The 55,241-nt window shown below is 49.2% G+C and carries 60 protein-coding genes and 2 riboswitches (2 of these 62 cut by a window edge); of the genes, 14 read left to right on the top strand and 46 right to left on the bottom strand.

Going from position 1 to position 55,241, the window contains the following annotated elements; genetic code table 11:
* On the bottom strand, positions 1–281 hold the 5' portion of the coding sequence (locus ACFSDB_RS07445) for a CPCC family cysteine-rich protein (RefSeq protein WP_204892183.1). It extends 4 nt beyond the left edge of the window; only the first 281 of its 285 coding nucleotides appear in the window; the start codon lies at positions 279–281; its stop codon lies off the left edge, out of view.
* Between the two features lie 300 nt (positions 282–581).
* Here ACFSDB_RS07445 and ACFSDB_RS07440 point away from each other — a divergent pair, with 300 nt between their 5' ends.
* Genes ACFSDB_RS07440 through ACFSDB_RS07430 form a run of 3 tightly spaced genes read left to right on the top strand, consistent with a single transcriptional unit; the run spans position 582 to position 2,217 of the window.
* Complete coding sequence (locus ACFSDB_RS07440; protein WP_204892184.1) at positions 582–1,034, top strand: MarR family winged helix-turn-helix transcriptional regulator; 453 nt, start codon at positions 582–584, stop codon at positions 1,032–1,034.
* A 24-nt stretch (positions 1,035–1,058) separates the two neighbouring features.
* Positions 1,059–1,580: a spermidine/spermine N(1)-acetyltransferase gene (gene paiA / locus ACFSDB_RS07435; RefSeq protein WP_204892185.1), complete on the top strand. Its 522-nt coding sequence runs from the start codon at positions 1,059–1,061 to the stop codon at positions 1,578–1,580.
* A 10-nt stretch (positions 1,581–1,590) separates the two neighbouring features.
* Positions 1,591–2,217, top strand: coding sequence for an FMN-binding negative transcriptional regulator (locus ACFSDB_RS07430; RefSeq protein ID WP_204892186.1), 627 nt, complete (start codon positions 1,591–1,593; stop codon positions 2,215–2,217).
* A gap of 104 nt (positions 2,218–2,321) precedes the next feature.
* Here ACFSDB_RS07430 and ACFSDB_RS07425 read toward each other — a convergent pair whose 3' ends face one another.
* From ACFSDB_RS07425 to ACFSDB_RS07365, 13 genes are all read right to left on the bottom strand, one after another.
* Complete coding sequence (locus ACFSDB_RS07425; RefSeq protein WP_204892187.1) at positions 2,322–3,494, bottom strand: ABC transporter permease; 1,173 nt, start codon at positions 3,492–3,494, stop codon at positions 2,322–2,324.
* The gene (locus ACFSDB_RS07420) at positions 3,488–4,177 is read right to left on the bottom strand and encodes an ABC transporter ATP-binding protein (protein WP_204892188.1); all 690 of its coding nucleotides are present in this window, start codon (positions 4,175–4,177) and stop codon (positions 3,488–3,490) included. The genes ACFSDB_RS07425 and ACFSDB_RS07420 overlap by 7 nt, the downstream gene beginning before the upstream one ends.
* A 7-nt stretch (positions 4,178–4,184) precedes the next feature.
* The gene (locus ACFSDB_RS07415; RefSeq protein ID WP_204892189.1) at positions 4,185–5,045 is read right to left on the bottom strand and encodes an efflux RND transporter periplasmic adaptor subunit; all 861 of its coding nucleotides are present in this window, start codon (positions 5,043–5,045) and stop codon (positions 4,185–4,187) included.
* Positions 5,046–5,392: 347 nt separating this feature from the next.
* Positions 5,393–5,680, bottom strand: coding sequence for a hypothetical protein (locus ACFSDB_RS07410; protein WP_204892190.1), 288 nt, complete (start codon positions 5,678–5,680; stop codon positions 5,393–5,395).
* Positions 5,681–5,719: 39 nt separating this feature from the next.
* Entirely contained in the window at positions 5,720–6,217 is a 498-nt protein-coding gene (locus ACFSDB_RS07405) for a DinB family protein (protein WP_204892191.1), read from the bottom strand.
* Between the two features lie 148 nt (positions 6,218–6,365).
* Positions 6,366–6,677 (bottom strand): hypothetical protein, encoded by a 312-nt coding sequence (locus ACFSDB_RS07400; RefSeq protein ID WP_204892192.1) that lies wholly within the window; start codon positions 6,675–6,677, stop codon positions 6,366–6,368.
* 162 nt (positions 6,678–6,839) lie between these two features.
* A complete protein-coding gene (locus tag ACFSDB_RS07395; protein WP_204892193.1) occupies positions 6,840–7,094 on the bottom strand; it encodes a hypothetical protein in 255 nt (84 codons plus the stop codon).
* A gap of 257 nt (positions 7,095–7,351) precedes the next feature.
* Positions 7,352–8,434, bottom strand: coding sequence for an iron-containing alcohol dehydrogenase family protein (locus tag ACFSDB_RS07390; protein WP_204892194.1), 1,083 nt, complete (start codon positions 8,432–8,434; stop codon positions 7,352–7,354).
* 15 nt (positions 8,435–8,449) lie between these two features.
* Complete coding sequence (locus ACFSDB_RS07385) at positions 8,450–9,268, bottom strand: MetQ/NlpA family ABC transporter substrate-binding protein (RefSeq protein WP_204892195.1); 819 nt, start codon at positions 9,266–9,268, stop codon at positions 8,450–8,452.
* A 19-nt stretch (positions 9,269–9,287) separates the two neighbouring features.
* Positions 9,288–9,959, bottom strand: a complete 672-nt coding sequence (locus ACFSDB_RS07380) for a methionine ABC transporter permease (RefSeq protein ID WP_204892196.1) — start codon at positions 9,957–9,959, stop codon at positions 9,288–9,290.
* Positions 9,949–10,962 (bottom strand): methionine ABC transporter ATP-binding protein, encoded by a 1,014-nt coding sequence (locus ACFSDB_RS07375; RefSeq protein ID WP_204892197.1) that lies wholly within the window; start codon positions 10,960–10,962, stop codon positions 9,949–9,951. The genes ACFSDB_RS07380 and ACFSDB_RS07375 overlap by 11 nt, the downstream gene beginning before the upstream one ends.
* Positions 10,963–11,034: 72 nt before the next feature.
* Positions 11,035–11,143: riboswitch (SAM riboswitch) on the bottom strand.
* 87 nt (positions 11,144–11,230) lie between these two features.
* A complete protein-coding gene (locus tag ACFSDB_RS07370) occupies positions 11,231–12,265 on the bottom strand; it encodes a tol-pal system YbgF family protein (RefSeq protein WP_204892198.1) in 1,035 nt (344 codons plus the stop codon).
* Between the two features lie 557 nt (positions 12,266–12,822).
* Positions 12,823–14,292, bottom strand: coding sequence for a glycoside hydrolase family 32 protein (locus ACFSDB_RS07365; RefSeq protein WP_204892199.1), 1,470 nt, complete (start codon positions 14,290–14,292; stop codon positions 12,823–12,825).
* A gap of 215 nt (positions 14,293–14,507) precedes the next feature.
* A riboswitch (TPP riboswitch) is annotated at positions 14,508–14,613 on the top strand.
* Positions 14,614–14,704: 91 nt separating this feature from the next.
* Here ACFSDB_RS07365 and ACFSDB_RS07360 point away from each other — a divergent pair.
* The 5 genes from ACFSDB_RS07360 (at position 14,705) to ACFSDB_RS07340 (ending at position 18,775) form a co-directional block, all read left to right on the top strand.
* Complete coding sequence (locus tag ACFSDB_RS07360) at positions 14,705–15,304, top strand: YkoF family thiamine/hydroxymethylpyrimidine-binding protein (RefSeq protein ID WP_204892200.1); 600 nt, start codon at positions 14,705–14,707, stop codon at positions 15,302–15,304.
* Positions 15,297–15,878 (top strand): ECF transporter S component, encoded by a 582-nt coding sequence (locus ACFSDB_RS07355; protein WP_204892201.1) that lies wholly within the window; start codon positions 15,297–15,299, stop codon positions 15,876–15,878. Before ACFSDB_RS07360 ends, ACFSDB_RS07355 begins: the two co-directional genes overlap by 8 nt.
* Positions 15,871–17,301: an ABC transporter ATP-binding protein gene (locus ACFSDB_RS07350; protein ID WP_204892202.1), complete on the top strand. Its 1,431-nt coding sequence runs from the start codon at positions 15,871–15,873 to the stop codon at positions 17,299–17,301. Before ACFSDB_RS07355 ends, ACFSDB_RS07350 begins: the two co-directional genes overlap by 8 nt.
* Positions 17,282–18,040 carry an energy-coupling factor transporter transmembrane component T family protein gene (locus tag ACFSDB_RS07345; RefSeq protein ID WP_204892203.1) on the top strand — a complete coding sequence of 253 codons (759 nt, stop codon included), beginning with the start codon at positions 17,282–17,284 and terminating at the stop codon, positions 18,038–18,040. The genes ACFSDB_RS07350 and ACFSDB_RS07345 overlap by 20 nt, the downstream gene beginning before the upstream one ends.
* Positions 18,041–18,307: 267 nt before the next feature.
* A complete protein-coding gene (locus ACFSDB_RS07340) occupies positions 18,308–18,775 on the top strand; it encodes a hypothetical protein (RefSeq protein WP_204892204.1) in 468 nt (155 codons plus the stop codon).
* 72 nt (positions 18,776–18,847) lie between these two features.
* Here ACFSDB_RS07340 and ACFSDB_RS07335 read toward each other — a convergent pair whose 3' ends face one another.
* From ACFSDB_RS07335 to ACFSDB_RS07325, 3 genes are all read right to left on the bottom strand, one after another.
* A complete protein-coding gene (locus ACFSDB_RS07335; protein WP_204892207.1) occupies positions 18,848–19,267 on the bottom strand; it encodes a sporulation protein in 420 nt (139 codons plus the stop codon).
* Positions 19,268–19,329: 62 nt separating this feature from the next.
* The gene (locus tag ACFSDB_RS07330; RefSeq protein ID WP_204892209.1) at positions 19,330–20,517 is read right to left on the bottom strand and encodes an AI-2E family transporter; all 1,188 of its coding nucleotides are present in this window, start codon (positions 20,515–20,517) and stop codon (positions 19,330–19,332) included.
* A gap of 61 nt (positions 20,518–20,578) precedes the next feature.
* Positions 20,579–21,526 carry an LCP family protein gene (locus tag ACFSDB_RS07325; RefSeq protein WP_204892211.1) on the bottom strand — a complete coding sequence of 316 codons (948 nt, stop codon included), beginning with the start codon at positions 21,524–21,526 and terminating at the stop codon, positions 20,579–20,581.
* A 151-nt stretch (positions 21,527–21,677) separates the two neighbouring features.
* Between ACFSDB_RS07325 and msrA (ACFSDB_RS07320) the strand changes: the two genes are divergently transcribed.
* A complete protein-coding gene (gene msrA / locus ACFSDB_RS07320) occupies positions 21,678–22,214 on the top strand; it encodes a peptide-methionine (S)-S-oxide reductase MsrA (protein ID WP_204892212.1) in 537 nt (178 codons plus the stop codon).
* Here msrA (ACFSDB_RS07320) and ACFSDB_RS07315 read toward each other — a convergent pair.
* The 5 genes from ACFSDB_RS07315 to ACFSDB_RS07295 are packed head-to-tail and all read right to left on the bottom strand — an operon-like array spanning position 22,211 to position 25,428.
* Entirely contained in the window at positions 22,211–22,387 is a 177-nt protein-coding gene (locus ACFSDB_RS07315) for a hypothetical protein (protein WP_204892214.1), read from the bottom strand. The genes msrA (ACFSDB_RS07320) and ACFSDB_RS07315 overlap by 4 nt on opposite strands.
* Before the next feature lie 3 nt (positions 22,388–22,390).
* Positions 22,391–22,588: a hypothetical protein gene (locus tag ACFSDB_RS07310; RefSeq protein WP_204892215.1), complete on the bottom strand. Its 198-nt coding sequence runs from the start codon at positions 22,586–22,588 to the stop codon at positions 22,391–22,393.
* A complete protein-coding gene (locus tag ACFSDB_RS07305; protein ID WP_204892220.1) occupies positions 22,575–23,270 on the bottom strand; it encodes a YjjG family noncanonical pyrimidine nucleotidase in 696 nt (231 codons plus the stop codon). The genes ACFSDB_RS07310 and ACFSDB_RS07305 overlap by 14 nt, the downstream gene beginning before the upstream one ends.
* A 26-nt stretch (positions 23,271–23,296) precedes the next feature.
* Positions 23,297–24,250 (bottom strand): magnesium/cobalt transporter CorA, encoded by a 954-nt coding sequence (corA, locus tag ACFSDB_RS07300; protein ID WP_204892230.1) that lies wholly within the window; start codon positions 24,248–24,250, stop codon positions 23,297–23,299.
* Positions 24,247–25,428 (bottom strand): MFS transporter, encoded by a 1,182-nt coding sequence (locus ACFSDB_RS07295; RefSeq protein ID WP_204892231.1) that lies wholly within the window; start codon positions 25,426–25,428, stop codon positions 24,247–24,249. Before ACFSDB_RS07295 ends, corA begins: the two co-directional genes overlap by 4 nt.
* An 87-nt stretch (positions 25,429–25,515) precedes the next feature.
* Between ACFSDB_RS07295 and ACFSDB_RS07290 the strand changes: the two genes are divergently transcribed.
* Complete coding sequence (locus tag ACFSDB_RS07290; RefSeq protein ID WP_204892233.1) at positions 25,516–25,767, top strand: hypothetical protein; 252 nt, start codon at positions 25,516–25,518, stop codon at positions 25,765–25,767.
* Between the two features lie 90 nt (positions 25,768–25,857).
* Positions 25,858–27,465, top strand: coding sequence for an ABC-F family ATP-binding cassette domain-containing protein (locus tag ACFSDB_RS07285; protein WP_204892239.1), 1,608 nt, complete (start codon positions 25,858–25,860; stop codon positions 27,463–27,465).
* Between the two features lie 115 nt (positions 27,466–27,580).
* Here ACFSDB_RS07285 and ACFSDB_RS07280 read toward each other — a convergent pair whose 3' ends face one another.
* From ACFSDB_RS07280 to ACFSDB_RS07265, 4 genes are all read right to left on the bottom strand, one after another.
* A complete protein-coding gene (locus tag ACFSDB_RS07280) occupies positions 27,581–28,063 on the bottom strand; it encodes a YkvA family protein (RefSeq protein WP_204892241.1) in 483 nt (160 codons plus the stop codon).
* A gap of 865 nt (positions 28,064–28,928) precedes the next feature.
* Positions 28,929–30,590 (bottom strand): M4 family metallopeptidase, encoded by a 1,662-nt coding sequence (locus tag ACFSDB_RS07275; protein ID WP_204892242.1) that lies wholly within the window; start codon positions 30,588–30,590, stop codon positions 28,929–28,931.
* A gap of 257 nt (positions 30,591–30,847) precedes the next feature.
* A complete protein-coding gene (locus tag ACFSDB_RS07270) occupies positions 30,848–31,045 on the bottom strand; it encodes a cold-shock protein (protein WP_135501373.1) in 198 nt (65 codons plus the stop codon).
* Between the two features lie 272 nt (positions 31,046–31,317).
* On the bottom strand, positions 31,318–31,608 hold the full coding sequence (locus ACFSDB_RS07265) for a DUF1033 family protein (RefSeq protein WP_204892243.1): 291 nt from the start codon (positions 31,606–31,608) through the stop codon (positions 31,318–31,320).
* A gap of 199 nt (positions 31,609–31,807) precedes the next feature.
* Between ACFSDB_RS07265 and ACFSDB_RS07260 the strand changes: the two genes are divergently transcribed.
* Positions 31,808–32,506 carry a 5-bromo-4-chloroindolyl phosphate hydrolysis family protein gene (locus ACFSDB_RS07260; protein WP_204892244.1) on the top strand — a complete coding sequence of 233 codons (699 nt, stop codon included), beginning with the start codon at positions 31,808–31,810 and terminating at the stop codon, positions 32,504–32,506.
* Positions 32,478–33,656, top strand: coding sequence for a toxic anion resistance protein (locus tag ACFSDB_RS07255; protein WP_204892245.1), 1,179 nt, complete (start codon positions 32,478–32,480; stop codon positions 33,654–33,656). Before ACFSDB_RS07260 ends, ACFSDB_RS07255 begins: the two co-directional genes overlap by 29 nt.
* A 244-nt stretch (positions 33,657–33,900) precedes the next feature.
* On the opposite strand, the gene ACFSDB_RS07250 is transcribed toward ACFSDB_RS07255, so the two are convergent.
* From ACFSDB_RS07250 to ACFSDB_RS07210, 9 genes are all read right to left on the bottom strand, one after another.
* The gene (locus ACFSDB_RS07250; RefSeq protein ID WP_204892246.1) at positions 33,901–35,754 is read right to left on the bottom strand and encodes a nitric oxide reductase activation protein NorD; all 1,854 of its coding nucleotides are present in this window, start codon (positions 35,752–35,754) and stop codon (positions 33,901–33,903) included.
* 9 nt (positions 35,755–35,763) lie between these two features.
* Positions 35,764–36,621, bottom strand: coding sequence for an AAA family ATPase (locus ACFSDB_RS07245; RefSeq protein WP_204892247.1), 858 nt, complete (start codon positions 36,619–36,621; stop codon positions 35,764–35,766).
* Positions 36,622–36,716: 95 nt separating this feature from the next.
* Positions 36,717–36,914, bottom strand: a complete 198-nt coding sequence (locus ACFSDB_RS07240; RefSeq protein ID WP_204892248.1) for a DUF6501 family protein — start codon at positions 36,912–36,914, stop codon at positions 36,717–36,719.
* A gap of 70 nt (positions 36,915–36,984) precedes the next feature.
* Positions 36,985–37,575 (bottom strand): DedA family protein, encoded by a 591-nt coding sequence (locus tag ACFSDB_RS07235; RefSeq protein ID WP_204892249.1) that lies wholly within the window; start codon positions 37,573–37,575, stop codon positions 36,985–36,987.
* A 545-nt stretch (positions 37,576–38,120) separates the two neighbouring features.
* Entirely contained in the window at positions 38,121–39,395 is a 1,275-nt protein-coding gene (odhB, locus tag ACFSDB_RS07230) for a 2-oxoglutarate dehydrogenase complex dihydrolipoyllysine-residue succinyltransferase (protein WP_204892250.1), read from the bottom strand.
* Between the two features lie 131 nt (positions 39,396–39,526).
* Complete coding sequence (locus ACFSDB_RS07225; RefSeq protein ID WP_204892251.1) at positions 39,527–42,352, bottom strand: 2-oxoglutarate dehydrogenase E1 component; 2,826 nt, start codon at positions 42,350–42,352, stop codon at positions 39,527–39,529.
* A 233-nt stretch (positions 42,353–42,585) separates the two neighbouring features.
* Complete coding sequence (locus tag ACFSDB_RS07220; protein WP_204892252.1) at positions 42,586–44,247, bottom strand: sensor domain-containing diguanylate cyclase; 1,662 nt, start codon at positions 44,245–44,247, stop codon at positions 42,586–42,588.
* A 19-nt stretch (positions 44,248–44,266) separates the two neighbouring features.
* Complete coding sequence (dapF, locus tag ACFSDB_RS07215; RefSeq protein ID WP_204892253.1) at positions 44,267–45,220, bottom strand: diaminopimelate epimerase; 954 nt, start codon at positions 45,218–45,220, stop codon at positions 44,267–44,269.
* A gap of 12 nt (positions 45,221–45,232) precedes the next feature.
* Positions 45,233–46,315, bottom strand: coding sequence for an undecaprenyldiphospho-muramoylpentapeptide beta-N-acetylglucosaminyltransferase (locus ACFSDB_RS07210; RefSeq protein WP_204892254.1), 1,083 nt, complete (start codon positions 46,313–46,315; stop codon positions 45,233–45,235).
* Between the two features lie 130 nt (positions 46,316–46,445).
* Between ACFSDB_RS07210 and ACFSDB_RS07205 the strand changes: the two genes are divergently transcribed.
* Positions 46,446–47,795 (top strand): MATE family efflux transporter, encoded by a 1,350-nt coding sequence (locus ACFSDB_RS07205; protein ID WP_204892255.1) that lies wholly within the window; start codon positions 46,446–46,448, stop codon positions 47,793–47,795.
* Positions 47,796–47,881: 86 nt separating this feature from the next.
* On the opposite strand, the gene ACFSDB_RS07200 is transcribed toward ACFSDB_RS07205, so the two are convergent.
* From ACFSDB_RS07200 to ACFSDB_RS07150, 11 genes are all read right to left on the bottom strand, one after another.
* Positions 47,882–48,121, bottom strand: coding sequence for a hypothetical protein (locus ACFSDB_RS07200; protein ID WP_204892256.1), 240 nt, complete (start codon positions 48,119–48,121; stop codon positions 47,882–47,884).
* Positions 48,118–48,999, bottom strand: a complete 882-nt coding sequence (locus ACFSDB_RS07195) for a CobW family GTP-binding protein (protein ID WP_204892257.1) — start codon at positions 48,997–48,999, stop codon at positions 48,118–48,120. Before ACFSDB_RS07195 ends, ACFSDB_RS07200 begins: the two co-directional genes overlap by 4 nt.
* 58 nt (positions 49,000–49,057) lie before the next feature.
* On the bottom strand, positions 49,058–50,584 hold the full coding sequence (locus ACFSDB_RS07190; RefSeq protein WP_204892258.1) for a lmo1851 family serine protease: 1,527 nt from the start codon (positions 50,582–50,584) through the stop codon (positions 49,058–49,060).
* 102 nt (positions 50,585–50,686) lie between these two features.
* Entirely contained in the window at positions 50,687–51,391 is a 705-nt protein-coding gene (gene deoD, locus ACFSDB_RS07185) for a purine-nucleoside phosphorylase (RefSeq protein ID WP_204892259.1), read from the bottom strand.
* Positions 51,392–51,460: 69 nt separating this feature from the next.
* Positions 51,461–51,676 (bottom strand): YozE family protein, encoded by a 216-nt coding sequence (locus ACFSDB_RS07180; protein ID WP_204892260.1) that lies wholly within the window; start codon positions 51,674–51,676, stop codon positions 51,461–51,463.
* A gap of 54 nt (positions 51,677–51,730) precedes the next feature.
* On the bottom strand, positions 51,731–52,156 hold the full coding sequence (msrB, locus tag ACFSDB_RS07175; RefSeq protein ID WP_204892261.1) for a peptide-methionine (R)-S-oxide reductase MsrB: 426 nt from the start codon (positions 52,154–52,156) through the stop codon (positions 51,731–51,733).
* A 2-nt stretch (positions 52,157–52,158) separates the two neighbouring features.
* Positions 52,159–52,683 (bottom strand): peptide-methionine (S)-S-oxide reductase MsrA, encoded by a 525-nt coding sequence (gene msrA, locus ACFSDB_RS07170; RefSeq protein WP_204892262.1) that lies wholly within the window; start codon positions 52,681–52,683, stop codon positions 52,159–52,161.
* Between the two features lie 14 nt (positions 52,684–52,697).
* Positions 52,698–53,279: a YpmS family protein gene (locus tag ACFSDB_RS07165; protein WP_204892263.1), complete on the bottom strand. Its 582-nt coding sequence runs from the start codon at positions 53,277–53,279 to the stop codon at positions 52,698–52,700.
* 14 nt (positions 53,280–53,293) lie between these two features.
* Positions 53,294–54,091: a GDSL-type esterase/lipase family protein gene (locus ACFSDB_RS07160; RefSeq protein WP_204892264.1), complete on the bottom strand. Its 798-nt coding sequence runs from the start codon at positions 54,089–54,091 to the stop codon at positions 53,294–53,296.
* Between the two features lie 36 nt (positions 54,092–54,127).
* Positions 54,128–54,967, bottom strand: a complete 840-nt coding sequence (locus ACFSDB_RS07155; protein WP_204892265.1) for a DegV family protein — start codon at positions 54,965–54,967, stop codon at positions 54,128–54,130.
* 89 nt (positions 54,968–55,056) lie between these two features.
* Positions 55,057–55,241: the 3' end of a lysophospholipid acyltransferase family protein gene (locus tag ACFSDB_RS07150; RefSeq protein WP_204892266.1), read on the bottom strand. Its footprint extends 541 nt past the window's final position; the window shows 185 of its 726 coding nt (coding positions 542–726); its start codon lies off the right edge, out of view; the stop codon is at positions 55,057–55,059.

The following is a 55,241-nucleotide window of genomic DNA, read 5'->3' as shown; positions in this document are numbered from 1 at the left end:
TTGTTTTTTTCTAATCTATCATATGCTAGTATTAATCTTTCTTTCGCTTCATTTGTAGCAATCGATGCATGTTTGCTTGTGCCATGATACATCTGTAAATTCTTTTTAAAATTGCTTCTTGCTTCTTGCAAAGAGTAATCCCCATTCGGTCCCCCTAAAATCTCCGTTGAAAAAGACTCATCCTGGTTACCGTCTTCCCAATCGCAAAGTCTGCAAATTTCATCCTGCCCTCTATTTTGCAAAGTTGGAATTCCACAACATGGGCATTTTTCTCTTTTCATACTATCCCTCCTTTAGAATTCATCTAATTTTAATCAACTTTATGGATGAAGCTTCTGATTTACTCATACTAAGGTGCCTTATCGGCAAGAAAAATATGGTGCATCTCTTTGTACATCTTATCCTTTATATTTACAGTTTAAAATGAACTTTTAAGAAAAATCATCTAAAATGAAATTCAATAAAATTTGATACAACTAAAATTGACTCATTGATTTTTTGTTGCAATTGCAACATAATTGTTTTATATTTATATTGAAGCTAAAAAAATGCTCATCAAGTAAATTACAAAGGAGCTCCTTATGACAGAGATTTTGCGCGAAATCGGGATGATTGCCCGGGCCCTGGATTCCATCAGCAATATCGAGTTCCAGGAAATCGACCTGACCCGGGGGCAGTATCTGTATTTGGTGCGGATCTGCGAAAATCCTGGCATTATCCAGGAACAATTGATCGACTTGATCAAAGTTGACCGTTCTACGGCCACCCGCTCCATCCAAAAACTCCAAAGCAATGGATTTGTTGAAAAAAAAGAAGATCCGCACAATAAAAAGATCAAACGGATCTTCCCGACAGCGAAAGGAAAAGCCGCCTACCCTTTTATCAAAAGGGAAAACGACCATTCCAACCTTGTGGCGCTCGAAGGATTCTCAGCTGCTGAAGCCGAACTGGCTTTCGACCTTTTGCAACGGATCCGGAAGAACGTGGAAAAGGATTGGGAATGGGTCAAGAAAGGCAACAAGCGAATTTATTAACCAAGAAAAGGAGCGGTTTTCCGAATGGCAATTACGGTAAAGAAATGTACAATAGAAGATCTTAGTGAACTGCAAAAAATCAGTAAGGTGACATTTACAGAGACTTTCGAGGAACATAATGCGCCCGAACACCTAAACGCCTATCTGGAGAAGGCATACAACTCCGGCCAATTGGCGAGTGAACTGGCAAACCCCTCCTCCGAGTTCTATTTTGTTTGCTATAACGAGGAAACCGCTGGCTACCTGAAGATCAATACCGGCGATGCCCAAACCGAACCGATGGGCAAAGAAGCGCTTGAAATCGAACGCATATATGTGAAGAATAAATACCATAAACACGGCTTAGGCAAACGGCTAATGGAAGAAGCATTCGACATCGCGGCACGCGGAATGAAAACAAAAATCTGGCTTGGCGTTTGGGAAAATAATGAGAACGCCATAGCGTTTTATGATAAAAAAGGCTTTGTCCAACAAGGATCACACTCCTTCTATATGGGCGACGACGAACAAGTTGATTTGATTATGGTCAAAACAATAACCCCCTAGGAGGCGCAGCATGTACATTCCAAAACACTTCAAGGTCAGCGACATCGAAGAAATCCGGGATTTCATCCAGCATAATTCATTTGGAACGCTCATCACGACTCGGAAAGGCAAACCGATCGCCACGCATCTGCCGTTGCAATTGGTGAAGAAAGAGGATGCCTATTATGTAACCGGGCACATGGCTTACGGCAATCCGCAATGGCGGACTTTCGAAGAAGCTGAAACTGTTTTGGCAACTTTCCAAGGCCCCCATGCCTACATTTCATCTTCGTGGTATGAGCAGGAAAATGTCCCGACATGGAATTACCAAGCCGTCCATCTTTATGGTCCAGCCCGCCTATTAAGCGGCGAAGAATTAAAGCAGGATTTGTCCATGCTGCTGGAAAAATACGAAAAGCATCGGGAAGAACCCGTGCTCTGGGATAAATTGTCTTCTTCCATGCTGGAAAAGGAACTCAAAGGGATTGTCGGATTTCAGATAGAGATCCAGGAAATCCAGGCTGCCTATAAACTAAGCCAGAATCGAAACGACAAAGATTATGTAAACATCATCGAGCAATTGCACAACGAAGAAAATCCGGATTCGGAAAGAATGGCTGATGTGATGGCATCAAAGGTACGCAGTGATACAGACTGAATGCGAAGAATGGCGGGATGCAGAAAAAAATTTTTCTGCATCCCTTTTTTATTCCCTTAGCAATTGTGTCCCGCTTCCATTGGAAACCCAATTTCCTGGAACTCTTAAATGCTTCTCAAAGCTTCGATCGGGCTAAGCCTCGAGGCTTTCCTTGCAGGGGCGTAACCAAAGACGATTCCGATTGTCATTGAGAATCCGAGTGCCAATAGAACAGTGGAAGGGGAAAGCAAGAAGCTGGTGCCCATAAATGCACAGATGGCAAATGCGGCAAGGACGCCGCATACAACACCGATAAATCCGCCGATCAGCGATAAAAAAGCCGCTTCAAGGAGGAATTGCTGCTGGATTCGCTTCGGCTGTGCTCCAAGCGCTTTACGGAGACCGATTTCTGCAGTCCGTTCTGTCACGGACACAAGCATCATATTCATAATGCCAATTCCGCCGACTACAAGTGAAATAGAAGCGATGCCCGCGATCAGCAAAGACAGCGTGGTGATCATCCCATTGATGGTCGACAGCATCTCTTGCGTATTCCTCAGTAAAAACCCTTCCTCCTGGTTCTTGAATGCTTCACGAAGCACTGTTTCGATGGCGAGTGTCGTTTTTTCCGATTGCGCAGAATCTACCATATAAACGTCGGCTGCCATTATATAATTGGTTCCGAGCAACTGCATGGATGTCGTATAAGGAATGATTACCGCCTCATTGATCGAACTGGACGAGAAAGCGTGCGATTGTTGAAGTGTGCCGATGACTATGAAATTCATGCCGCCGATTAACAGGTCTTTCCCAATCGGGTCTTGTCCATAGAACAATTCCCTGGCAATCGACGACCCGATCAAAGTGACTTTATTTTCACTTTGGATATCTAAAGGATTAATCCCTCTTCCCGTTTGGATCAGGTCTTGGTTTTTAGAAAAGTAGACATCATTTTTTCCGTTCACACCGACTTCTTTTTTGACGGTGCCATTGGCCGCTATCGAAGTGAAACCTGATACAGTCGGGGATACGCTGTCCACGTTCCTGATTTCTTCAATGCTTTCTATATCCTGATGCACCAGACCCATTTTGGAAGGCGTCCCGATGGCTGTCACGACAATCCGGTCCGCTTTAAAAGAGGCGAAATCGTTGGTCATGTCAACGGTAACCCCCTTGACTATTGTAATCAACGCAATGATGGAACCTACGCCGATAACAATGCCCAGGATTGTCAATGCCGAACGGATTTTGTTGTGGACGACATTCTTCCAGCTCATTCGCAGATTTTCAATCAGCATCTGGCCATCTCCTCCCGCAGCACGCCGTCGAGAAGGCGGAAGATCCGCTTAGCGCTTTTTGCTGTTTCAGGGTCATGCGTAATCATGATGATCGACTTTCCTTCTTCGTTTATCTGATGAAAAAGATCCATGATTTGCTGTCCCGTCTTTTGATCGAGCGCGCCAGTCGGTTCGTCTGCAAGCAGAATTGTCGGCTGGGTCACCATCGCACGTGCTATTGCCACACGCTGCTGTTGGCCGCCCGAAAGCTGATTCGGCCGGTGCTCCATTTTCCCTTCAAGGCCGACCCTAGCCAGGATGTCTTCTGCCAGTTGTTTCCGTTCTTTCCCATGGATGCCTGCATACACGAGCGGCAATTCCACATTGTCCTTTGCACTCAGCCGCGGCAGCAAATGAAATTGCTGGAACACAAAGCCGATTTCCGTATTCCGGATAGTGGCCAGCTCTTTTTCACCCAACTCCTTCACGTTTTGGCGGGATAAAATGTATTCGCCGCGGGTCGGCGTATCCAGGCAGCCGATCAAGTTCATCAAGGTGGATTTTCCGGAGCCCGATGGCCCAAGTATTGCTACAAAGTCCCCTTTGTATACCGTCAAATCAACCTCGCTCAAAATCGGTTGCTCTTCTCCACCAAGAAAGTAGGATTTGCAAATGCCGGTCATTTTTAAAATTTCCTCTTTCATGGTCTCCTCACCTCCAGAAAAGCTGTTCCAACAGCCCTTCCTCGTTCGGCTCATGCATGACGCTTTCTCCGGCTCTAACACCGCTTTTGACTTCCACCACCATCCCGTCATTAATGCCCGTCGAAATGCCTTTTTTCACCGGTTCCCCGTCCTTGGACGGCTGCAGCACATATGGCTTGTTGGCATTATCAAAGAAAATCACGTCCATCGGCAGCACAGTCGCGGCTTTGGCTTCTTCTTTGATGATTTTGACTTCTGTGCTCATGCCGATGCGCAAGTCTTCATCTTCCTCAAGATCAACCGCGACGGAAAAATAAGCAACGCCGTTTTCATTGACCGCTTCGTTGGAAATAGCAGCAATGGTTCCGCTTAGTTCTTTGGCGAATGCATTGATCGTCACTTTTATCTTCTGGCCGGTTTCCAGAAATTGAATGCTCATTTCATCGACTTTGACGTTGGTTTCAAGGTTTTCATAATCTACCAACTTTACCATTTCGGTGCCGGCTGCCATGGGCATATTTTCTTTGACCCCGAGTTGGGCAACTTCGCCGTTTATAGACGCTTTAATTTCTTCACCGAAAGCCGTGACCATTAGAACGTCGCCTTTTCGGACTTGGTCTCCAACGTTCACGTTTATGTCACAGATTTGCATGGGTTTATCGCTTAAGACCGTTTCCCTGTTTTTTGCGTCAATAATGCCTGGAAAGTTATGGAACGTCATAATATCTCTTGTTTCCGCAAGCTCTGATTGGAAAGCCACCGTCCCTTTCGGCATAAAAATAAACGCTCCCGCAACCGCTCCCGCCAGAATGACAGAGATTCCCCATATTAACCATTTCTTCTTTTTGCGCCTGTTCATAATTCCCATATCTTTCGCCCCCATTTTTTGGCGGTACAGCTTTTCCAAAATGCAGAAGCTTCATATCCGGATTTGCCCGGTTTAATATAGGTTATTCACTTTTATTTTAATTGATAAAAAAATGATCTTTTTAATAAATAATAGCCTTATGATATCACATAAAATCTAATTATTCAGTCTTTTTATGCAGGTTTTTTTAAACAGGAGATACGGATCGGTTTTGAAATCTTTTGGCCTATGCTTTGCTCTTTTAAGGTGGCCATAAGCTTTTATTAAGTAGAAATAAAAAAGCAGCCTGTTCGGCTGCTTTAGCGGTAAAGTGATAACGTTATGTGTTTTTCATGCATCGTCTTTAGTCACAAACAGCTTAAACGGACAGCCTCAGCCAAATCCTTTTTAGCCTGGTCGACAAGTTTTCCAATCATTAAATCTCCATGCAATTCAGGACGGCTATAATTAATGTTAAATTCAATGTCTTCTGTTCCATCAGTTTCAACCGTGGTCACACTAACCAATGAAGTTGCATCCAACAAGGTCTTGTTATCGTTCCATCCATGGATATCTTTTTTCCAGTAGCTCAGCCCGTCTGCTGTTTTACCGTGCTGTATTTCGTTATCCAGTTCAATCCATTGCCAAAATTTCATCCAATCTCTCGCTTTCTTTACTGTAAAGATATTTTTATGTCAAAAGATATAGCTATCCAGCTCGTTTTTTTGCCGCAAGTGATGGCGGAAATGCATTTCCACCAACTTCAGCCATTCCTCCGCATTCAGCCAGCCGAATCCGCCATGCCGTGCTTTGGTGTGCGGATCGATGGCATCGAGCTCCGTTTCCCAACGGGCCATCCGCCGAATCAATTCTTCCATCCGCTCGTTCAAGTCTGTCCTGCTGCCCGAATTGTCCGGAGGCGCATTCAGTTCATCCGGCAATCTGATTTTAACAGGCGGAAAACCACCGTTTTTGAATAATCTCTCGCCATATTCCGTTTTTCCGAGCGGCTGATCTTCAGCTGACCGGGAGCAAGTTTCCAGGTTATCCAGGTATTCGTGGGCGACAACAATCAGATGGTCATACATTTGCCCGACAGACCAGACCCCTGGTGAAGAAATGAATTTCAGCTGTTCATCTGAATAACGGCAAAGATCTTTCTGGAACTGCACAAGCAGTTTGGTTTCTGTCATATGGAAACTCCTTTGCTGCAGGCTTAAGAAACCTTTAGTGAAGTTTTGAATTGCCTCATTCAAAGATTAATAACAAGTGATTTTAAAAGTGGAAAAGACAATCAGCCGGATGGATTTTTCCACGAAGCTGCCGCCCGTTGAACGTTTGCTATTGCTCTTCTTCTCCGATATGCCTGTTGGCCCAATCCAAAATCCGCGGATAGGCGTCTGCCTTGAACCACGCTTCCGGAGCGAAAGTATCGGTTTCGCCTTGCGCTTTTTCTTCACGGGCGCGGGCCACTTTCAAGTGCACTCGGTCTTCGTCCCGCTTTTTGCCGCTTTTGTTTTCGTGCTCATAATGGCCGAACTCTTCTACAATCGCCCGGTATGCATGCAGGGCATCCTCTTTCTGATTGAACTTCCACGATTCCCGCTGGCCGGATGTGCTTAACTGCAAAAAATAATATGCCTCTTTTTCCATTGCCTCCACCTCCTATTACAAAATTTCGATAGGAAGCAGTAAATAACCTTTTATTGCAGCAATAATGATTTACCTTATGAAGCTAGCATTACCATCTCACATATTTCCGTTGAAAGCCAAATTTCCCTTCCGGTATTCCCGTTTGCCGTTTGAAAAAACTGCTTATAAACCGTGCAGGCCAAGCATAAAAATCCCCAGATATAGCAAATACGCCACCGGCAGCAGAATCAGGACAAGCGTTGACGCTTTTTTCCAAAACCCGCTGGAACTCATGAAAGAAACAATGGCGGCCGATAAATACCCGGCAACTATCAAGAAAATCCACCATTGCCCAATGTACTTTCCGACAAGCGACTGCAGGATCAGGAAAGTAACTAATAGGATCAAAATAGAAACGAACCCTAAATATTTTCGCAACGGTTACACCCTTTCCGGTTGAATCGATGCGGGTCAACCCGAATTCATAAATTCACCATACCACAGTCAATCAATGGACTTCCTAAAAAGAAATAAATCCACCTCCTTGGATCACAGCCTTATGTGCTAAAGCTGACGCCTGGTTCCTGAAATTGTTCCTTTATCATAGAAAGAACGCCCGCGAAAAGTGTCCGGCACTTTTGCGGGCGTTCTTTCTATGGCTCTATTCGTTGTCGAATGCAGCCTAATATCCCTTTTTATCGGGCGATCAAGCTATCTTCGATCCCCTGCATGACTGCGGCGACTTCAGCAGCTTCAATCGGTTCAGTGCGCAGCACATGGATTGTTTCTTCGTCACGCGTAGCATGATTCGCAATCTCCTCAATCCATTTTCCGGGAATCCCGAGTTCTTTTAATGAGGCCGGCAATCCGACTTTTTTATAAAACTCTTTCAGTTTTTCCGCTTCAGCCCCTTTGCCTTCAAGCAGCAATTGCACTAATGTGCCGTATGCCACTTTGTCGCCATGGAGCGCTGTATGGGATTCCGGCGCGATGGTCATGCCATTGTGGATGGAGTGCGCGCCAGCTGTACGGCCGAATTTGTCGCCAAAACCGCCGACCATGCCGCCGACCATTATGATGGTTTCCGCCACTCTGACGAATGCCTCTGACAGACGGCCCTTTTTTGCATCTCCAATGGCTGCTTCTGCATATTCGAACATTTCATCGGCGCAAAGCTTTGCGGTGTAATGGGCAATTTTCAAGGCAATTTGCGGATTCTTGAACCGGATGATTTGCACATCGGCTTCGTACCATTTTGCGATAGTGTCGCCGATGCCCGCAACCAGCAGCGGAACCGGTGCACCGAGCAATACCTTCGGTTCCACTAACAGCAGGTCGACGCTTTCCGGGAAGACCGTATAATGCGTCATCGTCCCTTCTTCCGTATAGATGACGCTGAGCGGCGTCCATGGAGCGCAGTTCGAAGCGAGTGTCGGAACGAGGACCAAAGCGGTTCCGGTTTCGTGAGCGACAGCTTTCGCAATATCGAGCACTTTTCCGCCACCTGCTCCGATAATGGCCTCCGCTCCTAAAGCTCTCACGATATCGCTGACCCGCGCAATTTCTGCCAGAGAGCATTCCCCCTGATACAGTTCAAAAGCGGTTTCGACTTTTTCCAGCGCTGGGAAAAACGGACGGAGCGCTTCCCATGATTTAGTCCCGGTCAAAATCAACGCCTTATTGATGTTTCTTGCGAGCAGTTTCTCTTCCAAGCTATCAAGGACGCGTGCTCGACAGACATATTCAGCCGGTGCGCCTTTTACAATGATGTCTTCCACAAAAGATCTCCTCCCTTAGCGCGTTGCCATCCATTCCGGTTTGCCGAAGCCTTTGAAATCCGAATCGATCAACGCTTCGAATTCCGATGATTCCACAATTTCCACTAAATCTTTGGCGAGCTCGGTGTCTTTGTTTTCGGTTTTCACTGCCACCAGGTTGCGGTAGCGGTCAGGCATATCTTCAAGCACAAGTGCATCCAGCAGATCCATATCAGCGGCAAGTGCAAAGTTGCCCGGAACCGCTGACAAATCGGAGCTTTCCACTGCCCGCGGCAAGCCGCCCGCTTCGATTGGCTGGAACACCAGGTTTTTCGTATTCGTCTGGATGTCCTTCTCGGATACGGTCAGTTCTTCAGCTGCCGGATCCAGTGTGATCAAGCCGTTGTCTTGCAAGACCAGGAACGTACGGGCTGCATTCACCGGATCATTCGGGATCGCAATGGTCGCCCCGTCTTTGATGTCTTCAAGCGAACCGAACACATTCGAGTAGATGCCCATCGGTGCAGTTGGCACCGTAATCAGCCCCGTCAAGTCCATGCCGTTTTCCTTTGAGAAGTTTTCAAGATAAACGGAATGCTGGAACAAGTTGGCATCGAGGTCGCCGTTATCCAAAGCATTGTTCGGCTGGATGTAATCGCTGAATTCAACGATTTCCACTTTATAGCCTTTTTCTTCAAGCGCCGGTTTGAACGCTTCGTTTAGCATATCGCTGTATGGCCCGGCAGTGCCGCCCAGTTTGATGGATTTGGAATCGGCGCTGGATTCTTCCCCGCTGCAAGCAGCAAGCAGTGTGAGCAGTACGAATAGTGCAGCTAGTAAGGCAATCTTTTTCATATAAGTTTCTCTCCCTTTTCTATCGTTTGTCTATTGCTTTTGACGTCCAATCCCCGAGTTGCTGAAGGATTTGGACGAGAACAATCAAAATGACGACCGTGACGATCATGATCGTGTTGTCGTAGCGGTAATAGCCGAAGCGGATTGCCAAATCGCCGATGCCGCCTCCTCCGACGACGCCTGCCATGGCTGAATAAGCGACCAGCGAGATGATCGTAATGGTGACGCCCTGGACAAGGCCTGTCTTCGCTTCCGGCAGCAGCACATCCTTGATGATCATCCACGGCGTGGCGCCGACCGCGACAGCCGCTTCGATGACGCCTTTATCGATTTCCCGCAAAGAGGTCTCGACGATGCGGGCAAAAAATGGAATTGCGGCAACCGATAGCGAGACGCTGGCTGCAGCAGGGCCGATTGTAGAGTCTACCAGCAGCTTTGTCAGCGGAATCAGCGCGACCAGCAGGATGATGAATGGGATGGAACGCACCATATTGACAATGAACCCCAAGACCGATTTGACGAACCGGTTCTCGAGAAACAGGCCGCGGTCGGTAACAAAAAGAACGATGCCGAGCGGCAAGCCGATGATGATGGCGATTGCCAAGGAGATGCCGATCATATACAAAGTTTCGCCGAACGCTTTTGAAATGTCCGGCCATAATTCCATCATATGCTGAAAATCAAAGCCCATTTCCAATCACCTCCACAGTTGCGCCCCGGCCTTCCATATAAGTGATGGCCCGGCTGATATTTTCCGGTCTGCCCTGGATTTCCATCAGGAACAGGCCAAGCGGTTTTTCCTGGATATATTCGATGGATCCATGAAGAAAGTTGCCTTTGACATCGAAATGCTGAACTGTGTCCGTAATGACGCCTTCGCCGGCGACTGCGCCTTTGAACTGTACTTTGATGACGCTCCCGGTGCAGGCCGCTAGTATCGGGGCCGGTACATCAAAAGACACGACCGATGAGATGAATTCCTTCGTCAATGCCGTCTGGGGCGAGGAAAACAGGTCGTAAACTTCACCTTCTTCAATCACCCTTCCGCCTTGCATCACAGCCATCCGGTCGCAGATTTCTTTGACAACATTCATCTCGTGCGTAATCAGAACGATCGTGATGTTCAATTCCCGGTTGATTTTCTTCAACAGCCGCAGGATGGACAATGTCGTATTCGGATCAAGCGCCGATGTCGCTTCGTCGCATAGGAGCACTGAAGGATTGTTGGCAAGTGCCCGGGCAATGCCGACGCGCTGCTTTTGCCCGCCGCTTAGCTGCGAAGGGTAGACATCCTTCTTGTCGGATAGGCCCACCATCTCAAGCAGTTCATCAACCCGTTCGGCCGCTTGCGCTTTCGGCAGTTTTGCCGCCTTCAAGGCAAAAGCGATGTTTTCAGTGACCGTCTTCTGGCTGATCAAATAGAAATGCTGGAAGATCATGCCGATTTTCAAACGCGACTGCCGCAGTCCTTCGCCTTTCAATTGGGTAAGGTCCACGCCGTCGATTTTGATTTCGCCGCTTGTTGGGCGCTCGAGCAGGTTCATGCAGCGGAGCAAAGAGCTCTTCCCCGCTCCCGAGTAGCCGACAATACCGAATACTTCGCCTGCCTCCACCGTTAGGGAGACATTGTCCACACCCGTGACGGTGCCTTTTTTCGTCTGGTACTCTTTCGAAAGATTCGTGATGCTGATCATGGCGGTGCTCCCTCCTTTTTAGGCCAATAAAAAACGCCTCTTCCATTAAGAAAGAGGCACCGAATTGGATTAGGCTTATCTCTCAGAATAGATTCATTCTGCAGGAATTAGCACCTTCCCAGATCGCTCTGGAGGTTGCTGGACGTCATAGGGCCTGTCCCTCGGTCTCTCTTGATAATGTTCCATATGTAATTGTTTTTAGCTTGTACCCAATAGTAAAGAACATTCAGCCCGCTGTCAAAGCTTTTTTAAAATTTTTATTTTTTATTCAACCGAAATTCAATTCCTCGTCCACTCTGCCAATGACCATATACGCCGATGTCCCGTTGAAATAATAGGCCGGCTGATTTCCGGCATCGGCCCGGCAAATCGCTGATGGAATTTCAATTTCCCGCAATGCCTGCATCATTCCCTCAACGGCTTTGGTGAATGTCGGACCCGTCACGCCTGTCATCACATGCGTATCCAAAAAATACGCTTTGGCATCAAGTGGCTTCATTGGTTTTTCCGCACAGCTATGCAGCAATAAATGCTTGAGCAGGAACGCATGGGCAGCTGGCAATTTTTCGCGGATGCCATTATAGATCAATTCCGGGCCGTCCGTGTTGAAAAAAAGGATAATGGTGTCTTTCGGATCCTTTTCAATAGCTGCAACAACCTGCGCATGCCCGCATTGAACATGTTCATCCGCCGAAAGGATACGGTAAGCGGAATTCCGGAGTTCATCCGTGCAGCGGCAGAGTTCTGTGAACATTTCCGAAAAGTCTGCGCTATCAAGTGCAGTTGAAGAAACGGAACTTGCCGCAAACGCCCGGCTGCCGATATGCAACGAGCTGCTCGACATGTGCTGCAATGCACGCTTGACCTGATCGGCATTCAGTTGATAGGCGTTCTCCGGGTAACGGGATTGGTTATCCAGCGCTTGCTGCAGCTGGCAAAGAGCTTCGGCGTGCATATGCTGCTGGTGGAACAGCCCGCCCAGGCGGTATGCCGCTAGCGGATTCACCGGGTCGTATTGCAGCACTTTTTTCATAGCCTGTTCGGCTGCATAGCGCTTATTGGCATCGTTGGATGCCGCCTGGCCGCAGTAGCACAGCAGATAATTGATCAGTTTCTGCTGGATGTATGTATAGTAATGGGCATAATCCGCATCTTCCGCCGCTAATAGCTTAAGATGGTTGTGCATTGCATCATAAAGTTCAATCTTGGAATAATCCAAATCCCCTTGGGTATTTTCAGCTTGAAAGTGAATCTCCTGCTCCAATTCTTCTAGTTCATCCAAACTTATGTCATGATATCGCATGTTCTTCCCCCTAAATAAAAAAAGACCGCTGTATAACTTTGCTAAATGTTATGGTGGGATAATATAATTGCGGTACAAATACTATTATTAAGATATATTTTACATTTCTAACAAAGTTATATCATTTTCATGATACCAATCCTTAATTCGATACACAATATGCGTTTTATTAATTTTTTGTAAAAGGAATTTATTTTTTGAATTTCAGTTTCTTGTCGACCTTCATTGAATTGTCTAAGGACCGTTCTACTGGCAAAACAAGGCATGCGTGCTTGTTCAAATAAAATCTATAAAACCGGCAGAGGTTTGGACACAATGCCATAAACTGCCGGTTTCTATGCTTTAGGACATTTAATTATGCGATTTGATTTAAAGAATATATATAACCGCTAGTCTGCAGCAATGAAAAAATCATTTCATCCGACTTCCGCTTCTCCTTGCCGTACATTTTGTGTAATTAAAAATGAAGAACAAAATGTTTAGATGAATTGGTTTGTAGAATCCAATGCTTTGTTTTGCCAGATACATTTCTTTAACGGAAAACGAAGGCGTCAGTTTTAAACAGAATGATTCATGAAATGCTTAGGATTTCGCAGATTCCACTTTTCAAGCAATAACTCCACATGCCCGTCGGCCGTAAAGAAAACATCAAGATCCGTTGCGAGCGCAAAAAAACGGGCCGTGAACACTTCCTCCCCTCCATTGACAAAAACTTCAATGGCACTCGTATCCAGGAATATATGCAATTCCTCAAGTGTTTCCAAAAAACAGCTTCGGTTTTCTACCATGCCGTCTAGAAATCGTTTGCGCACCAACGTCAACCGCTTGGTCTGTTGATCGTAAGAAATGATTATATTTTTGCGGATTTCAATTTTTATATGCCCGGCCAGGTTCTGCAGGAAATGGATCTTCAGTTCCTCTACATTCCCCGAAAGTTCTGGCCACGTCTTTGTTTCATTCTTTAAGCTTGAATGGAATGAAAGCCCTTGTGCTTCCCGCAACTGTTTCAGTTCCGGCACTGGCTTCTGAATGATCCTGTCTTTTCTCAGCTCTAATTCACGCGGCATCGTCAAAGCATGGACCCATCCTTTTTCGATTGTGGGCAGGTGGGATTCCTGTTCCCCTGTGATGCCCATCCAGCCAAGCATGATCCGCCTTCCTTGCTTATCCTGAAACGTCTGCGGGGCATAAAAATCAAAACCCCGATCCAACTCTGTAAATTCACCATGCGGGAACTCAGTTGTTCCAACGTTCCATCTGCCGACAAAATAGCCAGACTGATGCGCATTATGGTAAAAGGAATTTTTCGCTTTCAACCCTTGAGGGGAAACGATGAGGATGTCTTTTCCACCGAGCTCAAAAAAATCCGGACACTCCCACATATAGCCGAAGTCCATCAATCCATTGAAGCGGTTTCCAGCTAAAATCCCTTTAAGATCCCATTGCTGTAAATCTGTCGAAGCAAAAAGCACAACGGCCCCTTCTTCATAAAATGTTTGCGCCCCTACAACCATGTACCAAGTGCCATCCCTTTTCCAAACTTTCGGATCCCGGAAATGAGCCGTGTATCCTTCCGGCAGCAATACAACAGGCCCTTTCTTTTCAAAATCAAATCCATTGCTGGAAACGGCCATGCATTGATAAGTCTCAAATTTGCCATTTCCGCGTTCCACATGCCCCGTGTAAAACAAGATCATCTTCCCATCAACTTCAACCGCACTCCCAGAAAAACAGCCGTCCTTTTCATACCATTCACTTGGGACAAGCGCCGGCTTGTGTTCTTGCCAATAAACAAGATCCTGGGAGGTCGAATGGCCCCAACATTTAGAGCCGTGCGCCGTACCAAACGGATTCCATTGAAAAAACACATGATACATGCCTTTGTATTGGATCAACCCATTTGGATCGTTCAACAAACCGACCGCCGGCATCAAGTGGAATTGAAGCCGATGCGGATCGCTGTTGTTGTTTTTTTGATACGCTTCGATCGTCTGTGCTATTCTTTCAAACCAGTTGAATTGGACCATGATAATCTCCTATTTTCATCATTATTAACAAGCATAACGCCTATTAATTAAAAATTCCAACTAATTGGTCTTGATTCGGCTTCCCCGGTTGTCCACGTGCCAGTCAAGCACTCACTTGCTCCCAAGTTATGTGTTGTCCCCCTTTACATCCCCCAGCCCTTCCGCTAAACTAGAGCCATCGGGGCAAACCCCGGACACAAAAAACTGCATACCGTTTTCTGCACTAGGGGTGCTTATTTTAGCTGAGATGCAAGCGCAAGCTTCGATCCCTTATAACTCGATCAGGTTAGGACCTGCGTGAGGAAGTGCGGCACATTTCTGGAAAACTCCTTTTTTGGGACGCTTATAGATTATGGCTGCATCTTCGCGGATGCGGCCTTTTTTGTGGACTTTTTTAAGGAGGAATCTATTCATGGAACCATTGTACTGCGGCACAAGCCCGATTGTCGGATTTCGTTTTTCTTTGCACCCGATGTCGGGAAACTTTATCAAGATCATCAAAGGGGCGTTAAATAGGACGGACACCTCGAATGTCTGGATGCATACGGACGACGTTTCAACCGTCATCCGCGGCAAACAGAACCAGGTTTTCAACGTGGCCAAAGCGATCGCGCTCCATGCGGCAAAAACCGGCGAACACGTCGCCCTTTCCGGAACGTTCTCGATCGGCTGCCCGGGGGACTCGGAAGGAGATGCCTATCTGGAAAAAAGCGACGAGCTGCCTAATCAGGACGCCACTCCTCAATATGTTTCTTCCCAGTTCGCCTTATACCCGATGAACAACCCGGCGTATATGGAAGTCATCTACCGGGAAATCGATCGTGCCAAAGCGCATGGCGTCTTCAACGAATCGATGCATTACGCAAGCGGCATCCATGGCGACATCCACGATGTCTTCGCTTTCTATGAAGAGTCGTTCACCCATGCGCGCTCAGAAGAGTACCGCCACCTTGTGATGACGCTCTCGATGAGCATCAACAGCCCGTCGCACGGAGGGAATGCGCATGCTTAAAAACTGGAAGTTAAAAGAGATCGTCTTGATGTCGCTCTTTGCCATCGTCTTCGGCATCGTCTATTTGGTGTTTGTCCACGTCGGAAATATCTGGGCCGGATTGATCGGCCCGATTGCGTATGAATGGATGTTCGGCATCTGGTTTATCGTCTCCATTATCTGCATGTACATCATCCGCAAGCCGGGTGCCGCTTTGATGTCAGAAACCATGGCAGCGGCAATTGAAGTGCTGCTCGGCAACGCCATGGGCCCCCGCCTGATTTTATCCGGTGTGATTCAAGGGCTTGGCGCGGAGGCGGCCTTTGCTGTGACCGGCTACAAGCATTTTAATCTGGCCGTCCTGATGCTTGCAGGGGCAGGTTCTGCCGTCTTCAGCTTTGTTTATGGCTTCTTTGTTTCGGGTTATGCAGCGCTCGATCCGACGTTCGTCGCCTGGATGTTCACGCTGCGTGTGTTGAGCGGCATGATCATAGCGGGAATCGGCGGAAAATACCTTTCGGATGCCCTGCTGGCGACCGGTTCCCTTCGCGGCTATGCCATTGCCCGTATAGAAAAGAGTGATGCCAATGCATGATGCCGTCTTTTCACTCGACAATGTCCACTTCCGGTTTCCCGATTCAGGCCAGCGGACGCTCGACGGGATTTCATATGAAATCTTCCGAGGCGAGCGGGTTGTCATAACAGGTCCGAGCGGTGCCGGCAAAAGTACACTTCTGTACTTGCTGAACCGCCTCTATCCTTTGAATTGCGACGGAATTCTAAGCGGTTCCATCAAACTCTTCAACAAGCCATCTGAAAACTACGCACCAGGGGAAATCAACCGCCGGATTGCAACGGTTTTCCAGGATCCCGATTCCCAATTTTGCATGCGTACGGTCGAGGAGGAACTGGCATTCACTCTTGAGAATCTGTCCGCTGTTGCTGAAGCCATGGACGCGCGGATTGCAGGGGTGTTGGAACTGACCGGCCTTATGGAACTACGCCATGCAGTGATCCAAACGCTGTCTGGCGGCATGAAACAGCGGGTGGCTACAGCTTGCGCGCTGATTATGGAACCTGAAGTCCTGCTTCTCGACGAACCGTTGGCCCATCTCGATCCCTTCACCGCCAAGCAATTTGTCGACTGGCTTTCCGTCCTTCAGAAAAGACACGGGCTGACTGTCGTAGCTGTCGAACACCGGCTGGAATTGTGGGAAACTTTTTTTAGCCGGGAAATCGTTTTGGACAGAGATGGTGCTCTCATTGCAGACGTTCCTTTCCGTCCGAGATCAATTTATTCCTTTCCTGTGCGTCCCTCTGTTTATGAAGATTTGCCGGCGCTACAGGCCGAAGCGATTTCAGTAAAAAAAGAAGGCCGGCTGCTTTTAGCTCCCCTTTCCTTTAAAGCAGCACGCGGCGAAGTGGTGGTCATTGCCGGCCCGAATGGCAGCGGAAAAACCACTCTCTTAAAAGCGCTATGCGGAATCATTCCTTTAACGGGCGGCCGGATCATCGCACAGAAAGTGGGTTACGTGCCCCAGTCACCCGAGTTTTTATTCATCGAATCTTCCGTAGAGGCTGAGCTCGCTTTTTCCGGAGCCTCCACCCAGGCAGAAGTGGAAGAGCTGATGGAACGGCTCCATTTGACGGATATCAAGGAAAGTCATCCGTTCTCAGTAAGCCACGGACAAAAGCGGCGGGTCGCCATTGGCGCGATGCTCGCTGACAAGCGGGACGTGCTTTTAATGGACGAGCCGACTTCCGGGCAAGACTTTGCCGCGCTTATGGAACTCTTTACTTTGATCCGTGAACGCGTCCAGGAGGGTGCCACGATTTTGATCGTGACTCATGACATGGAATTTGCAGCGGGGATTGCAGATTCGGTTTTGCTCATCAAAGACGGAATGCTGACCGGGAAATTCTCTGCCGAGCGGGTCTGGGCGGATGAATCACTCATGCAGGCGCACCAGCTGCTACAGCCGAAAGGAATGGTGCAGCGTGAAAAATCTTTTGCATGAAATGAATCCGTCGGTGAAGTTTGTCGTTGTGACAGCATCGATGCTGGTTATTGCCTTCTTTTTCAATCCATGGACGCCATTCCTGTTCTTTATCGGCATCCTTCTTTTGCAGGTTCTCTTGAGCCGGATTCCATGGAAAAAATGGACGCTCTTCATGCTCCCTTTCGCTTTTGCTGCATTCGGCTATCTTTGGACTGCTGTCGTTTTCGGTGTAGGAACTCAAGATGAAGTGTACTTCTCTGTTGCCGGGTTTGAGGTGGCCAAAGAGCAATGGGAGACGGCTTTGTCGCTGTCCGTTCGCGTCCTGGCTTTCTCCAGCTTGTCGCTGTTATTCGCTTTTACGACCGATCCGGTAAAATTTATCATGAGCCTGATGCAGCAAATGAAGCTTTCGCCAAAACTGGCTTACAGTGTCATGGTTGCCTATCAATTTTTGCCGCTATTGAAAGAGGAATTCACCCAGCTCCGTGAAGCCCAGCGGCTCCGAGGCGCTCAAATCAAACCCCATTGGATAAACCGGTTGCCTGCCTTCCGCCGCCTGCTCATCCCGATGCTTGCCGGCGCAGTAAGGAAGGCAGAGCGTGCCGCTTTTGCCATGGAAGCCAGAGGTTTTACCGGAGAGCGTCGCAAAGCTTATTACCGCCCTGTTCATGTAGGGCGGATCGATTTCTGGCTGGCCCTTCTGTTTCTCTTCGTACTGGCCGGCAGTTGCTTAGGCGGAATTTATATTGATGGATGAGTGCAATTTGAATGTATCCAGTTTGATTTTCTCATAAGATTTCAGCCGCTTCCCGGCATCCATTTTTCGGGAACGCGGTTTTTTGTTTCACTTTTTTTGTTACGGTTTTTGTTTTTCAGAAATTTAACCTTATGTAATTATGTACATTTATATCTTTTTTTATTGATTGCCCGCAGCGAGACGGCAGTTTTCCTAAATGATTTCGCTTCTACCGTAATGGGTATACATCAAGCAAGCACTTTTTTCTATTAGCAAGGAGGCATTGGCATGATTGAATGGGACTTGCTTGACGAAAAAGATGACCGGGTCTATCTGGCGTATATGACCAACCGCCAAGATCCCTTTGTGATGTTTGAACGGGATTTCGGCCAAATGATGGACCGTGCTTTCAAGGAAATCTATGAAGGCTATACCCACCTTTGGGCAATGAAGCGGGTCGGGGTCATTTTGCCAAATAAAATCTGTTATTTCCCTGACAACGAACTGCTCATTGAACCGTCTGTCTATGCTGGAGCTCCGAAAAAAGAAGTATACATAATATTTTTATTTTCAAAGAACTCACCTTCTTCCCCGTTCATGTATGCTAAAGGGCTCAAGTCCGGATTTTACAGTTCGTTTGAATCCGCCGCAGAAACCGGTGCCCGTTTATTGAATTTAATGGCAAACACGTATCCGGAACGTGAGTTCAAAGTATTGTGCACAAAGCTGCTCTACGACTTCCTGTGGTACAGATAGAGGACGCTTCATGACCCATAAATAAAAAGCGACAGCCGGATTGGAACCAATCCGGCTGTCGCTTTTCTCCCTCTACATTGCAGAAACGCTATAAGTGAACTCGTCTTCGTCCATGGCGTCTACTCCATTGTCCACATGGACAATCGTGCGGAGCAGCAGTTTCGTTTTCGCGTTTTCAACGATCCAGCGCTCATCAGGCACGATTTCGAATTGCTGCATGAGCGTCCCTTTCGATTTCAGCGTGCTGACAAAATCCAGTGACTGTTTTGCCACGACATTCTCGATCAGCTGGAAATCGCTGTCGTCCCGTACTTCATCAATTTGCTTGACGACATGCAATTCGACGTATTCGATCTTCTGGTCGGTGTCGCCGCCGGTGATGTAAATCGTGCCGTTCAGCGTCTCGCCTTCGTTTAAGTTCGGCCTCTCCACCACTGTTTCAACGGTCAGCGAACCGATTCCAATTGAACTTAGAAACTTTTTGAAATTCATAAAATGGAAACCCCCAGATCATAGTAATCTTCCTATACCACCATAGATTTCTTGTTAAACCCTCAAAGCAGCTCTGTGTAGTCATATTGGTTCTCAAGGTTGTTCTCATGTTTATTATAGCGCCGTTTGAACAATTTGTAGAGATGCGAAATCAATACACGGGCGAGTGCATACATCGGAATCCCGAGGATGACGCCGGCAATGCCGAACAGCGACCCCGCTGTCAGCAATACGAAAATGATCGTGACCGGATGGATGAACAGCGTCTTCCCCATCACCTGCGGGGAGATGAGATTCCCTTCAACAAGTTGGACCACCGTCCAGACGACCGCCAGCTTCACAAGCATGAACGGCGAAGTCACGAGGGCGATAATCGCTGCCGGCGTTATGGCAATCGCTGGCCCGAGATACGGCACTACGCTAGTGACCATCGCCAGGACGCCGAGCAGGAGCGCGTAATCCATTCCGATAATCAAAAAGCCGATATAGACCATGACGCCGATGCAAAACGCCACGATGATCTGGCCCTGGATATAGGCACCCAGTTGCCGGTCCGCTTCGCCGAGCACTTCCCTCGTGTCGTCACGGAATCTTGGCGGCAGGAGCTTCACAAAATACTCCGGCAGCTTCTCGCCGTCCTTCAGCAAATAAAAGAGGATGAACGGCACGATGACAATCGACAGGATGACACTTGTGATCGTCGAAATGAAACCGGTGATTCCTGTGATGATGCTGGCAATTGTCGCCTGGAGTGTATCAGCGACATTCGCCGGCAAGGTGGCGATCAATTGCTCAATATCAAAGCTTGATCCCCGGTAATAGTCGCCGACAATGGACGTCCGGAGAAAAGCGTCCAAGTTGGTCAGCAATTGCATGAAGTAATCCGGGAACTCCATGATCAGCTTTTGGAACTGCTCCCGGAGAAATGGCAGCACCAGGACAATCAGCAACGTGATCAAGCCGATGACCCCTAGGAAAATCAGCAGGATTCCCCAAAGCCGGGGGATTTTCGCTTCTTCAAGCAGCCGCAGAACAGGCCGCAGCAGATAATAGAAAATGAGCGCAAGGACGACCGGCAGCACCACCGTTTTCATGAAGACGCTGAGCGGATTGAAGATGAATGACACTTCCCGGAAGATGAAAATGACGAGCCCAAGCAATACAAGCGCCGTCAGTGTGAACAAGGTGTTCGTTCCGCCTAGGAAACGGATAAAATTTGTCGAGAAAAGCGATTGTTTTTCGGGTTCCACCAAATCTCCCACTTTCAGAAAAATATGAACTACTTCTATAGTAGCATAAGTTCAGGTCTGCTTAATGGAGTGGTTGTGACAAAAATTCAGCCAGCGCTTGGCGGTTCTCTTCGATATCGATTTCGAGGACAGCACCGGCATCCGGATATCGTGCATCCCAGTAGCTTCCTTCAACAGGGACCGTCAGACGGCCGATGTCGCTTTTTCCGCCTTTAGCGAGTTCGATGGCCAGTTTCGCGCCTTCTGTTGCCGGCAAGTCTGTTTGGACATAGCCTTGGACCGCCCCTGCCAGTTTCGGATATTTCGGGATTGCCGAAACATTGATCAGCTCGTCTTTCAGCGCAGCAACTACTTGCTGCTGGCGGCGTACGCGCCCGAAATCGCCTTCGCTGTCAGCACGGAACCGCGCATAACCGAGAAGTTCCTTGCCGTTTAGCGTATGGACGCCTTGTTTCAATGAAACGCCGATTTTTTCGGACATGTCTTTTTCAACGTCAATTTCCACGCCGTCCGGTGCGGCTATATCAACCATGTGTTCAAAATTCGCAAAATCGATCATGGCAACATGATGGATCTCCAGGCCGAACATTTCCCGCAGCGTGTCCGCCAGCAAGTTCGCGCCGCCCAAGTAATAAGCCGTATTCAGTTTATACGATTGATAGCCCGGGATGTCGGCGTAAATGTCGCGCATGAACGACGTTAATTTGATTTCGTCCGTGTTTTTATCATGCGACATCAGCATCATGGTATCCGAACGGGACTGTTCTTCCCCACGTGAATCCACACCGATGATCAGGATGTTCTGGAAATCCCCGTTTTCTGGGTCTCCGTCGAACTCCAAAGTTGGTTGCTCTGTATTTTCAGCTAGCTTATATCCGCTTTGAAATTGCAAAAATACGTAAATTCCCACTGCTATTACTGCTAAGAGCAGCAGCAGTAAGATGCCCCGGAAACGGAACCGCTTTTTTTTGCGCCGTTCCCTTCTGGCTGGCTGTAGTTCTTCTTCCATACTATACACATTCCTTTCTGCATCTTGCTTTACATTGGACGCTATTTCACTAGAAGAAGTTTCTGCAATCCCATTATAATCATATTTATTGTCTGGAAACAGGGGGAGTGGTAAGATTTTTCTATTCCACTCGAGAGGAGCAAACCCACCTATGACCCAAAAAGCGACATTTGCAGGCGGCTGCTTCTGGTGCATGGTCAAACCGTTCGACCAGTTTGACGGCATCGACAGCGTCATGTCCGGCTACAGCGGCGGCCACGTCGAAAACCCCACATATGAACAAGTAAAATCCGGTACGACCGGACATTTGGAAGTGGTCGAAATCACTTTCCAGCCGGAGGTATTTCCTTATGAGCAGCTGCTTGATATCTTCTGGCAGCAGATTGATCCGACCGACAACGAAGGCCAGTTCCAGGACCGCGGCCCTTCATACCGCCCTGCCATCTTCGTCCATAACGAAACGCAGCGCGAACTGGCGGAACAGTCCAAGCGGGACCTCGATGCAAGCGGCCGCTACAACAAGCCGGTCAACACGGAAATCCTCGACGCCGGACCGTTTTATCCGGCCGAAGAGTACCACCAGGACTATTATAAGAAAAACCCGGACCATTACAAGGAAGACCGTGCGGCATCAGGCCGTGATGAATTCCTGGATTCCGTATGGGACAAAAACAGCGTGAAAAATTAAATCACTCCAGCCGAACAGCTTCCCTTAAAAGGATCCTGCTCGGCTTTTTCATTCGGATCCATTGGGCTGATGCAGGCGGCCTCTCCTGCCAAAGAAAAAGCAGCTGTCCAAAAAAAACAATACTGAAAACCAAAGGAGAAAAAGCCGCGCTTTTTCTCCTTTGGTTTTTCCATATTCTATAAACGGCTGATGATCATCGAGGCGGCGAGCAAGGTGGACGAAAGCACTTCGGAAAATTTGTTTGCAGCGAAGCAGCGAAGCGACGCAGAGACAGGAGCATCAGTTTTGCCAGTGAGCCAGCGGAAAGCGTCCGCCGCAATGACCTGCAGTCCTTCTAGGACAGCCCCTTCTGAGTTGTGCTTAACGGTGTCCATTGACGATCGGCACCAAGTCGATCAGATCCCTGATTTCATATGTCGGTTGGACCCCGGCGTGGTTCTCTTTTCCGAACGGATTGAACCAGCAGGTGTCGATGCCGTAATCCGCTCCGCCTTGGATATCGGATGTCAGCGAATCGCCGACAATCAGCACCGAATCTTTTTCCGAAAGGCCGAGTTTCTTGAAGGCATGGTCGAAGATGCCAGCGTCCGGTTTCTGGAAACCTGTTTCTTCCGAGATGATGACGTGCTCGAACCGCCCTTCCATCGGCGAATTGAGAATCCGCTCTTTTTGCACGCTGCCGAATCCGTTTGTAATGACGGCAAGCCGGCAATGCGACAAGCTGGTGATCAGCTCTTCTGCTCCCGGCATGAGATGCGTTTCTTTTCCAAGATAATCAAGATAGGCTTTGCTGAAGGCCTCTGCACTGATATCGAGCTTGTGCTCGCGGAATAGCCGTTTGAAGCGTTCGACGCCCAGTTCCCGCAGGGCAATCCTGCCCTGCTCCAAGTCATTCCATAGCACAGAGCTGATTTTCCGGTAGCTGGCATGATAATCGGAAAAACCCGTCGGCATCCCGTGGTCGGAAAAAGCATTGTGTAGGGCCGCTTTTTCGGATAGCTTGAAATCCATCAAGGTGTCATCGATATCAAAAAGGATGGTATGGTAATTGTTCATGTGTACATATGCCTTCTTTCCATAGATTAATCGTTGTCGAACCAGCCTTTCCATTTGAACCAAGCCGTCATGCCGATACCGAGTATGAGCATGATGGCAAGGACGATGAAATAGCCGTTTTCGGCCCTCAGTTCCGGCATATTAACGAAATTCATGCCGTAAACGCCGGCAATGAACGTCAGCGGCATGAAGATGACGGTGATGACCGTCAGCGTCTTCATGATGTTGTTCATGCGGTAGGAGTTCAGCGATATGTAGTTGTCGCGGATATCAGTCGCCAGTTCCCGGTTGGAATCGATCATGTTGCTGAGTTTGATGAGGTGGTCATGGACATCCTGGAAATAGGCCCGTTTCTGCTCCTGGAAAATGAACCGTTTCGATTCCAGGATCCGGTAAACCAGATCCCGTGTCGGCACCACGATCTGGCGCAGCTTCAAGAGCCGGCGGCGCACTTCGAATGTGTCTTCCATGATTGACTTGTCGGCTTTTTTAATCCGTTCGGAACCTTCGATGGAAGCAAGCCGGTCTTCAAGTGTCTCCACCAGCGGGAAAAATGCATCGACCATTTCATCCATGATCTTATAAGCCACTTCCAGCGGTTTCAGATGGTCTGTTTTGTCCAGATGCAGGAAATAATCCCATGCATAATTGACCTCATCAAGATCTTCGAAATGGAACGTCACGATGAAATTCTCTCCGAGGAAAAAGTCGACTTCATTCGCTTCAAGGTCCTCCGCTGTCAGGGAGTGCATGACCATGAATGTCGTATTGTCGTAGTATTCCAGTTTCGGGCGCTGGAGCGAATGGATGCAGTCTTCGATGGCCAGCGGATGGAACCGGAAATGGCTGCCGAGAAGGCTGATTTCATCCGGCGTCGGAATATTGAAGTCGACCCATTGCCATTTCATGCCCGCCAGCTCTTCTAAAGGCGGATCGATGACAACTTCGTTTTGTTGGTTCACAGCTTGTATCCGTATCATGAAAGGCTCCTTGCAGGTTGTTTTTTATTTAGTATAACGGCCAGTACGGCGAGTATGCCGATATAGCCCAGTAAAAGCAGCAGCGTGATGTCGTGGCTGCCATACCTATCGTATAAGAAACCAATGAATAATGGCATGGCGCTTGATATGATATAGCCCCCCGACTGGATCATTGCCGTCCAGCTGTTGACATCGTCCGCCCGCTTGTTTTCATCAAGCGGCATCAATAGCGCGATCGGGAAAAGCCCGCCAAGCATGATGCCAAGAAAGACTGCAGAAAGCCAGATCGTCCCTGACCCTCCGGCAATGAGCAAAATGAGCCCAGATGCACCGGATGCAAGCGACACCAGCGTCCATAGCAAACGGCTCGGAAATTTGGAGAGCAATGCCGGAATCGATAAATTCCCGACCAGTTGGACGGCAGTCATGACGGTCAAAACCGCTCCGGCAGTCAGCACATCCATGCCTCTTTCAATGGCAATCGGGGCAAGCCACGTAATCAGCGAGAAAAATAGCGCGGACTGAAAACCGAAAAACAGCAGCATCAGCCACGCCCGGCGGTTGCGCCATGGCGATACGACGGCGGTTTTCTCTAGGTCTGCCTCTTCTTCCGCAGGCTGTTCGATCCGCTGCCACAGCACGATTGCAAAAAGCGCGAGGACGCTCCAGCTTGCGAGCGCAAGCGGCCAGCCAAAAGCGGCATAAAAGACGCCGGTCAAGCCGGAGGCAAGCGTGGCCCCCGCGCCCATGCCGAAAGAATAGACACCGATCAGCGAAGCGGTGCGGGTCGGGAAGTTTCGCTTGATCAGCGCGGATAAAAGCGGACTGATCACGGCAATCGCCAAGCCGATGAAAAACGAACTGGCCAACAGCACCGGGTATACCGGCAAAACGCCGCGCAGGGCTGTCAAAAGGCCGATTGCCGCGATCAAGACCGTGATGCTCCGCTTCATGCCGATCTTCCGGTTGAACACAATCGCCAGCGGAGCGAAAAGCCCCATGCAGAACACCGGAATCGATGTCAGGAGACTGATTTCGCTATTGCTCAGCGAAAGATCGCTGCGGATCGTCTCCAATAACGGACCGACCGACGATATGGCCGGCCGCAGATTCAGCGATACGAACAGGATGGCGATCACCATCACTCCGAGTGCGGATTTCTTGCCTTTGGATCCCATATTTCATTCCCCTTTTTCTGCTATGTACACAAACTTGTGTTCCCCGCCCCGATTCATTAAAATGGAAATGAAAGGCGGGCTGACTCTATGAAACTCGTAAACTGGAGCTATGCGAAACGCTATAACATCAAAGCGATTTTTGATGAATTCCCGCATGTGGTTGTGCTGTTCCGGCAAATCGGCGGCTATTATTTCATCTTTTCGATGAAAGGGCTGACGAAAGACCACATTCCCACAAGGCGGGATTATGTTCGCATGGAATACCTTCTTAATAAAGATCTTGGACTTCTTGAAGCTTACAAGGAACGAAAACATAAGCAAAACGCATCAATGCATTAAGTTTATCTTAGACTGCGTTTGAATGCTATCGATTTGGGTGCGTTTCATGGTATACTCATCTTATTGTGAAATTTGGGAGGTACGAAGAAAATGATAGCAGTAAATGATGTAAGTCTTCGCTTTGGGGACCGCAAACTATTTGAAGACGTCAATATCCAATTCAACCCCGGCAATTGCTACGGACTCATCGGCGCGAACGGTGCCGGCAAATCGACGTTCATCAAGATCCTTTCAGGTGAACTTGAAGCGCAATCCGGCAATGTTTACATGGGATCCGGCGAGCGGCTGGCCGTCCTGAAACAGGACCACTTCGAATACGAAGAATACGCGGTGCTAGAAACCGTGATCATGGGCCATAAAAAATTGTACGAAATCATGTCCGAAAAGAATGCCATCTATATGAAAGAAGATTTCTCAGATGAAGACGGCATGCGCGCTGCTGAACTCGAAGGCGAATTTGCCGAGCTGAACGGATGGGAAGCGGAATCCGAAGCGGCTATTTTGCTGCAGGGCCTTGGAATTTCCGAAGACCTGCATGACAAGAAAATGGCAGAACTCTCGGGTTCCGACAAAGTGAAAGTGCTCCTCGCACAAGCCCTGTTCGGCAAACCGGATGTCCTTCTTCTGGATGAGCCGACCAACCACTTGGACTTGAAAGCCATCCAGTGGCTGGAAGAATTCCTGATCAATTTCGACAACACAGTCATCGTCGTTTCGCATGACCGCCACTTCTTGAACAAAGTATGTACGCATATTGCCGACCTTGACTTCGGGAAAATCCAGCTGTATGTAGGGAACTATGACTTCTGGTACGAATCAAGCCAATTGGCGACTCGCCTGGCGAGCGACCAGAATGCGAAAAAAGAAGAGAAGATCAAAGAGCTTCAAGCATTCATCGCCCGGTTCTCCGCGAATGCTTCCAAATCGAAGCAAGCGACATCCCGGAAGAAAATGCTCGATAAGATCGAGTTGGACGATATCCGCCCTTCTTCCCGTAAATATCCGTTCGTCAACTTCACGATCGGCCGCGAAATCGGCAACGACGTGCTGACGGTGAAAGACCTTAGCCAGACCGTTGATGGCAATAAATTATTGAACAACATCAACTTCAATATGAACAAAGAAGACAAAATCGTCCTGATCGGCGATCCGCTTGCAAAATCGGCTCTTCTCCGCATCCTGGCGGAAGAAGACGAGCCGGCTGAAGGCATGATTCGTTGGGGTGTTACTACATCACGCGCTTACTTGCCGATCGACAACTCGGCTTATTTCGAAGGCAGCGAGCAATCCTTAGTGGATTGGCTGCGCCAGTATTCGCCTGAAGATGAAAGCGAAACATTCCTGCGCGGCTTCCTCGGCAGAATGCTGTTCTCCGGCGAAGAAGTGAAAAAGAAACCTTCTGTCCTTTCCGGAGGCGAAAAAGTGCGCTGCATGTTGTCAAAAATGATGTTATCGCACGCCAACGTCCTGCTTTTGGATGAACCGACCAACCACTTGGACTTGGAATCGATCCAGGCTCTGAACAATGGCATGATCGCATTCAAAGGCGCCATGGTCTTCACTTCACATGACCATCAGTTTATCCAGACAGTTGCCAACCGCGTGATTGAAATCCGTGAAGACGGCAGCATCCTGGACAAGCAATTAACCTACGATGAATTCCTTGAGTGGAAAGAAGCCCAAGGCATCTTGAACTAAAAGACCGGATTTCCGCCGCAGCTCAATACAGAGCTGCGGTTTTTTTGCGGCTTTATTCCGGTTCCTTCCATAAAAATAACCCGCTTCTCAAAAAATTGAGAAACGGGCTGCTTTTTTATTTCATAAAACGTTTCACGAGGCGTCCTGCCGGCAGTTTGGAAACGAACTTATTGCCCGAATTTGAAATGTTCCGGACAACCGACAACAACTCCTTATCCCCTGCCCAATGCTCTTCGATGACCTCAGCCGGGAATTTGTTCAACAGCGTGTTGATAATAAAGACAGCCACCACCACGTCATCCAGGAATCCTCCTGGCCCTACCAGAATCTCCGGCAGAAAGTCGATTGGGGCGATAAAGTAAAGAATCCCGGCACCGATCGAACTCTTGCTCTTCCCATCGATTCGACCGTCGAGCATCAAGCGGGTCAGCAAATGGAAGAAATCCGGGGCGAACAAGACATATTGACTGACTTTACCGACGCCGTTCGGCCGTTTGTCCAGCCAGTCCTGAATTTTTCCGCGCAGTTTCTGGTAAAAATCTTCCTGCTCCTTCTGGCTTGGAAGCGGTTTTTTCAAATACTCATTAGCTTCAGTCATTTAACTTCCCCCTGACTCTTTTATAGTTGATGCAGACCGCGTCAAAATTAATCATGTAAAAATCCTGCTAAATGAAATTAGCGGTTTCTGATTTATACCCTTTTTAATAGGTAGATTAAACAACTATACTAATGCATCATAATTGAGGCTGTCCTAAAAGGGCTGATGTCCATTGTGGCGGACGCTTTCCGCGGGCTCGCGTTGAACTAACTAAGAACCTGTGCTCCTGCGCAAGCTAGTCAATGCTTGCCCTCGCAAGCTTCGGTCAAGCATTGACTAGCGTCCGAGTGGATTTCGGCACTTCGCTATCCCGCTGGAGTCGCTGCCTCTATTCCCAACAGCCCTTTATAGAATATGGAAAAGACCAAAGGAGAAAAAGCATAGCTTTTTCTCCTTTGGTCGAGCTTGTAGACAAAAGAATATTTATTTCACTTAAAGAATTAATATACATTTAGTATAAGCTATACCGAATCCTCCACTACAGGCGGATGACTTGCGCCGAAATCCCCCAGGAGTCTTCGCCTTCCATTGCGGATCCTGAAGCCAGCGGCTTGTTCCCGGAAGATTAAAGCGGGATAAGCATCCTTATCTTATCTATTAGATACAGGTGACGGTCCCGACCGTGTTGGCCACGAGACTCCTGTGGGAGCAGCGAAGCGACTCGAGCTGAAGACCCTGGACTGAGCGAAGCGAATGTTTTTCAATTTGCGACGAGTAATCGCAGGAGCAAGCGAAGCGGCTGAAGCCGAGCCCACGGAAAGCGAAGTGGCCAGCGCGGTCGGGTTTATACTTCTCTATTCAACATAAAAAGACTTTGGTCTTCAGTTTTGAAATTTTGGACAGTCCATTCCATTAATTTATCAAATTAGTTAACGCCAACAGCTGTGAATGCCGCTTTAACGCTGGCTACTTCGCTGCTTGCTGCACCGTAGAGGTCTGTTGCAGCCTGGATTGTCGAGATGCGGTAATGGCTATAGTTCGAGCTTGGCGTCAAATACTGCGTCAATGTACGGTAGAAGATATCTGCCGTTTTGGCATTGCCGATGCCCGTTACCGATACGCCGTAATGCGTTCCACCGTTCGCCAGCAAGTATGCCGCTTTGTTGCTGATGCCGGAGTTGATGTGGACGCCGCCGTTATCGCCGGTGCCTGTATAGCGTTTCGAGTAATGGTCCGGGTCGCCGTTCAATGTCGGATCCGCCATCGAACGGAGGGCATCACCCGCTGTACCTGGTGTATAGATGTCTTCCCCGATCTGCCAATCCGGGTTGTTGTTGGCATGATACTCCACAATTGTCCCGAAAATATCCGACATCGATTCGTTGATCGCTCCCGATTCGTTCTGGTAGATCAGATCCGCTGTCGTATCCGTCACAGCATGCGTCAATTCGTGCGCGATAACGTCAAGTCCGCCGGAAAGCGAAGTGAACTGGACGCCGTCCCCGTCGCCGTAAACCATTTGTGAACCGTTCCAGAACGCATTGTTATAGCTGCGGCCGTAATGGACCGTCGAAATCAATTGCGCGCCATTGCCGTCATAGCTGTTGCGGTTATGGACTTCTTTGTAATAGTCGTAAGTTTCTGCGGCATAAGCATGCGCATCGACCGCTGCTGCATCATAGGCTGCGTTATAAACATTGTCTGCATCGAGCCATAATGTGCCCGGTATGCGTGTGCGGTTGCTCGCATCATATGTGAAGATCCCGCCGCCGCGCGTTTTGTCGACCAGGTACGAGCCGTTGCTGTTGATCACTGTGTTGAACGATTTCGTATCGCCCAATACGCCTTTGCCTGAAGCCGTGGAAGTCGTACCGGTAGGAGCCGTCACGCCGTTTGTAGGCTTCGCTTCATGCATCTGGTTGAAGGAATCCAGGACTTCCCCTGTTTTAGCATCAATGAAGTATTGATAGTTGCCCGGTTCCGGGTGCAGGAATTGGAACTCCGTGCTGTAGGCATACTTCGCTTCGCCGTCTTTTACATAAACAGTCAGCTGTGGCCCGACTTGTTTATCTATCTCAACGTCCTTACTGATCTGCGCTTTCAAATCGGCCAAAGCGATTGCAGATGCTTCAGAAGGTTTTACTGTAGCACCTTTTTTCAAGGAATTCTTCTTAAACAATTCAGGAGCAAGCGATCCTGAAAGCGCTGTCAAAACACCATTCTTATCAACATGAGCAGTCAGGATGTGGCCGAAGACCGGTACTCCTTTGAACGTCTGCTGAAGTTTGATGTTGACCATGCCTAGCTCATCAGTCGATTGCTCAAGCACTTTAAAATTGGCAGCTGCGCCGCCGGAAATTTTGTACAGCTCCTGTTTGTCCTCCAGGTATGTAAAGACGATCTCTTTAGCAGCCTTTTGGGATGGGTTTGTCAATTTGCCAAAGATGAAGTCGGCTGATTTGGTTTTCTGGTTTATGTGGACCTTTTCTTGCACGGCATCATTTGGAGAGGCGGACACAGTCGCAGTTGCTGCGGATAGCGCAAGTGCAGCTGCCAAGCTTAACGTTAACAATTTGTTCTTTTTCATGTTTAGGTTCACTCCTTTAAATTGCCGTCCTTGTGTGACGGGTATCTAAAGAATACCTGTACGAGTTTTCAGAATAAATAGGCTACTGTATCTGTTTTTATTTTCCTCTTAAGAAGTAAATTTACATACAATAAAAAGAGTTTTCAAACTATTTTGTGATTAAACGCGTCTTTACACCTGATATGTAGTATTTTTTTGACGTGATAAAAATTTAGTTAATAAAAAAAGAGCTGCTCGCGATGAGCAGCTCTTGGAAATTAGATTTTGACTACATTTGTAGCTTGAGGTCCGCGGTTGCCTTCCTCTACTTCAAATTCAACTTTTTGCCCTTCGTCAAGCGTCTTGAAGCCTTCGCCTTGGATCGCTGAGAAGTGTACAAAAACGTCGTCTCCACCTTCAACTTCGATAAAACCGAAACCTTTTTCTGAGTTGAACCATTTTACTGTACCTTGCATGTGTATACCTCCTGTAAATAAAAAATTTGCAATATGGAATTCCATAAAAAAAATTCACATATTCAAAAAAGTACCAACACGAGCTGATCACTTTTTTGAATAGGTGAATAGCGGTATCTGGTGGATTCTTTAGTTCTTTCGTCTATTATACCAATTCTAAATGAGAAGTCAAATAAATCTAAATACTTTTTTAAAATTAGTCATACCTAGGTAAAATAGGATTATATCCCTCTCTTCAACTGATAAGCCATTGAGAAATCTGATAATTCAGTTCAATTTACCAATTTATTATTCACAAGCCAAAGAAGTCCGTGATACACTTGCAGGTCTTCTTCGCAATTGCTGCAATATGCCAGATCCCCGGGGTTCCAGAAAGCGATAGAGCGGCCTTGCCTTTTTTGTTCTGTGAACCGTAAGGACAGTGCTTGTACTTCCCTGTCAAAATATTTCTGTGCTTGTCCGGCATTTGAAAAGCTTTTGCGGCTGACGATGTTTTCCTGCCATCCTTCAAGCATCCACCAAGGTTCATCAAAGCTTCTTATATAAAAAATCTCATGCAGCACAATCAACTCCCATTTTTCTTCCTATTTAGCATTGTGCCAAATCTTTTGGATTCTGTCCAGCGGTTTTGGCATATTTTTCGCCGGGCCCAAAGTTTGTAAAGGCTTCCCCTACCCTGTAAAATGGAGCTAGACGGGAGAGAAGATGAAACTTTTCCCCACTTGGAACGTATAACGTAAGAGGAGTTAAGGAGGTCTTTCCATGAAGCCTGTTGAAAAATTCATCAAACGGCAGACCGTCAGCTTGCCTATCATGACTGCAATGTTCCCCATTCTTTATTTGGGTGCGGAAATTGGCATCGTGGCATCCGGCGCAGTCGCCGCAGGTACTTATATCGCCAGCAATTCGACCATGAAACAATTCCAATTTTCTTCCGATTCCAAAAAACTCGGCATGACGCGGAGCGAACTCAAGCATATCCGCGCTCAAGTGAAAGAAGCCAAGAAAAAAATCAAATTGCTGCAAAGCTATTATTACCGGGTGCGTTCCATCGCTTCGTTCAAGCAATTATTGAACATGGTGCGCCTTGCCAATAAAATCGTTTCGCTCGTTCAGCTCTATCCCCGGAAGTTTTATTCCGCTGAGCCATTTTTCTATTCCCACCTGGAGTCCGCCCTGGAGCTGACCGAAAAGTATACACTCTTGATCGGCCAGCCGGTAAAGGACATCGAATTGAAGATTGCCCTTCAGGAAACCCGGGAAATGCTGAATTCCATGAACGATGTAATGGAACGGGACTTGAAGAAAGTGCTGTCGGCCGATGTCGAAAAGCTGCGGATGGAACTCGATTATGCCCGCATGACCGTCGGCCAGAACGAACAACAGGTTTTGCTTGAAGAAACCCCTACCGATTATGAAGGAGACGTGGACCATGACACAAAATCGCTCGAATCAAAGTGAACTGGATGATTTGCTCGGAAACCCTTTCGGCATTGAGCCGATTGCAAAAGAAGCACCTTTAGCCAAGCAGGAGGACGGACGCCCTGTCGCCCTGATGGAACGGCTGACAAAAGAAGAACAGGAAAAAGCGCGGGAACTGGCGAGCCAAATTCCTGCCGGCAATTACGAAGCCATCCTCACCTACGGCGCCAATGCACAGAACCAATTGAGCCAGTTTTCCCATAAAATGCTCGATCATGTGCAATCGAAGGATATCGGCCCGGTCGGCGATGTCTTGAACGACCTGATGAAGAAATTGAAGGAATTGAATCCGGAAGAACTGTCCCAGCAAAAACGCGGCCTCCGCAAGATTTTCGCCAAAGCGAAATCGTCGGTCCAGGAAATGATGACGAAATATCAGAAGCTCAGCACACAGGTGGACCGCATCAGCATCCAGCTGGACCATTCCAAGCGCGGTTTGCTGGAGGATGTCCAAATGCTCGAACAGCTTTATGATCAGAACAAGACCTATTTCCAGGCGCTAAATGTCTATATCGCTGCAGCAGAACTGAAGCGGGACGAAATCCTTCAGGAAACAATCCCGGCGCTCCGGAAGAAAGCGGAACAATCGAATGACCAGATGGCCTATCAGGAAGTCAATGATATGGCACAATTCCTCGACCGCCTGGAAAAACGCCTATACGATTTGCAGCTATCGCGCCAGATTACCATCCAAAGCGCACCGCAAATCCGCATGATCCAACAGACGAACCAGACGCTTGCAGAGAAGATCCAATCTTCGATCATGACATCGATTCCGCTCTGGAAAAATCAGATTGCCATCGCATTGACGTTGAACCGCCAAATGAAAGCAGTTGAAGCGCAGAAACAAGTGACCGCAACAACCAATGAACTGCTGCTCAAAAATTCGGAAATGCTGAAAGTGAATTCGATCGAGACTGCCAAGGAGAATGAACGCGGCATTGTCGAAATTGAAACCTTGAAGCAGACGCAGGAGAACTTGCTGAATACCATCGAAGAGACCCTCCGCATCCAAGCGGAAGGTCGCAAAAACCGCAAAGCGGCCGAAATTGAAATCGGCCGCATGGAAGAAGACTTGAAGCAGCGCCTGTTGTCGATCCAGGATGACCGTGAAGGGCACAGATATTAAAATGAAATCCCCGCAAGCTCATCCGAGCTTGCGGGGATTTTTATGTTTTATCAGCACCTGGAAAGTATTTCGCTTAGGAAGGAAAGTATTCGGGGCGGCAAGGAAAGTAAATCCGTTTCCTGGAAATTCGAGCCTCTCAAACATCCACTAGAAGCGCCCTTTGCTTAAGCAAAGGGCGCTTGGCAGTCCCCAACTCCATGAAAGGCGATCATGGAGTCCGTATCAAGTTTTCTCTCCGTTCGGACTACCCCGTCTGAATCACCAGATGAAGCGTCCGTTTCAAAAGCCGCAGCGTCTGCTCGACAAATTGCTCAAGGGAATCCGCACTGACCGATTTATTGCCATACATCATGCGGTAGAAAGAAGCCTGCTCATCGGTGATCGGGTGGCTGCTGAGGAATAGATGCAGCACTTCGATATTGCCTCTTCTCGCTTCTGCTACGGCATCCGCTGTATCGACGACGCCGTTCTCTGCATAATTGTATGCTGAAGGCTCGCCGTCAGAGAACACAAGCAAAAAGCGGTGCTTCTCCGGCCGCTTATGCAGCCTGTCGCTCATCCACCGGATGGCAAAGCCGTCCCGGTTGTCTTCATGCGCTTCCATCGCCACAATTTGGGCTGAGTGGTCGCGGCTCCCGTCTTCGAGTTTGTGCATCCACTGGAAATAATTCGGCTGCATGGCATCGCTTGCTTCGTAGGCATCTTCATAGAACAGCACGATTTCATGTGGAACGCCAAGCCCGCGCAGCACGTCATGGAATAGCAAGACCGCCTGTTTTGTCTCATCGAGTTTGTCGATCATCGAGGCCGATCCGTCGATCAACAGGCAAAAAACCGCGTCAAGCTCTTTGGATGGCGCCGTTTTCCGGTAGAACGGCTTGGGCCGCTCTTCGAGTACCAGCGGCAGCAGATTGCGGGACAAGCGTCCGGCGTTCAGGTTGGTGCGGACACCGGTCCTGCGGAGCGACATCCGCTTTTTCAGCTCCTGAAGCAGCGCACGGACATGCGGGGCCTGTTTTCTGCGCCAAGCATCGATAAGCGCCTTCGAATCCCCTGAAGCTACGATCCGGCTCTCGGTATAGACGACGTGGCTGTTCGCTGAGCCGAATTTTTTCCCCGCCTGTTTCGGTGTACCTTCCCGCTGTTCGTCTTCGGCGTCGTTGCCTTCCCTGTGCTCTCCGTCGGAATCCCCTTGGGCGGTATATTCCACTTCGCCCGCGCCTTGCGCTTCCCGGCCGCCTTCGGCGTAGCCCGAATCGCCGCGCTCGAGTTCAAATTCCATAGCAGCCGATTCCGACGTTTCGGTTTCCCGGTGCCAGGATTGGAACCATTCTTCAATCGTGTCCATCTTCTCTTCTGAACCGCTGTCTTCCGCTTCCATACCCTCATGGTAGCGAAACGGCGCTGCCTCCTCCTGCTCTTCACCAAATGTATAATAGCTGTGCACCATATCTTCATCCATGAGGAACTCGAGCCGGCCCATCATGCTTTCTACTACATATGCCGAATCTTCGGTTGAACGGGCGTCATACATCCGTGACCACAGAAGAAAAAGCGGCTCCCATGCTTCCGTCCCGGCAAGCTCGGTTCCCTGCAGGCGGAGATAGGCAGCATTTAGGAATGCGTCCGCCTGGAAACCTTTTTGGCGGTTCTGCCGGAATTGGTCTTTGTGATAGCCAGTGTAGACCTTTTCCCTGATGGAAAACGCATGTTTAGTTCCCGGCCGCTCGGTGCTGACTTTTTCGCTGAGGCGGAATTCCTCCGCACAAAGGAGCAGCTGCTGCTTTAATTCGGGCAGACTGCTCTGCGTGCTCTTGATGCGGCGCCAAGCCTGCAGACTGAAATCCCGCCAGTAGCCGGCTGCCATCAGGAAGATATCGGATTTATACCCCGCGCGTTCAATTTCCCTTGGACGGTGGCGCCAGAACACGCTGATGGAAATAGCGGCCTCAGATGGCCGGAACTCCACCAATTTCCGCGTGGTCACCTTAAGATACGGCGCATCCGACAGTGCTCCGGCCAGCATCTCCATGCTATGGAGCAAATTCGTATCGATCGATTCGTTATTGAACTGGATAAAACGGTTGACTGAAGCCATCTGCCCCACCTACTTTTTCCAAGTTTCAGCTAAGTCCATGAATAGTTCCCGTTCGCTTTCATCTTCCAATTTTTCGGCAATCGCATAGCGGACTGCGCGCATCGGATCCATATGCTGCGCCAATGCTGTGGCGTCCAGCAAACTGCGGATTGATGCCGCTTCTTCCGACAGCAAGCCGTTTTCCACTTGTTTCATCAGATCGGCTGCCAGATTCAGCATGAAAGTTTTCAATTCTGGAGAAGCGCCGGGGTACTCGCGCTCCCATAATTCCTGCAGCTGCCTGCCAGTCAAATAGGGGACCGGATACGCGATAAATCGGTTTTTTAAAGCTTCATTCATCGGTGCTGTCCCGATATAGCCTTCGTTGATGGCCGCAATAACACCGAAATCCTCGTGCGCCAGGATCACTTCCCCTGTGAACGGGTTGGTCATCATGCGGCGATGGTCCAAGGCGCTATGGAGAATCGGCAAGGTTTCCGGCTTGGCCATATTGATTTCATCAATGTAGAGGAGATGCCCCTGCTTCATCGCTGTCACGACCGGGCCTTCGATAAACTCGATCCGGCTTTCCCCTCCCTGCTGGACCAATGTCTTGAATCCCAGCAGCGCTTCGGCATCCAGGTCGACCGAACAATTGATGCTTTGAAGCGGCTGGCGGCAAAGGGCCGAAATGCTTTCTGCCAATTTGGTCTTGCCCGCACCCGTCGGCCCTTTCAGCAGAACGGGTTTGCGGAGCACCACCGCCGACAGGATGTCCTCCCAAAGCGTTTCATCCGGCGGAATATAGCCGCCAGTTGCAATCAGTTTTTCAAATCCGCCGTGGCTGCGGGATTTTCTGCTTTGGATGTCTTCTTCAATAAATGCCATTTGGCTTCCCTCTTTCCATGGAAAAATAAAAAACCGATGAATGCGCATCGGTCCTTTCTTTTGTATCCCTGTTGTTGCGGCCGCACATACGGGCCTTATTCGAAATAAGTCTTATAGAATCCGCCGACTTTGCCAGTGTTATCCACGACAAAGATGAATTCTTCGGTTTCATTTTTCACTTCGTAGGTTTTTCCGGCCGTCAGCACGTTCGACACCAGGAATTTCGCCGCTTCGGTATGCTTGCATGTTACCGTCCGGATTGTTTCTTTCGTGAGCCATTCGTTGTGAATCACAGTCCTCATCCTTTTCAAATATGTCTATACCTTTTAGTATAAGGAAAACAAGCGTAAATTTCAAACCCGCCTAGCGCTTTTGATGCTTCGTTTTATAAAAGATGCGGCCGGCCACCAACAATACGATGGCAGCTGACAGCGTTAGCAGGAAGCCTTGAAGGTGGCTGAGAATTGTCTCATAGGCATATGGAAACATCCGGCCGATATTGAAATAGATGAACATCCAGACAAATCCGGCGGAATAAGCGAACAGGGCGTATTGCATAAACGGGTAGCGGTTCGCTCCCACGACATAGGGCATCGCCCAGCGGACCCCCGGAAAGAAAAAACTGAATGCAATCGCCCATTTCCCGTGCTTCTCCAAGAACAGGGAAAACCGGTCGATCGCCCCTTTCAGCCGGGTCTTCTCCAGACGGTGCAGCAGCCGCTCGCCAAGTACACGGCCGATGAAATAAGCGAATGTATTGCTGCTGATCAAGCCTAGGTAAGCGGACAAGAAAGCGTAGACCGGCTTGAAATAGCTGATTTCTGTCAGGACCCCTGAAAAGGCGGCCGCCACTTCGTTCGGAATCGGCATGCCGAAAAGCAGCAGCCAGTTGAAGATGAACATGCTGACATAGCCGTATTCCTTTACCAGATCCATGAAAAAGGATAAATCCATCGCCGTCGACCGCCTTCTTGTCTTTCTTCTATCATGACAAAAATGGCCACCGCCTGCAACGCTGGAAACCTTTGGAACAATAGTTGAACGAATTCCCCTTTTAAAGAAGCCGAAAATTGAGCTTATCGGTCATTCTTCGTTTCTGTATACGGTGAAGCAGGAATTTTTTATTCCCGGTATTCCGCAAAACCGCTGCGCTTGCCTGCGGGCGAGCGCCAAGCCTCCTCAGCCGCGCTGCGGCTTGCGGGGTCTCGGCTGTCTCGTCGCTACCCTGCCCCGCGGGCGTCTCCGCTGTTTTGCTTCATATCTCAGACAGCACTACTAAAACGGGTAAAGTTACCAGCTTTTGATGATTGAAACTAGCGCCGGCGCGCCCAAGGGCTGGGCGAAGCAATGAGACGAGTGGTCTTCTCGGCTCATTGCGGGAGCCACGCCCAAAGCGCCAAAGCGGCATATCATCTTCTCTTTAATAATTCACAAATCGCGAAACGATTTATCAAAAAAACAGCCCTGCTGAGCAGGGCTGTTTTTTTGATAAATATGGATTAGCTTTCAAGCAAAAGGTCTTCTGGGTTTTCGATCAAGTCTTTGACCATTTTCAGGAATCCAACAGAATCGCTGCCGTCGATTACGCGGTGGTCGTAAGAAAGAGCCACGTACATCATCGGACGGATTTCGATTGAATCGCCGATTGCTACCGGACGTTTCTGGATTGTGTGCATGCCAAGGATCCCGACTTGCGTACCGTTCAAGATCGGCGTCGACATCAATGAACCGAATACACCGCCGTTAGTGATGGTGAATGAACCGCCTGTCATGTCGGCAATCGAAAGCTTTTTGTCGCGTGCTTTTTTCGCAAGGTCAGCGATGCTCGCTTCGATTTCTGCAAAGTTCTTTTTGTCTGTATCGCGGACGATCGGAACAACAAGGCCTTCCTCAGTCGATACGGCAATCCCTACATCAAAGAATTGCTTCAGCAAGACGTCAGTGCCGTCAAGTTCAGCATTGACGTATGGATATTTTTTCAAGGCAGCTGTAACAGCTTTTGTGAAGAATGACATGAAACCAAGGCGCGTTCCGTTATGGTCTTCCTGGAACTTGTCTTTTTTGCGGCTTCTAAGTGCCATTACGTTCGTCATGTCGATTTCGTTGAATGTCGTCAACATGGCAGTCGATTGTTTCACTTCAAGCAGACGCTTCGCGATTGTCTGGCGGCGGCGTGACATTTTCTCACGCACAATGCGGCCGCTTTCTTCGTCTGAAGACGGCGCTGCCGCTGCTTTAGGTGCTGAAGGTGCAGCTGCTTGCGGTGCGCTTGCAGCCGGCTTAGACGCATGTGCTTCAACGTCCTGGACGCGTACACGGCCCATTGGGTCTACTGGCGAGATAGCTGCCAAGTCGATGCCTTTTTCGCGCGCCAATTTGCGTGCAGCCGGGCTGGCGATGGTGCGGTCAGTAGCAGACTGCTCTTCAGCAGCCGGTGCTTCTTCAACGGCTTCCATTGTTGCAGGAGCTTCTGTTTTCGCAGGTTCTGCAGCCGGTGCTGCTTCTTCCGCTTTCGGAGCCGGTGCTGCCGCTTCGCCTGACCCTTCGCCAACGATGGCAATCACTTGGCCGACTTCCACTGTGTCGCCTTCTTGCGCCAATAGTTCCTGCACAACGCCGGCTTCTTCGGAAATTACTTCAACGTTGACCTTGTCTGTTTCCAGTTCAACGATGAATTCTCCCTTTTCTACTGTGTCGCCTGGCTGTTTGAGCCACTGGGCAATCGTTCCTTCAGTAATCGATTCTGCTAATTCCGGTACTTTGATCTCTGCCACAAAAAATTCCTCCTTAGAATATCAGGCGCGTGCGCTGTGGAAACTCATCACTGAAGAGATTTCCACAGCCCCGCTTCTTCCTGATTGGTCTATCTCAAGCCAAGCCTGAAAGCCTGGCTGTCGTCATGTTTTCATTTTTTATTGGTAAGCGCCTCATCCAAAATGCGCGCCTGTTCCACTTTATGCGCTTCTCCGTCGCCTTCTGCAGGGCTCGAGCGCTTGACGCGGCCATAATAAGCCACATCTTTGCCGGCTGCAATTTCACGCAGATACGGTTCTGCAAAAGTCCAAGAACCCATGTTTTGCGGTTCTTCCTGTACCCAAGCCAATTCTTTTGCATTCGGATAGCGGTCTACGATCGCCTGGATTTTTTCAGCAGGGAACGGATACAATTGCTCGACGCGGACAATGTGCGCCCAATCGAAGCCTTTGCCGTCTTTTACCCGCTCAGCCAGATCAATAGCCATTTTGCCGCTGGCGAAAAGGATGCGTTCCACTTTCTTGTCTTTCGTGCCCATTCCCGGCTGCTCGATGACAGTCTGGAACTGGCCTTCAGCCAAATCATCCACTTCGGCTCCGACAAGCGGATGGCGAAGGAGCGATTTCGGCGTTACAATGATCAGCGGACGAATAGCTTCCTCCCCAAGCATTTTCGCTTGGCGGCGGAGAATATGGAAATAGTTGGCCGCGCTTGAAAGGTTGGCGACGGTCCAGTTGTTTTCGCCTGCCATTTGCAGGTAGCGTTCCAGGCGGGCGCTGGAGTGCTCCGGCCCTTGCCCTTCGTAGCCGTGCGGCAAAAGCATGACGAGTCCGGATTTCTGTCCCCATTTCGAACGGCTGGCAGAAATGAACTGGTCGAACATCATTTGGGCCATATTGGCGAAATCGCCGTACTGTGCTTCCCAAAGAACAAGCGCTTTGTCGTTTTCAACGTTGTAGCCGTATTCGAACCCAAGTACAGATGATTCGCTGAGCGGGCTGTTGTAGACAACAAATGAAGCGTTCGCTCCTGAGATATGGTGAAGAGGCACCAGCTGTTCGCCGGTCTTTTCATCGTGGAGCACCAGGTGGCGATGCGCGAATGTTCCGCGCTGTGCATCCTGGCCAGTCAGGCGGACTGGCGTACCTTCCTGCAGGATGGCTCCGAATGCCAATGTTTCGGCATGCGCCCAGTCGATTTTGCCTTTGCCGTTGAACGGATCCTCACGGCGCTTTAGAATACGCGCCAATTTGCCGAATGCAGAGAAACCGGATGGCCATGAAAGAAGTTCTTCGTTCATTTTAACCAGCGCGTCGCGGCCGACGCCTGTCTGGATTTCCGGGAAGCCGTTCAAAACCGCTTCCGGAATCTCAAGTTTCAGGTCATCGTCTGTTTTGTTTTCTTTTACCCGGTCATATGCAGCTTGCATTTCTTTTTGGGTAGCTGCATCGAGCGCTTTCACTTCTTCTTCCGTCAAGACGTTCTCAGAAGCCAATTGCTTGCCGTAGAGTTCACGCACTGTTCCGTGGTTATGGACTCCGTGGTACATCATCGGATTCGTGACGAGCGGCTCGTCCATCTCGTTATGGCCATAGCGGCGGTAGCCGATCAGGTCAATGAGAATGTCCTTGCCGAACTTCTCGCGGTATTCGAATGCCAGGCGGGCAACAGCCACCACTTCTTCCGGGTGGTCGGCGTTGACGTGGATCACAGGCACTTCAAATCCTTTGGCCGGATCAGAAGAATAATGTGTGGATCTCGAGTCATATTGTTCAGTCGTAAAGCCGATCAAGTTGTTGGCAATGATGTGGATCGATCCGCCGGTCTGGTAGCCGCGGATCCGGCTGAAGTTCAAGGTTTCCGTAACGACCCCCTGTCCCGGGAAAGCAGCATCGCCGTGCACAAGGATGGCATACGCTTTCTTTGCATCGATTTCAGGAATGCCTGCTTTGGCTGTCAATTCCTGCGCTGCACGGGTCTGGCCGGCAACGACCGGGCTGACAATTTCCAAATGCGAAGGGTTGTAGGCCAATTTGATGTTCGTCCCTTTAGGCGAAGTGTAAGCTGCACCCATATGGTATTTCACATCGCCGAACCAGCCTTTAGTGATTTTTACCGAACCGTCTTCCGGCAGGAAGGCTTCGTCGCCGACATGGGCGAATCCGGCAAACATCATTTCATACGGCTTGCGCAGAATATGCGTAAGCACATTTAAACGACCGCGATGAGCCATCCCGATCATGATTTTTTCTGTACCTTTTGTTTCGGACTGCCGCACCAATTCATCGATGAGGACCACAAGGGAATCCACGCCTTCAATGGAGAAGCGTTTTTGCCCCACGAACGTACGGTGGACAAACTTTTCGAACCCTTCCACGTGTGTCAGAAGGTTCAAGATTTCCTTTTTCTCATCAGCAGCTAATGAAGGCTTTACTTCACCCGCTTCGATTTTGGCCTGCAGCCAATTCCGTTCCTGGGGCTGCACGATGTGCGAGAATTCAAAAGCGACTTTATCGGTATAAAGGGATTTCAGATAAGAAATCGCTTCAAGGCCGTTGGTGATGCCTTTCGGAGCATCGGATAGAAGCAGCGATACCGGCACTTCCTTCAAATCCTGGTCTGTCAATCCGTATGCCGACGGCTCCAAGCGCGACGTGTCCTTCGGACGGTCGTTCAGCGGGTAGATATCTGAAGCAAGATGCCCATGGGCACGGATCGCTTCCGCCAATTGGATGGCTGCGAGGACTTTTCCGAATTTATTCGAGTCCACAGCTGGTGCTGCCGAGGGTCCAGCAGCTGCTGACGGCTGCTGCATTGCATCGACCGGCGGACCGTATTGTCTGAAAAGCTCAGCAAATTCCGGATCCAGCAATTCCGGCGATTCTTGGAACAGTTCGTACATTTCCATCACATAGCCAAGGTTCGGCCCTGTAATCGAACTCCAAGGTGATTTTTCTTCTGAATAATTGGTAGACATTTAATAACCTCCAACTTATTGCCTTACGGCAGTCACTTTTGTTATATGTGTATCTTCCATATTTTATCACGCCTCCCACTAGACATAAAGCGGAAGGGGCTCAAGGTTTGGAGAACAAATTTCCATATCAATCTTACTACTTCCAGTAAAAAAAACAATGCTTTTGAGCGAAAAGATTCGTTCGGATTGCATTAAAGCGCTTTCATTGCCAAAACGTTCCTGAAAATGCGCCGTTACACGTTTTCTATAAGGTCGTCTGAATAAAAAAGCAGGGAATTCTTGCCGCTGCGTTTGGCCAGATAAAGTGCTTGGTCGGCCTTTGTTACCAACTCATCCAAGGTCTGCCCTTGCTTCGGATATGTCGAAGCGCCCATTGTAGCCGTCGGCGCAAAATGGACACCGCCGATTTCCCAGCCTGCCGCCAGACCGTTCCGGATGCGCTGGACGATGTGGCCGATCTGTTCCTCTGCTCCGGCAGGGTCAAGCCCGGCCAAGGCGATGATGAACTCATCGCCGCCGACCCGGGCAACAATGTCCTGTTTGCGGATGCTGTCCTGGATGGATTGCGCGAACCGGTAGATGAATTCATCTCCGACGTCGTGGCCATATTGGTCGTTCACCTGCTTAAAATTGTCTCCGTCCATGTAGATAACAGCCATTTGCTGCCCTTTTGCATCCGCCTCTTTTTTCATTTCGAAAAATTTCTTGACGATCGACAGGCGGTTCGGAAGTTTCGTGAGGCTGTCATGGTAGGCCATGAAGTGGAGCTTCTCCTCCAGTTTCTTGCGGTCGGTGATGTCGAACATGATCGCAAGCATTTGTTCCGCACCGACGCCTCTTTCAGACAATGGGATGATTGTCGTGTCAATCCAGAAAAATTCCCCGGTTTTTTTCAAGCTTTTTAATTCACCACGCCAAATCTGTCCGGATGACACCGTCTGTCTGATAGCATTGTACTGTTCTCCCGAGATGACCGCTTTGCCAATCTTCGAAATATGTTCACCCAACAGGTCTTGCCGTTCATAGCCGGTCGTCCCTTTGAAATTGTCGTTGACAAACTGGATGGTCCCGGCCGGATCCCAGATGGCTACGAGGGCAGCGTAATTCAGCGCATCTTTATAGCTTTCAAGGATGTGCTCGGTTTTTTCAAGCTCCCGTTTCAACTGCACTTCATTGGTCAATTCGCGCAGCACGATGTGGAACGCCCGCACTTCTCCCTGTTCTTTGATCGGAGAGTAGTTCACGGAAAACGTCGCTGCTGTGCCATCCCTCTTGTTCCGCTTGATAACCATCGATTTGGCAGCATTGCCGGATTTGAAACTGTCGAGTTCCTCTTTGACCTGGCGGAAAGTCCGCGAATCGACATACGGGAGTGAACCGTAATGCTTGCCGACCCATTCTTCTTTGGCGGCACCGAAGCTGTTCGAATAGGTGAGGTTCATATCAAAGATCACCAGATCGGAAGTGATCATCAGCATCGGATCGACCGAGTTCTGGACTAGTGACTGGTAGAACAAGTATTCCTCTTCCACTTTCTTCTGTTTGGCCACATTTTTTGAAATCGCGAGCATGAATATTTCCTCTCCGCTGCGGATCGGCGTCAAAAGGGTTTCATTGGTCTCGTTATTTTCGCTGAACAGATTGTAGTCTCGGTAAACATGCGGCGCATCGGTGTCCAGGGCAATGCAGTACTGTTCTTTGATGTCCGTTGCCAGATGGGGCGGCATGATGGCATCGAGCGTTTCGCCGGTCAGGTCCTTCCCGAATACAGCGATGCACGCCGGGTTGATGTATTCATAAATATAGGTCTCCCCGTCACGCCTCATGTAATAGACTAAACTGTCAGACTTGCCGTACAGCATATCCAATTGCATCTTCGTAAATGGCCCTAACATACACATCTCTCTTTTCTATTTAAACGAATTGATGGGTGATTGCTGAAACCTGTTCGATGAATTTTTCATAGAGCGCCTGCTCGCCGAGTTCATCGGAAGCGGCCAATCGGCCTTCCCCTGTACCTTCTTCCCAGAGGAAGCGGTGCCTGGACACATACGTCGCATTGCCGGTCAAACGGAGCTCGAAGCTTCCGCCCTTTTGCAGGACCGAACATTTGACCATGCCGCCCGGATTGTAGACCGCCACTTCGCCGTAAGGCACGATGCCCGCGAGGCAGCTCACTAATGCTGACGCAGTCATCGCAGTGCCGCAGGCGTTCGTAAATCCGACGCCGCGTTCGAACGTTCTGACGAATATGCCCTCTCCTGCTTTGCTGGCATAACTGACATTGACACCATCTGCGAAATACTCGTTTGGTCCATTAAAAAGTTCTGCCCACTCTTTTTGGTGGCTGCTGTCCTTTTGCATGACAGCCGGCACGATGCCGATGAGGTGCGGATTTGGAACTGCTACCGCTGTAAAAGGGATTTCCGCTGATATGAACGGCAAGGGCTTTAAGATCCATTCACTATGGTTTCCATAGGCCATCGGCAAGTCTTCCAGACGGAATGAAACCGGGGATATCTCGACCGCATACATTTCGATGCCATCTTCCAGAACCGGTTCCTTTTTTACGTGAAGATCCGCTTTCATCGTTTCAATTACCGCTTCTTCAATGCCGTCCCGTTCACAGACGTATCGGGCGACACAGCGAAGCCCGTTGCCGCACATCGAAGCTTCGGAGCCGTCCCGGTTAAAGACCCGCATCTTGGCTGCAGCCCTCTGGGAAGGAGCAACCAGCAGCAGGCCATCGGCTGATCCATCCTGCCTGCAAAGCTCAACCGCAAGCCGGCTGTGGCTTTCATGTTCTTCTGCTTCAAGCAGGTAAAACGTGTTCATCGATCCGTGGACTTTTAATAATTCCAGTTCCATTGCCCTTCACCTCTAATTTTTCTTAGTATGCGCCGCCACTAATTTCGCCATTTCATAAGCGGTTTTCGGCGGCTCTGCACGCGTCATATTTTCGATAAGCAGGTCTTCATCCATGTGCAATTTCTGCATTTCCGCAAGGAAGCGCTCCGGCGTCAACTCTTCTTCCTCCACAACATGCGCAAATCCTTGCTGCAGGAACAGCCGGGCATTCAGCAACTGGTCGCCTCGGCTTTTCTGACGGGAAAGCGGAATAAGCAGCATCGGCTTTTTCAACGCCAGGAATTCGAAGATTGAATTGGAACCGGCCCGTGACACCACAAAATCGGTCATATGCAGCAAATGGGAAAGTTCATGTGTGACGTATTCGAATTGGCAATAATTCGGCAAATCGACAAGTGACTCGTCGATATTGCCTTTGCCGCAAAGGTGGATAACGTTATATTGTTTCTGGAGTTCCGATAGATTGGTCCGGATCGCATCATTGATCATAGCCGATCCCTGGCTCCCACCCATAACCATCAATACCGGCAGGTCGTTTTCGAAATGGCAGATTTCCCGCCCCTTTGCCGCTGAACCGTCCATCAGTTCACTGCGGATTACCGAACCGGTACAAGTCGACTTTTCTTTCGGCACATGCTTGAGCGTTTCCGTAAAGACAGTGAAAATATGGTTGGCAAACGGCATAGCGATCCGGTTGGCAAGGCCGGGCGTGACATCCGACTCATGGATAATGACCGGAATGGATAGGAGCTTCCCGGCCATCGCGACCGGAACCGACACGAATCCGCCTTTCGAGAAAATCGCAGCCGGTTTTGTCTTTCGGATGACTTGCATCGCCTGCAACAGGCCGACTCCCACACGGAATGGATCCGTAAAATTTTTAACTGAAAAATAACGGCGCAATTTGCCGCTTGAAATCGGATGGTACGGCACTTCCGGGAACGAATCGGGAATCAGTTCGCTTTCAATTCCATCTTTGGATCCGATATATTCGACATTAAAATCCATTTTCAATAATTCCGGAATCAAAGCCTGGTTCAAGGAGACATGTCCGGCAGTTCCCCCGCCTGTCAATAAAATCGTACGTTTTTTCATCACTTAAATCCTACTCTCTTCTATGGATATTACGCCAGCTTCTTTCCGGCGCGGCGTTCTATGCGCCTTCTTCTATGCTATAATTGGTTATATTTGTTTACATTGCATGGCATTAATGGAGGAATTGAATATGTTCGAAACAAAAACCAGACCAGAGAAATTCAAGATGCTTCTGAAAATCACTTCTCCGATTCTCGTAACGCAGATCGCGATGTACCTGGTCACATTCTTTGATATTTATATGACTTCGCGGTATGGCACCGAAGATCTGGCCGGTGTCTCGATCGGCTCATCATTCTGGTTCCCGGTATATATCGGGCTGGCCGGAATCTTGATGTCCATTACTCCAATTGTAGCACAATTGATGGGTGCCAAAAGAAAAAATGAAGTAAAAGACGCCGTGCAGCAAGGGATTTACCTGGCCATCTTCCTCGGACTCCTTGTTTTCTTCTTTTTCCTGACTGCCATCGATTCCTTGATTGGCATCATGGATCTGGAACCGGCAGTCGCAGGTGTCGCCAAAGAATACATCTTTGCCCTAAGTCTTGGAGCCGTGCCTTTGTTCGTCTATAACGCACTTCGCTCGTATATCGACGCACTGGGTTCGACGCGGATTTCCATGATCATCTCGCTCTTGTCCGCACCGATCAACGTCTTTTTCAATTACTTGCTGATTTTCGGAAACTGGGGCTTCCCTGAACTCGGTGGAGCTGGGGCAGGCTACGCTTCTGCCATCACCTATTGGATTGTCTTGTTCATCGCGGCATGGATCATCCATTCACTGCAGCCCTTCAAGGAGTTCGGGATATTCAAAAACTGGGCACGCGTCTCTTTTGCCCGGTTCAAGGAGATTTGTCTGATCGGCATTCCAATCGGCATTTCGCTGTTTGCCGAAACGAGCATTTTCTCCGCTGTCACACTGATGATGAGTACATATGGAACCATTACAATAGCGGCGCATCAAATTGCGATCAACTTCACTTCGCTCTTGTATATGTTGCCGCTCAGCATCTCGATGGGTGCAACGATACTTGTCGGATTCGAAGTCGGCGCACGCCGCTTCGGCGACGCCCGGCAATACAGCTGGCTCAGCGTGGCGGCCGCCGTCGGCTTCAGCTTTGTATCTGCCTGCATTCTGTTCTTTATGAGAGAACCCATCGCGCGGCTCTACACGTCTGATCCACAGGTCATTGCGCTTGCCGTCCAGTTTCTGGTCTTCGCTGCCTTGTTCCAGCTGTCGGATGCCATACAGGCCCCGGTACAAGGCGCTCTGCGCGGCTATAAGGACGTAAATATCACATTCGTCATGGCATTGATTTCCTATTGGGTCATCGGCCTGCCGGTCGGCTACCTGCTTGCTTCGTTCACCGGTTTTGAAGCGTTCGGCTATTGGATCGGCCTGATTGCCGGACTCACTGCAGGAGCAGCTACACTGTCGATCCGGCTGCTGGCAATCCAAAAGAAGATGGCAATGCAATGAATTATGGAGAATACCTCCGACAACATAAAAAGGAAAGTCCGGGCTTCTGCCTCGGACTTTCCTTTTTCAATTCTGGCTTCCATTTTTCAGCGTTCCGCAATTTTTTTGTAAAGGGCTGATAAGCTTGCCTTGTCCTCTTCCGGCAGCTCCGACTCGCGGATACGCCGGAGGGCGAGCTTCAGCTTCTCCGCTTTTGGTTTCCGGACCCGCGGATGCGTCAGTTCATCATCCAATTCGATCTGGATCTTTTTCTCCAGTTCTTCCTGGCTGCTGATCTTTCCGGCCCCGGATCGGTTCGGCCATAGTTTCCGGTAAGCTTCAATCATGGCAATTCCACCCCTTGAAGATTCTCTCCGATGACTACGATCTGCGGCTCGAGCTTCATGTATTCGGGCAGCCATTGTGCCATGCCGTACGCATATTGGAAAGCATGCGGATATTTGTCGCCTTCGAGCGGCACGTAGCCTTTGATGCGATAGACGCTCTCCGGAAGTTCCCGCAGCCAATCCTCGAACCGTTCCCGTTTGACGGGTTCACTGAACCGAAGGACGACAGCGTTCAGATTCAATTTGGAAACCGGGGCTTTTTCAATTTCCCCTTTTTCTTTGGCGGCCATTTTCTGCAATGCGGCAAATGGCACTTTCGCTTTGACCGTCTGGATAATCTGTGCGGAAGGATTAAAGGACTGGATTTCATAGGAGACTGTCCCTTGTTCGGACTCCGTCAGCAAATCCATCTTATTGGCAAGGATCAGGTCGGCATGCCGGATCTGTTCCAGGTAAAGCGAACGGACCTGGGGCGACAGCTGGCTGCGGCCGAGCCAGCGTTTGCTGTCTGCTACCGTGACGATGCCCTTGAAATGGAGGCGGTCGGCGAAAAGCGGCGAAAAGATGGCATCCAGTGCTTCAACCGGATGGGCGGCTCCTGTGGTTTCGATCATCAAAACATCAAATTCTTCTTCTGCCAGCAGCGTCTGGATCTGAGCTTCGGATTTTTCCGAACCGGTACAGCAGATGCAGCCGTCGAGCAGCTCTTTCAAAGGGACGCCGTCTTCGACTTCTTCCGAATCGAAATTCATCTCGCCCAGTTCATTCATGAAAACGGCTGGTTTCAAGCCGGCCTCTTTTGCTTGCTGGATCATATGCTTCAGAAGCGTGGTTTTGCCGCTTCCCAAAAATCCGCTGAACAAATATACATCAATCATACAAACCCCTCCTTTTCTCCATTCGAAAGAAAAAGCCCGCTTCCGCGGGCTCCTCCTGTTATTCTTTAGTTTCTGCAGCCTCTTCTTTTGCAGGCTCAGCTGCAATGCCGGCTTCTTCCATGACGATTTTCTTCGCTTCGAGAAGCTGTGGATCATCTTCTTCAATTTTCACGCGAAGAGCATCCATGATGGCAAATGCCGTTTCTTCTTTGACAGTGCCGGTCGGTTCCAGTTTTTTGTCTTCCTGGAACTTCTCCACTGCTTCAGTCATCGTTTCTTCGAATACGCCGTCCACTTTGCCGACTTCGTATCCGAGAGCATCAAGCATTTGTTCAGCTGTCTTGACTTGCTCCGAAGTAGAACCGTCTTTCAATTCCACTGAGGTATCTAGCACCGGCAAAGATGCATATTCCGGATATGCCACTTTGACATCCGGTTCGATGCCTTTTTCGTGGATCCAATTGCCGTCCGGCGTTAGCCATTTGGCTGTCGTGAATTTCAGGTTCGAGCCGTCTTCCATATCATTCGCTGTCTGGACAGTCCCTTTGCCGAAAGTTTTTTCACCGACAAGTTTGACGTCTCCGGACTCATTCATAGCCCCTGCCAGGATTTCGGAAGCGGAAGCACTCCCGCCGTCAATCAATAACGTGACAGGCACTTTTACTTTTGTGCCAGGAGAAGACATGTAGATTTCGGGTTCTTCGCCTTTTGATTGCACTTCGAACAACTCTTCGCCTTCATCGATGAACAAGCTGGAGATATCAAGGGCCGTGGTCAATAGACCGCCCGGATTCTGGCGGACATCCATGACCATTGCCTCCATGCCCTGTTCTTCCATGTCGGAAATGGCTCCAAGCAATTCCTCGTACGTATTTTCCGAGAAGCTTGTGACTTGGATATGGGCCACATTATCGCCGATCATTTCAGCATATACCGTTTCAATCGGAATTTCATCCCGGACAATCGTCACTTTGATCGGATCCGCCATTTCCCCGCGCTGGACGGTCAATGTCACTTCCGTCCCTTTTTCGCCGCGGATCAACATGACAGCTTCAGAAGCGCTGAAGCCTTGGATGCTTTCGCCGTCGACTTCCGTGATCGTATCGCCGGGCTTCAGGCCGGCTTTTTCAGCAGGTGAATTTTTGATCGGCGTTACGATATTGATATAGCCGTTGCGCTCCTGGATCTCCGCTCCGATGCCTTGGAAACTGGATGAGATCCCCTCAAGGAATTGAGAAGCTTCCTCTTGGTTCATATAGTCGGAGTACGGATCATCCAAAGATTCGATCATGCCGTTGATGGCACCGTTGACCAGCTGTTCGTTGTCAACGTCTTCATAGTATTCCTGCTGCAGCTGATCATACGCTGCGTAAAGTTTTTCAAATTCCCTCCGCTCCGGAGAACTTACTTCCACTGCTTTTTCATCGCCGAACGTCAGCGCGAAAACAGTCAGCCCGGCAGTAAATAAGATCAGGGTGAACACAAGCATAATAAAATAGAATGTCTTCATCCGGATAAAATGGGCGGGCTTTTCTTCAACAGGCGGTGCCGGTTCGTGGCCTTCGCCTGGGTGTTTTTCATCCATTACTTTCACCACTTTCGTTTATGCCGTTCATGCTGTCTTGATTTTAACAAGATTTTGTCTAGATTTAAAAGAAAAAGACTGCAGCAACAGTCTTTTGGTCTTTTATTCTTGGATGGCAGCTTCAAGGGCTACGACGATCATGTCGTTGAACGTCGTTTGGCGCTCTTCCGATGTCGTCACTTCGCCTGTCAGCAAGTGGTCGCTGACTGTCAGGATCGACAATGCCTGGCGGCCATATTTTGCAGCCAATGTGTAAAGCGCAGCGGACTCCATTTCTAGAGCTAGAATGCCGTATTGCGCCCATTTTTCGTGCTCTGCATAGTCGTTATAGAAGACATCTTCCGTAAAGACATTGCCCACACGCAAGTTCAAGCCTTTTTCAACGCCCGCGTTGTAGGATTTCAAAAGCAAATCGAAATCGGCAGTCGGCGCATAGTCGATGCCGCCGAAAATGATTTCATTCATTTTCGAGTCTGTAGAAGCGCTTTGGGCCAGGATGACATCACGAACTTTGACATCTTTGTGAATTGAACCGCAAGTACCTACACGGATCAGTTTTTTCACGTCATATTCGTTCATCAATTCCGTGATGTAAATTGAAATCGATGGGGCTCCCATTCCAGTTCCCTGTACAGAAATGCGCTTGCCTTTGTATGTACCGGTATAGCCGAACATGTTCCGGACATCGTTATACAGGACTGCATCTTCCAGGAAAGTCTCTGCAATGTACTTCGCGCGCAACGGGTCGCCCGGAAGCAGGATTGTTTCAGCGATATCGCCTTTTTTAGCATTAATATGAACGCTCATTTGAAAACCTCACTTTATTTTAGTCGTTCTAATCATACTGTTTTTTTCTTGCATGTGCAACGCATACCCTTAAAGCTGCACATATTCGTCCCACATGGCATCGAATGTGGAGGCTGTGATGTGGGGATGCGCTTTCTCTTCAATATAGCGCGAGAGCTTCTCGAAATCCCGGGTTGTTTTCGGGAAGCTGTGGTCCAGAAACATAGCTTCTGCAAAGCGCGAAAAGTCGTCCGGGACCAGTTTCCCTCTGTACTGCAATGCAAATTGGTAAAACGAACGATCCATTTTCCATCCTCCTTACGGGAAGCAAAAGGCCCGGAGCGCAGCCCGGGCCTTTTGTCATTCAAATAGTTGCTTGTATTGGGAAAGCCCTTCCGCGTCCAACTGGTCTTTCGGCACAAAACGGAGCGATGCCGAATTGATGCAATAGCGGAGCCCGCCGAGCGATGATGGCCCATCGGGGAATAGATGCCCCAGGTGGGAATCAGCTGTGGCGCTGCGCACTTCTGTGCGTCTCATTCCGTGGCTGGTATCAAAGCTTTCTTTGATTTCGCTGTCTTCGAGCGGTTTGGAAAAACTTGGCCATCCGCAATGTGCATCAAACTTGTCTTTTGAGCTGAACAGCGGTTTTCCAGAGACGATATCTACATAAATGCCATCTTCGAAATGCTGGTCATATTCGCCCTGAAACGGCGGTTCCGTACCGTTTTCCTGTGTCACATGGTACTGCATCGGTGTCAATTTTGCTTTCAAATCCTCTTTCATGATCATCCACCCCAATTTTTTTCAATGAATCCCGCTCTGCCGGAACCGACTGAATAGCGGTTATAGTGAGCCGGGTTTTTCTTATAATAGTCCTGATGGTAATCTTCTGCCAAATAAAACGGCTTGGCTTCCAATATCTTGGTAGCAATCGGCTTATCGAATTTCCCTGATTCCCCAAGTTCCTTTTTCGACTTTTCCGCAGCGAGCCGCTGTTCTTCGGTATGATAGAAAATCGCCGTCTGATAGGATTGCCCGCGGTCGAAAAACTGGCCGCCGGCATCTGTCGGGTCGATCTGCGACCAGAATACATCCAGCAGCTTTTCATACGGGAACACCTCAGGCTGGAAAGTGATCTGCACCGCTTCATAATGGCCTGTAGTTTCAGAGCAGACTTGTTCGTACGTCGGATTCGGCACATGGCCCCCTGTATACCCGCTTACCACGCTTTCAATGCCGTCATACGAATCAAATGGCTTGACCATGCACCAAAAACAGCCGCCTGCAAATGTCGCTTTTTCTGTCGTCATCCAATCGCTCCCCTTTATTGTCGAATTGTCACTCTTAGCCGGATATCGTCCTCTTTCAGATCGAACGAGGTCGCTTGGATAGAAATGCCTTCCTCAAACGGGATTTCCGTCAATTTCAGCAGCACATGCTCTTCTTTTGGCAGAACCTCCATGAAATCAGGCAGCTCCACCGAATCCCGCAGCATCTTCAATGCCGATTCCGGCGGGATATCGAGCATACCGACTTCCACTGATTTCTGCTTTAACAAAAGATTGCCGTCTTCCTGGACAAACGGGTCAAACCGCAGCAGGATCGGCAGCTTCACACCGAATACTTCAAGTTCTGAAGATAAGCTGACATCCCCGTTGACCGCCAGCGCCAGCGGCACCGGCGACCGGTCCATTTCTTTTTGGATATACGTGTTCGCGATGCCTTCGAAATCCTCTTTTGTCACGTTGACGACAAGCGAGTTCCCGTCCGCCTCCGTAATCTTCATCGCCGACGACTTATCGAGGTTATGCCCTTGCGCCGGAATGGTGATAACCAGGAAAAAGGCCAGTATGGCAATTATATTTAATGCGAGAGATATCAAAAAAGCCGCCCGCCACTTGTTCATACATCGTCACTTCCTTACTCCGGGAAACTGAAGCCGCATTCTTCCATCCGTTCAAGCACCCGCTCGCTCATCAATTGATAGCCTTTGCTGTTGGGATGGAAGAAATCGGTATGATAGACCAGGTTATCGTTCCCGGTGAACAAATCGCTTACCGGCACGAAACAAGCCATCGGATCGTTTTCCGTAATTACTTCCATTGTACCGTTATAAGAGTCAATAATCTCGTCAAACTCCTCGACTTCATCCGTCACTAGTGAAAAAGGGTTGTAGATGCCGAGCGCGATGATCGGCACTGTCGGATTGATCGAACGGATCGCCGCGTAAATGTTCTGGTAGCGGCTTTCATACAAGACCAGCTCATCCATGAACGCGTCGAGGTTCAGCTCGAACAGATCCCGTTTGACGATTTTCATAATATCGTTGCCGCCAATCGTCATCATGACATAGTCCGCTTGGGCTAATGGGCCGGCAAGTTCACCTTTTTGGAACAGCGCAAGCAATTGGTCGCTTCTGCGTCCCCTTTTCGCGGTATTCACAATCATGGTTCCCTGGACTCCAGGCCATTCGCTGATGGCCGAGGAAACACGGCCGACATAGCCGCCCTCATTTTCTACATCTCCGACTCCCTGAGACAACGAATCTCCTATTGCGGTGACTACGAGAGCATCCGGCACAAAGTTCGGCGGGACATTATAATCGGCCACTGCCGGCGGCACCCTTGGCGCTGCTTCTTCATTGCCAAAAATGAAAGATGGGCTGCATCCGGCCAGAACAACGGCAAGCAATAAAGCGGCAAACAGGATGCGTTTCACGATCCATCTCCCCTTTTAAACAACATGCGCCGCACCCTATTCCGCATAGAACATGAAACCGATGGCTCCGATGCCTGTATGGGTTGAAATGACCGGCGTGGTGTAATCATATTTAATATCCTGGAAACCGCTTTCCTGGATCTTTTCGCGAAGCGGCTCCGCCATGGCCTGGCCGTCCGCATGGACAATCCCGACACCTTTTACCGTCTTGCCTGCAGTCCGTGCCAAAAAGTCGTCCATCAAGTAGGACACGACTTGCTTATAGCTCCTGGCTTTCGAAACCGGCGTGTATTCCCCGCCGTCAAGAGATGCAATCGGCTTGATCTTCAGGAACGAGCCGATCATCGCCCTGCCTTTGCCGATCCGGCCGCCCTTCACCAGATTGTCCAATGTATCGACGACTACGAATAATTTCGTGTTTTCGCGGACTTTATTGACACGCTCGACGATTTCCTCCACCGATTTCCCCTGCTGTGCCATTTCAGCCGCTTCAATCACCTGGAAAGACAGCGCATAGGAGATGTAGCGTGAATCGATAACCGTCACATCCGTATCGGTCAGCTGCGCTGCCGTACGGGCAGACTCTACCGTCCCGCTCATTCCGCCTGTCATGTGGATGGACAACACCTGTCCGCCATCTTCCCCAAGTCGGTCATACAATTCTTTGAAAATGCCCGGTGGCGGCTGTGAGCTTTTCGGCAGTTCGGGCGTTTTTTTCATCAATTCCAAAAACTCCTGCGGTTGGAGGTCCACCCGGTCAAGGTAGCTCTCCCCTCCGATTTGAATGTTTAGCGGCACGACATGAAGATTGTATTTTTCAATGACATCCGGCCGCAAATCCGATGTGGAATCGGTAACGATATGGATTTTCGACATGCAATCACTCCCTTTTCCCTTTATTCCCTACTACCCGAACGTCTAAAACCCGAATTTTAAAGGCAAAAAAACAGATCTTCATCGATCTGCTAATCCGCCTTTTCATTCAGTGCAGCTTGGATCCGGCTTCGCACGTTGGCTACTGCCGCTTTTGCATCCGTGTCTGCCAGCTCCTGAACCCCGAAAGGCTCTAATACTTGAACCCGGATACTGCCGGGCCTCACTTGGCTATTGTTCTTTTCCATAATTTCCGCGGTACCGTTTATCGCAATCG

The sequence above is a fragment of the Planococcus chinensis genome (assembly GCF_042681545.1).
Classification (GTDB): Bacteria; Bacillota; Bacilli; order Bacillales_A; family Planococcaceae; genus Planococcus; species Planococcus chinensis.
This window is presented reverse-complemented; position numbering and strand designations above follow the sequence as displayed.

Excerpts from the sequence above, each read along its gene's own strand:
- ACFSDB_RS07440 (WP_204892184.1), top strand. The coding sequence starts at position 582 with ATGACAGAGATTTTGCGCGAAATCGGGATGATTGCCCGGGCCCTGGAT.
- paiA (WP_204892185.1), top strand. The coding sequence starts at position 1,059 with ATGGCAATTACGGTAAAGAAATGTACAATAGAAGATCTTAGTGAACTG.
- ACFSDB_RS07430 (WP_204892186.1), top strand. The coding sequence starts at position 1,591 with ATGTACATTCCAAAACACTTCAAGGTCAGCGACATCGAAGAAATCCGG.
- ACFSDB_RS07425 (WP_204892187.1), bottom strand. The coding sequence starts at position 3,494 with ATGCTGATTGAAAATCTGCGAATGAGCTGGAAGAATGTCGTCCACAAC.
- ACFSDB_RS07420 (WP_204892188.1), bottom strand. The coding sequence starts at position 4,177 with ATGAAAGAGGAAATTTTAAAAATGACCGGCATTTGCAAATCCTACTTT.
- ACFSDB_RS07415 (WP_204892189.1), bottom strand. The coding sequence starts at position 5,045 with ATGGGAATTATGAACAGGCGCAAAAAGAAGAAATGGTTAATATGGGGA.
- ACFSDB_RS07410 (WP_204892190.1), bottom strand. The coding sequence starts at position 5,680 with ATGAAATTTTGGCAATGGATTGAACTGGATAACGAAATACAGCACGGT.
- ACFSDB_RS07405 (WP_204892191.1), bottom strand. The coding sequence starts at position 6,217 with ATGACAGAAACCAAACTGCTTGTGCAGTTCCAGAAAGATCTTTGCCGT.
- ACFSDB_RS07400 (WP_204892192.1), bottom strand. The coding sequence starts at position 6,677 with ATGGAAAAAGAGGCATATTATTTTTTGCAGTTAAGCACATCCGGCCAG.
- ACFSDB_RS07385 (WP_204892195.1), bottom strand. The coding sequence starts at position 9,268 with ATGAAAAAGATTGCCTTACTAGCTGCACTATTCGTACTGCTCACACTG.
- ACFSDB_RS07380 (WP_204892196.1), bottom strand. The coding sequence starts at position 9,959 with ATGGGCTTTGATTTTCAGCATATGATGGAATTATGGCCGGACATTTCA.
- ACFSDB_RS07375 (WP_204892197.1), bottom strand. The coding sequence starts at position 10,962 with ATGATCAGCATCACGAATCTTTCGAAAGAGTACCAGACGAAAAAAGGC.
- ACFSDB_RS07370 (WP_204892198.1), bottom strand. The coding sequence starts at position 12,265 with ATGCGATATCATGACATAAGTTTGGATGAACTAGAAGAATTGGAGCAG.
- ACFSDB_RS07365 (WP_204892199.1), bottom strand. The coding sequence starts at position 14,292 with ATGGTCCAATTCAACTGGTTTGAAAGAATAGCACAGACGATCGAAGCG.
- ACFSDB_RS07360 (WP_204892200.1), top strand. The coding sequence starts at position 14,705 with ATGGAACCATTGTACTGCGGCACAAGCCCGATTGTCGGATTTCGTTTT.
- ACFSDB_RS07355 (WP_204892201.1), top strand. The coding sequence starts at position 15,297 with ATGCTTAAAAACTGGAAGTTAAAAGAGATCGTCTTGATGTCGCTCTTT.
- ACFSDB_RS07350 (WP_204892202.1), top strand. The coding sequence starts at position 15,871 with ATGCATGATGCCGTCTTTTCACTCGACAATGTCCACTTCCGGTTTCCC.
- ACFSDB_RS07340 (WP_204892204.1), top strand. The coding sequence starts at position 18,308 with ATGATTGAATGGGACTTGCTTGACGAAAAAGATGACCGGGTCTATCTG.
- ACFSDB_RS07335 (WP_204892207.1), bottom strand. The coding sequence starts at position 19,267 with ATGAATTTCAAAAAGTTTCTAAGTTCAATTGGAATCGGTTCGCTGACC.
- ACFSDB_RS07325 (WP_204892211.1), bottom strand. The coding sequence starts at position 21,526 with ATGGAAGAAGAACTACAGCCAGCCAGAAGGGAACGGCGCAAAAAAAAG.
- msrA (WP_204892212.1), top strand. The coding sequence starts at position 21,678 with ATGACCCAAAAAGCGACATTTGCAGGCGGCTGCTTCTGGTGCATGGTC.
- ACFSDB_RS07315 (WP_204892214.1), bottom strand. The coding sequence starts at position 22,387 with ATGGAAAAACCAAAGGAGAAAAAGCGCGGCTTTTTCTCCTTTGGTTTT.
- ACFSDB_RS07310 (WP_204892215.1), bottom strand. The coding sequence starts at position 22,588 with ATGGACACCGTTAAGCACAACTCAGAAGGGGCTGTCCTAGAAGGACTG.
- ACFSDB_RS07305 (WP_204892220.1), bottom strand. The coding sequence starts at position 23,270 with ATGAACAATTACCATACCATCCTTTTTGATATCGATGACACCTTGATG.
- corA (WP_204892230.1), bottom strand. The coding sequence starts at position 24,250 with ATGATACGGATACAAGCTGTGAACCAACAAAACGAAGTTGTCATCGAT.
- ACFSDB_RS07295 (WP_204892231.1), bottom strand. The coding sequence starts at position 25,428 with ATGGGATCCAAAGGCAAGAAATCCGCACTCGGAGTGATGGTGATCGCC.
- ACFSDB_RS07290 (WP_204892233.1), top strand. The coding sequence starts at position 25,516 with ATGAAACTCGTAAACTGGAGCTATGCGAAACGCTATAACATCAAAGCG.
- ACFSDB_RS07285 (WP_204892239.1), top strand. The coding sequence starts at position 25,858 with ATGATAGCAGTAAATGATGTAAGTCTTCGCTTTGGGGACCGCAAACTA.
- ACFSDB_RS07280 (WP_204892241.1), bottom strand. The coding sequence starts at position 28,063 with ATGACTGAAGCTAATGAGTATTTGAAAAAACCGCTTCCAAGCCAGAAG.
- ACFSDB_RS07275 (WP_204892242.1), bottom strand. The coding sequence starts at position 30,590 with ATGAAAAAGAACAAATTGTTAACGTTAAGCTTGGCAGCTGCACTTGCG.
- ACFSDB_RS07270 (WP_135501373.1), bottom strand. The coding sequence starts at position 31,045 with ATGCAAGGTACAGTAAAATGGTTCAACTCAGAAAAAGGTTTCGGTTTT.
- ACFSDB_RS07260 (WP_204892244.1), top strand. The coding sequence starts at position 31,808 with ATGAAGCCTGTTGAAAAATTCATCAAACGGCAGACCGTCAGCTTGCCT.
- ACFSDB_RS07255 (WP_204892245.1), top strand. The coding sequence starts at position 32,478 with ATGACACAAAATCGCTCGAATCAAAGTGAACTGGATGATTTGCTCGGA.
- ACFSDB_RS07250 (WP_204892246.1), bottom strand. The coding sequence starts at position 35,754 with ATGGCTTCAGTCAACCGTTTTATCCAGTTCAATAACGAATCGATCGAT.
- ACFSDB_RS07245 (WP_204892247.1), bottom strand. The coding sequence starts at position 36,621 with ATGGCATTTATTGAAGAAGACATCCAAAGCAGAAAATCCCGCAGCCAC.
- ACFSDB_RS07235 (WP_204892249.1), bottom strand. The coding sequence starts at position 37,575 with ATGGATTTATCCTTTTTCATGGATCTGGTAAAGGAATACGGCTATGTC.
- ACFSDB_RS07225 (WP_204892251.1), bottom strand. The coding sequence starts at position 42,352 with ATGTCTACCAATTATTCAGAAGAAAAATCACCTTGGAGTTCGATTACA.
- ACFSDB_RS07220 (WP_204892252.1), bottom strand. The coding sequence starts at position 44,247 with ATGTTAGGGCCATTTACGAAGATGCAATTGGATATGCTGTACGGCAAG.
- dapF (WP_204892253.1), bottom strand. The coding sequence starts at position 45,220 with ATGGAACTGGAATTATTAAAAGTCCACGGATCGATGAACACGTTTTAC.
- ACFSDB_RS07210 (WP_204892254.1), bottom strand. The coding sequence starts at position 46,315 with ATGAAAAAACGTACGATTTTATTGACAGGCGGGGGAACTGCCGGACAT.
- ACFSDB_RS07205 (WP_204892255.1), top strand. The coding sequence starts at position 46,446 with ATGTTCGAAACAAAAACCAGACCAGAGAAATTCAAGATGCTTCTGAAA.
- ACFSDB_RS07200 (WP_204892256.1), bottom strand. The coding sequence starts at position 48,121 with ATGATTGAAGCTTACCGGAAACTATGGCCGAACCGATCCGGGGCCGGA.
- ACFSDB_RS07195 (WP_204892257.1), bottom strand. The coding sequence starts at position 48,999 with ATGATTGATGTATATTTGTTCAGCGGATTTTTGGGAAGCGGCAAAACC.
- ACFSDB_RS07190 (WP_204892258.1), bottom strand. The coding sequence starts at position 50,584 with ATGGATGAAAAACACCCAGGCGAAGGCCACGAACCGGCACCGCCTGTT.
- deoD (WP_204892259.1), bottom strand. The coding sequence starts at position 51,391 with ATGAGCGTTCATATTAATGCTAAAAAAGGCGATATCGCTGAAACAATC.
- ACFSDB_RS07180 (WP_204892260.1), bottom strand. The coding sequence starts at position 51,676 with ATGGATCGTTCGTTTTACCAATTTGCATTGCAGTACAGAGGGAAACTG.
- msrB (WP_204892261.1), bottom strand. The coding sequence starts at position 52,156 with ATGAAAGAGGATTTGAAAGCAAAATTGACACCGATGCAGTACCATGTG.
- msrA (WP_204892262.1), bottom strand. The coding sequence starts at position 52,683 with ATGACGACAGAAAAAGCGACATTTGCAGGCGGCTGTTTTTGGTGCATG.
- ACFSDB_RS07165 (WP_204892263.1), bottom strand. The coding sequence starts at position 53,279 with ATGAACAAGTGGCGGGCGGCTTTTTTGATATCTCTCGCATTAAATATA.
- ACFSDB_RS07155 (WP_204892265.1), bottom strand. The coding sequence starts at position 54,967 with ATGTCGAAAATCCATATCGTTACCGATTCCACATCGGATTTGCGGCCG.